A 57,355-nucleotide genomic window follows, 5' to 3' on the forward strand; every position below is an offset into this window, starting at 1 on the left:
ACGCCTGTTTCTCCTCTTCGGTCCACAGCGCGCCTTTGCGGCGTAGATTGTCCTCGCGCACCTGCGCCAGCACGCCCGCCGCCTGCTCGCCGCCCATTACTGCGATGCGCGCATTTGGCCACATCCACAGAAAGCGGGGGTTGTAGCCGCGGCCGCACATGCCGTAGTTGCCAGCGCCAAAGCTGCCGCCAATGATTATAGTGAACTTGGGCACTTCCGCGCAGGCGACAGCGGTGACCAGCTTGGCGCCGTTTTTGGCGATGCCGCCTTCCTCATACTGCTTGCCGACCATGAAACCGGTGATGTTCTGCAGGAACACCAGAGGAATTTTGCGTTGGCAGCACAGCTCGATAAAGTGCGCGCCTTTGACGGCGGACTCGCTGAACAAAATGCCATTGTTGGCGATGATGCCCACAGGGTAGCCGTTGATACGAGCGAAACCGCACACCAGCGTCGCGCCATAAAGCGCCTTGAACTCGTCGAATTCGGAGCCGTCCACCAGTCTGGCGATGACTTCGTGCACGTCATAAGGCGTACGCAGATCAGTGGGGACGACGCCGCGCAGCTGTTGAGCGGGGTAGAGCGGCTCTACCGGCGTCTGGATGTCCATGGAGACAGTTTTCTTGCGGTTGAGGCGTTTAACCGCCTGTCTGGCCAGCAAGAGGGCGTGAAACTCGTCTTGAGCGTAATGGTCTGCCACCCCGGAGATTCTGCAATGAACGTCTGCGCCGCCCAGCTCCTCGGCGCTGACTTCTTCGCCGGTCGCGGCTTTCACCAAAGGCGGTCCCGCCAGGAAAATAGAGCTCTGTCCTTTCACCATGATGGCTTCGTCCGCCATGGCGGGCACATAAGCGCCGCCAGCGGTGCAAAGACCCATTACCACGGCGATCTGAGGAATGCCCTGGGCGGACATGCGCGCCTGACGATAAAAAATGTGCCCGAAGTCTTCCTTGTCGGGGAAGACTTCATCCTGCTGCGGCAGGTTGGCGCCGCCGGAATCCACCAGATAGATGCAGGGCAGGTTGTTCTCTTCTGCGATCGTCTGAGCGCGAATGTGCTTCTTCACCGTCAGTGGGTAGTAGGTGCCGCCTTTGACCGTCGAATCGTTGGCGACGATCATGCATTCAATGCCCTCGACCCGTCCGATACCAGCGATGACGCCTGCGGCGGGCACGTTGTCTGCGTAGACGTTGTAGGCGGCGAATTGGCCGATTTCAAGAAACGGCGAACCGGGATCGAGCAACTTGGCGACGCGCTCACGGGGCAGCAACTTTCCTTTTGCGCGCTGCTTTTCCTGAGCGGCGTGACCGCCGCCTTGTTCGATAAAACTGATTTCAGTCTTGAGATCATCCACCAGTTTGCTCATCGCCGCATATTGGCTTTGATAGCTTTCGCTGTCGGTGGATGTTTGGGATTTCAGAACAGCCATAGCTTCGTCCTGTCTTGCTGGGTGGTTGTTTGGATTCCGTGTAGAGAACGGCAGCCGAAGGCTACCGAGACTCCTCGAACAGTTCGCGGCCGATCAGCATTCTGCGGATCTCAGAGGTGCCGGCGCCGATTTCATATAGCTTAGCGTCGCGCAGCAGTCTGCCAGCGGAGAATTCGTTGATGTAGCCGTTACCTCCCAGAATCTGAATGGCGTCGAGGGCCATCTGGGTGGCTTTTTCCGCGCAGTACAGAATCACGCCAGCGGCGTCCTTGCGTGTGGTTTCGCCACGATCACAGGCGGCGGCGACTGCATAAAGGTAGGCGCGGCAGGCATTCAGGGTGGTGTACATGTCCGCCACTTTGCCCTGAATGAGCTGGAACTGGCCTATAGCCTGGCCGAATTGCTCACGCTCATGGATATAGGGAACGACGACATCCATACAGGCCTGCATGATGCCAATAGGGCCGGCGGCCAGTACGACGCGCTCGTAGTCCAGGCCGCTCATCAGGACTTTCACGCCCTGGTTGAGGCCGCCGAGAATATTTTCTTCCGGAACTTCGCAGTTATCGAACACCAGCTCGCAGGTGTTGGAGCCGCGCATGCCCAGTTTGTCGAGTTTGGGTGAGCGGGAGAAGCCGGGATAATCGCGCTCCACGATGAATGCGGTGATGCCTCTGGGGCCTGCCTGAACGTCAGTCTTGGCGTAGATGACGTAAGTGTGCGCGTCAGGGCCGTTGGTGATCCACATTTTGGCGCCGTTAAGCACATATTTGTCGCCTTTTTTTACCGCCTGCAATTTCATGCTGACGACATCGCTGCCGGCGTTGGGCTCGCTCATGGCGAGAGCGCCGATATGTTCGCCGGAGATCAGTTTTGGTAGATATTTCTGTCTTTGCTCTGGCGTGCCGTTACGGTAAATCTGGTTAACGCACAGGTTAGAGTGGGCGCCGTAACTGAGCGCGACAGATGCGGATGCGCGGCTGATCTCTTCCATGACGAGGACATGAGCCAGATATCCCAGTTCAGCGCCGCCGAACTCTTCGCTGACGGTGACGCCCAACAGACCCATTTCTCCCAGGCGCGGCCACAATTGGTTGGGGAACGCGTTGTCTTTGTCCACCTGCGCGGCGATGGGCGCGATCTCTTTTTGCGCGAATCCCGCCACCTGTTCACGCAGCATATCCAGGGTTTCGCCCAGTCCGAAGTTCAGGGAGTGATAGTGATTGGCCATAATGGTTCCTTTGTTATTTTTAACGTTGAATCAATGTCATCAGAAGAAGGCCTGCTGCGATTTGTTGCGCACGCTCGCCGCGCACACGCTTAGTCAGCCTTTTTCAAAGTCCGCCAGCGCCTGTTGGCAGCGCTCTTCCGCTTCATCCAATTCCTCCTGCATGAGGCGGATATCAGAAAGCTGCTGCTTCAGGATGTCTCTTTTTTCCGCAATCTTGTTCAGCATCAGTTGGAGCTGCACCCGGTTGCCGCTGTCCGGGTCGTACATGCAGATAATTTGTTTGGATTCCGCCAGGGAGAAGCCGAGTCGTTTGCCTCGCAAAATAAGCTTGAGGTAGACGCGGTCTTTTTCGGAGTAGATGCGGGTCTGTCCCTGTCGTTCCGGGCTGAGCAGCCCTTCCGCTTCGTAAAACCTGATTGTCCTTGTGGTAACGTCGAACTCCTTCGCTAGGTCACTGATGCTGTAGTTTTTTGTCATGGGCGTTCTCTGTCTGAATTGAGCAAAATTATTGCAGCAAGTTTACGTTTACGTCAACGTTATAATGCGCCGCCATGAAGAGACGGGAAGTAGGTGATGCCTGAGTAAGTAGATAAAAAGAAAATAGGTCGGCGGCTAGAAGGTGCGCTGAAGCAAAATAATAAAGTGATAGCGGAAAAGTGCTTGATTGGAAAAGAAAAACACAAACAAGTCAGAAATCAGGCGCGGCTAATCGCGCCTGCTTGAATGAGGTATGAGATCAGAGGCGGGTCTGCAACTGTTGCAGCATGCGCGTGTTTAAATCGTTCCACTGATCCAGTCGGTTGGCTTGACCTACGCGTTTGCCCAAGCCGCGCTGTTTGGACAGCCATAGCCCGTCGCCATTGAAGCTGTAGATGGGATAGAGGTCATCGCGTTCGGAGCCTGAGCGGATTTCCTGAATCAGATTGTCCAGTATCAGCGGTTCTTTGTCCTGGTCTGGGTAGTACGCAAGCACCATATGCGCCTGATTGAGCTTTAGCGCCTTAACGTAGGTGATGCGTAATTTGTCGTCCGGCACGCCCATTTCGCGCAAGGCGAAATATTTGGCGATGGAGTAGTCTTCACAGTCGCCGCCATTGGTGACCAGCAGCTCAACGGGCGTCGCCCAGTAATCTTCCTGCCCCCAGTGTTTGATGTCCGGAACGAACTGAGTTTCGTTAAAGAAGGCGTTGACCATCATTAACTTACGTTCGTCAGGGATGTCTTTGGGGGTGTTGAGCAGTTTTTGCCAGCGCTCTAGGCGCTCGCGGGCGGAGCCGCCGTATTCGCGCTCCACATGAGTCAGAATTTGTTGACTGATTTCGAAGGCCGCAGACGCAACAAGAGCCCAGCATGAAAACAGGGTAATGGCTGTTTTGACACGCAATTTTCTTGTCCACTGCATAGGTGGGGCGTCCCGTCGTCGATGTCGTTGGTGTGGTTAATGCCGGCTGTTAGACCGGAGTCGTAGTTATGTTTATGAGTTTAAGTATAGGAATTAATCGGAAATATGACTGGATGAGTTTTGTAAAACTGTGTAAGGAAAGGTGAATCTTAAGACTAGCCCTAAGTGGCTTAAATACAAGGGAAATAAAGTTAATTGAGCTGGGATGGCCAGGGTTTGAAAAAGCAAGGATTAGAAATCGTTAATTTAGGGAGGGGAATTGGGCGCCGGAACGATATTGACGTTTCGGCGCTTAAAATCGGGCGCGACTAACCGTTGTTCTTTTGACGGATTTGTTCGCGCAATTTTTGCAGTCGATCACGAATTTCCTGACGACGTTGTTCGTCCATTTCGCTCAGCTCTGAACTGTTATCGTTGGAGGGCTCGGAAAGCTCTTCCGGCGGCTGATCGATAGCATAAGTCGGTTCTTCCTGATAGGCGGGTTCTGAAATCGCCTGCTGAGAGCCGTCGTCATGAGGCGCATCTACGACCGGAACCGGCTCGCCGCCGCTGTCAGGCTGCTCATACTTGGGTTCTTCGTACTGAGGCTCCGGGTATTCAGGCTCTTGATACTGAGGCTCTTCGTAGACGGGTTCCTCGTAGGCGGGCTCAGTATAGTCAGGGGCGTCGTCGCGGGAGACGCTGGCGTAGCTTTCTATACTGGCGCCGGAACTGGACTCTTCCGGGAAGAACAGGTTCTCTAGGCTGCCTCGGCGATCAATGACCACGCGGTTGGCGTAGACAGAGTGTAGCGTTGCGTTGCCGGGCATGTTTTCGCCCACGCGGAAGAAATCGGTATTGCGATCCGGACCCTCAATCAATGCGCCGCCGGACTCGCCTTTTTCAAGGTTGGTGGCGGCCACGCCGCGCAAAGTCAGGCGCAGATTGGTGGAGGGGAGATCTTCCGTTTCTTTCTTCTGGGCGATAGGTTCATTTTTGCCGAACAGATTGAGGGGCGCCAACTGTTGTACGGTGCGTTCCTGTTTGACCTGGGTTGCTGGCGCTGCCTTGACTACAATTTCCTTCTTGGTGTTGTAGTCGAGCCAGAACTGATAACCGCGCCAACCAACCGTTGCGGTAGCGGCGATCAACAGTAGCGACGCCGTAATGGAGGGGGCGGAATTGAGTAGTTTGTCTTTGTTCACGATGAATCTGTCTCGGTGTTCTAATGGCTCGCTTTTTATTATGTGCGACCATTGTCCCGGTTAAGTAATTCTGTGCCCGGTATTTTTGCTGTAGCAGCTCTAAAAGAAAAGTCCGGAATTCTCAAAAATATACTAAAAACGGGTATTTAATGGCCTTTATTACATATAATTAACTATAAATGAAATGAGACCAGGTAGTCTGGAATCTCTTGAAAAGATAAAGTAGATTCTCAAACCTTCCCGGCTTCCATGTATGGCCTGAGCGTAAGCCGGAATGACAATGTTTACAATAGACTAAAGGTTAGATATGGACGAGCGCCAACTCGAAGCAACTGAAGACGCGATTCCAGTATTGACGGACGATTCCGAAGATCAGGAGGATCAGCCGCGGTCCTATTACCGCCTGCCGTTTTCATTCGCCAAGCGTCATGGCGTGTTCGTCGGTCAGCCGGATGAGAATCATGGCCAAGTTGTTTATTTTAAAGAGTCGCTGAAGCCGCAAATATTTGCGGAAGTAAATCGATATGTCGAAGGTAAATGCCGCTTTGAAGTGATAGAAGACGGCGTCTTCGAGGATGGTCTGGCGAAGGCCTATCAGAATGACTCCACCGAAGCGATGCAAATGGTGGAGGGGCTGGGTGACGACATGGATCTGGCCAGTCTGGCGGATTCCGTTCCAGAAACGGAAGACCTGCTGGAGCAGGAGGACGACGCGCCTATCATTCGTCTGATCAACGCCATCCTGACGGAAGCGGTAAAAACCAACGCTTCAGATATTCACATAGAAACCTTTGAAAAAGACCTCGTCGTGCGCTTCCGCGTGGACGGCGTATTACGGGAAATGGTCAAACCGAAGCGGGCTTTGGCGCCGCTGTTGGTGTCTCGTATCAAGGTTATGTCCAGGTTGGACATCGCGGAAAAAAGAATTCCACAGGACGGCCGGATTTCCCTGCGCGTTGCAGGTAAAGAAGTAGATATCCGGGTGTCCACCATGCCTTCCGCCAACGGCGAACGTATCGTACTGCGTTTGTTGGATAAACAGGCGGGCAGGTTGAAGCTTGAAAAGCTTGGTATGGCCGATCGTGACTTCAATCTGATCAAGAAACTGATCCATCGTCCCCACGGCATTATTTTGGTGACGGGTCCTACGGGCTCCGGTAAAACCACCAGCTTGTACGCGGGACTGTCTGAAATCAATGACCGCAGCCGCAATATCCTGACGGTTGAAGACCCTATCGAATACAACCTGCCCGGCATCGGTCAGACTCAGGTCAACACCAAAGTCGATATGACCTTTGCACGAGGTCTGCGCGCCATTCTGCGTCAGGACCCGGACGTGGTGATGATTGGTGAGATCCGGGACTTGGAAACGGCCGAAATCGCAGTACAGGCGAGTTTGACTGGACACTTGGTATTGTCCACCCTTCACACCAATAGTGCGGTGGGGGCAGTAACCCGTTTGATGGATATGGGCGTGGAGCCATTTTTGATATCTTCCAGTTTGATCGGCGTAATAGCTCAGCGTCTGGTGCGCGTATTGTGCGAGCACTGCAAAGAGGCTTACACGCCGGACGACGAAGTTTGCGAGTTCCTCGGCATTGATCCGCAAAATCCTCAGCATATCTACCACGCGAAAGGCTGCGCTGAATGTAACCACCTCGGCTATCGCGGACGTTTGGGGATCTATGAGGTGATTGAGGTCGATGAGGAATTGCGTCACCTGGTGCATAAACAAGCCGGCGAAATGGAGCTGGAAGCCTGCGCGCGCAAGCGTGGCCCCAGCATTCATGCGGACGGCATCGCTAAGGTGTTGAAGGGCCTGACCTCTGTGGAAGAGGTGGTGCGGGTAACTCACCGGGAGTAAAGCGCAAAGGGCGATTATTGAAGAAGGTTCGACGGCGGGCGCTTACTTCAGAACGGCAGTCTAAATTTCATAGTATTACCGCATATGGCAGCATTTGATTTTAAAGCCCTGGACCAAAAGGGGCGTCCGCAAAAAGGCGTTCTTGAAGCGGATAGCGCCCGTCAGGTCAGGCAGCAGATTCGAGATAAAGGCTGGACGCCGCTGGAAGTCACCCAGGCGTCTGACAAGCAGAGCAACAAAAATGGCGGAGGCGCCTTTCGTCCTCGCGGCAGTCGGCTTAGCGCCTCTGATTTGGCGCTGTTGACCCGTCAGATCGCCACACTGATTCAGTCCGGCATTCCGGTAGAGGAAACGCTGAGCGCTGTGGCTTCGCAAAGCGAAAAAGCCAAAGTCAGAAGTATGATGCTGGCGGTGCGCGCGAAGGTGCTGGAGGGGTATTCGCTGGCGGACAGCCTTAGCGAATTCCCCAGCGCGTTTCCGGAGCTTTACCGTTCAACGGTAGCGGCGGGTGAGCATGCAGGTCATTTGGACTTGGTATTGAATCGTCTGGCTGACTACACCGAGCAACGGCAGATGAGTCGGCAAAAAATACAGCTGGCCGCCATCTACCCGGTGATTCTTACCTTCGTGGCGTTCGGCATCGTCGGCTTTTTGCTGGGTTACGTCGTACCTGACATCATCAAAGTGTTCGTCAGCAAAGGGCAGGAGCTGCCTGCGTTGACCCAGGTGATTCTGGCGTTGAGCGATTTCGTCGCCAGCTATGCGCTGTTTATTGTGGCCGCTCTGATCATCGCCTTCTTTTCCTTCACTTATGCAATGAAAAAAGAAGGCTTCCGACTTCAGGTGCATCGGCAATTGCTGCACCTTCCCTTCACCGCGAAGATGTCGCGGGGAGTTAATACCGCCCGTTTCGCCAGTACTCTCAGCATACTCAACAGCAGCGGCGTGCCGCTGGTGGACGCCATGCGCATCGCTGGCGAGGTGTTGAGTAATCAATGGCTGAAACTACGGGTCGCCGAAGCGGCGCAGAAAGTGCGGGAAGGCGGCAGTCTGTACAAGTGCCTGGAGCAGACCGGTTATTTTCCGCCGATGATGATTCATATGATCGCCAGCGGCGAGGCCAGCGGTGAGTTGGGGGAAATGCTGGAAAGGACCGCCAGCAGCCAGGAAAACGATCTGCAAAGCCGCATCGCAACGATGGTCGGACTGTTCGAGCCCTTGATGCTTTTGGTCATGGGTGGCGTCGTACTGATCATCGTTATGGCGATCATGTTGCCGATTTTGAGCATGAGCGATCTGGTTGGTTAAAATACACATCAATAAAAGAAGTAATGTTACAGAGGGAAAAAATGAAACCTAAAGCGTCATTCAAAACCAGGAAATCCGTACAGGGCTTCACCCTGATCGAAATCATGGTTGTATTGGTTATCCTTGGATTGCTGGTGGCTGCTGTAGCGCCCAAGATTTTGGGGCGCGCTGACCAGGCGAAAGTGACGACCACGCAAACCAACATCAAAACCATCAGCAATGCTCTGAATATGTACAAGCTGGATAACTACAATTATCCCAGCAGTGAGCAGGGCATCGAAGCGCTGGTGAATAAGCCGTCCGGTTTCCCAGAAGCGAAAAACTGGAACCCGGATGGTTATATCGACAAACTGCCTGTTGACGGCTGGCAGAGAGAATTCGTTTACATTGCTCCCGGCACTCATGGCGCTTTTGACCTGTATTCATTAGGCGCTGACGGTAAAGAAGGCGGCGAAGGTTACGACGCCGACATCACCAGCTGGGATAAATAACCGATGCGCCGTCTCTGTGTCAGGGGCGGCGATTGGATAGAGACATTATGAAGCGCGCTCACAAAGGTTTTACGCTGATTGAAATACTGGTCGTGCTGGTCATTATCTCGGTAATGGTCGGCATGGTCACGTTGGTGGTCAGTGGTAATCGTGAGCGCCGGGAGTTGGAAAATGAGGCCAGAAAACTTCTGGCCATCATGCAGATGACATCCGACGAAGCCATCTTTCAGAATGTGGACATTGGATTGCGCCTGGACGATCACGGCTATGCGTTCATGGGATTTGACGATACGGCGCTTGCCTGGATTGAATTGCCGCAGGAATTTCTGAAAGAAAGAGAACTGCCTGAATGGGTGGTTTTGGACTTTGACAAAAAGAACAAAGAAATTGAGCTGAAAAACAAGGACGAAGGCAAGAAAGACAAGAAGGACGACAAAGACAAGAAGTTCCTCCCTCAAATTCTGTTTTTGTCCAGCGGGGAAAATACCCCGGTCAACATCGAGCTGAAGCTGAAAAGTAATGAAGACATTAAGTTCATCATCAAGTCCGATGGGTTGAACGGATTTGAGTTGAAAGGGCTGGCGGATGATGAAGATGCTTAAACCGTTGCGGCGGTCGCCGCGAAGCCGAGCAGAAGGCTTTACGCTACTGGAAGTGCTGGTGGCGTTGCTCATTTTTTCCATCAGCGTCGCCGCTTTGGTGCGTGGTATGACGCAGATTGTGAAGCAGACGGAGCAGTTGGAGCTAAAAACTTTCGCCGCCTGGATTGCAGACAATGAATACACCGAGCTCGCCATCGCGGAAAACTTCCCCGCCGTTGGTGAGAAGAAGAAAACGATAGAGTACGCCAGCCGTACTTGGCGTGTTGTCGAAAAAGTCATCGCGACGCCGAACCCCCAGATGAGAAAAGTGGAAATTCAGGTCCTGATCGCCGATACGGCGAACTTGTCCGAAAGGCAGGTTATCTCGGTCACCTCGTTTATAGGTAATAACTCCTGATGTCTCCCGCAGTCATGTCGTCAAAACCCGCCGCCGTAACATCCCGCTCCCGGGAGCGAGGCTTTACTTTGCTGGAGGTGCTGATCGCCGTCACCATCACGGCGATTATCGGGACGGCCGCGTTTCAGTTTTTGGGGCAGGGGATACGCAACAAAAAAAATCTGGAAACCAAGAGCGAGTCTCTGGAAGAAATTCAAAAGGCGCAGCGCGTGCTGGAAGGCGATCTCGGTCAAATTGTCGCCCGTAGCGTACGCGGGGAATATGGCGATGAATTCTATTCCGTCACTAACCTTAATGCGCTGAAGCTGATCGAGTTTTCCCGCACGGGTTGGCGAGACACTAACGATCTGCTGGAGCTGATCGCGGATGATGAAGAGGAAATCAGTCGCCGCAGTAATCTGCAGCGGGTTTCTTATGAGCTGGAAGAGAATACGTTATATCGGGAGTACTGGGAGGTCATGGACCGGGCGCAGGACTCTCAGCCGCTGAAGCAGCGTCTGCTGACGCACGTCAAATCCGTGAAGTTCAGATTTATGGACAAAGACAACCAGTGGCATAACGAATGGCCAACGGAAGACATGTTGACCAATCAGAACGAGCCCGCCTATTTGAAAGTGCCTAAAGCGCTGGAAATTACCTTGGACCATGAGAAGTTCGGCAGCATCCGTCGCATATATCAAGTGGCGGGTTGGGCTGAGATTAAGGATTCCGCCAATGGCGGCGGTAATGGCGGTACTTCTGGAGGCGGTAGCGGCGGTAACAATTCCGGTGGCGATAAACCCGATCCCAATGGTGGCGGCGACTCAGGTAGCGGTCGTGGTTAGTGGCGGAAATCGCGGGCTGCGCAAGCAGTCCGGCATAGCGGCGCTTATCGTCATCTTCATCGTCGCGCTGGTGATGGTGCTGGTGGCCGGCCTCTTTAATATTCATTACCTGGATATTCGACGCACCTCTAATATTCTGGAGCAAGATCAGGCGAAGATGTACGCCCTGGCGGCGGAAACCTATGCCAGAACCATATTGCGTGAGGACTTCGCCCAGGATAAAAAAGCCAACAAAATGGTGGACCACGAGGTCGATAACACTGATGAGCCCTGGGGGCAGTACGCGATTCAGATTCCCATCGACACCAATGTCGGTATTCAGGGGCAAATCGACGATCTCATGGGGCGCTTCAATATTAACAGTCTGGTCACCAATAAAAACGGCGCCAGCGCAGTCAATAAAGAAGCGGTCCAGCAGTTTGAGCGTTTGTTGAGTTCACTAAAAGACATCAATCCGGATGTGACGGCGGAGAAGTTCGTAGACTGGATTGACGTGGACGATCAGATCTATCAGCTCAAAGGCGCGGAAGAAGAAACCTATCTGCTCAAAAAGCCGCCATATCGCGCCGCAAACTCGTATTTCAATGATATATCGGAATTTTGGCTGATCGACGGCATGGACGCGGCGACTTATAAAGAGCTTAAGAAGTTTGTGGCGATACTGCCCAACAGCTCCGGCATGCTCAATGTGAACACCGCGCCGGCGGAAGTGTTGATGGCGTATATTCCCGGGCTGGATAAACAGACTGCGGATAAGATTGTCGACATTCGCAAAGAGGAAGGGCATTTCGCTGACGTGAATCAGTTTCTTTCTCTGGCCGAGTTAGCGGGCAAGAAGGAAATACCCAAGAAATTGTTTAGAGTGAATAGCGAGTATTTTCAAGCGACGTTGCGCGCTATTTTTAATGAACGGACAACGCGGTTAATATCTATAATTCATCGTGACGCTGAAGAAGGTAACACCAGCGTTTTGCGACGGGATTTTGGTAAGAAAGAAGACATTACCAAGGAAGTGTATGTTCCCAAATAAGGACAGGATCAGTTTCTGGCTTTCCGTCGCGGGACTGTTCGGAAGAAAATAATTAAATGTGTGAATTATGACCATCAAGTTATTTGTTAGACCGATTCCGGTCACCCAAGCCGCCGCCACAGCGCTGGAATGGGCGTTGTATAGTTATACGGGCGAGCGGATTGGTTCCGGAAGGGCTGACGACGCCGAAGAGCTGATGCAGTTGGTGGCTCAGCACGATCTGCAGGATGTCTGGGTGCAGTATGTGCTGCCAGCCTCTCATTTTACCTTCACGGTCGCCCACGTGGCCGCCAAACAGGCGCGCTATGTGCAGCAGGCGTTGCCCTTCGCCATAGAAGAAGCCATCGCGGAAGACGTTGAATCCATGCACTTGGTGACCGGTGAACGTATCGGCAAAGAAGAGTATCCGGTGCTGGTCATTCGTCGCGAACGGATGGACCGCTGGTTTGAAGCCGCGAGCGCGCTGGAGTTTCCACTACATGGTATGTATGTGGACGCGCAAATGTGCCCGGGCGAAGAGGGCGCATTAACGGTGCTGTTTGACGGCGATGAAGTGTTGCTGTTTCAGCCTGGTCTGGTGTGTATGCGCACCCATCATGAAAACCTGTTGCCCTACCTGGAAATTTGCGCGCGCAGCCGTGCTTCTTCTGAGGACGACGAGGCGCCGGCGTGGAATATTCGCGTGCTGACGCCGGAAGATCAAAAAGAAAGTCTGGGCGTTCTGTTGGCGCAAATTGAGCACGTTGACGGCGCGATCGTACAGATGGAGACTTTTTCCGTACCGTCCTTCGACTTGCTGTGCGAATCTTTTTTCAACACCAGCCATGCCGCCAACCTATGTCAGGGCCCCTATGCGATTAAAGAAAGCAGCGGTTCATCCGGCATCGGCAAATGGTGGCCTGTTGCGGCGGTCGCGGCGGGATGGTTCGCCATTCAGGTCGGCCTGGACCTGACGCAAGGGTTCATGTACCAGAAGCAGGCGGATGAATACGATCAGCAAATGGTCAAGCTATACCGTTCGCTGTATCCCAATGAGAAAAACGTGAGCAGCCCCAAGCGACAAATGGAAGGCAAACTGCGTAACGCCAGCAACACGGGCGGCGGAGGCTTTTTGCTGCTATTGGGTGAGGCGGGTTATCAACTCTCCGTGCAGCCCGGCAAGCAGAATATGGGCTTCAACAACCTCCAGTTCAGCAACCAGCGCGGCGAGCTCGCGGTGGAAGTGAAAGCCCCTTCCTTGGACCAGCTGGATCGTTACAAGCAGGCGCTGGTGCAGTCGGGTTATCAGGTGGACATCGGCTCTGCAATCAAAGAGCCCAGTGGCGTCCGCGGCAAGATTACCATTAAGGGGAGCTAAGCAATGGGAAGCATGCAGCAACTTAAAAAGATCCCCGCCGTGGGCAAGGGCCTGAGCTGGTTTTACGGCCTGTCGCAGCGTGATCAGACCGCTCTGAAGTGGATGATTCTGGTCGTGGCGGCGTTCAGTGTTTACATGTTTGTATGGGCTCCGGTGCAGGACTTTGTCGAGAGTTCAAAGAACAGTGCGGAAGCATCGCACGAGTCTTTGACCTGGATGAAAGAAAATGAAGCCCGTGCACGCGCCTCTTCGCGTCAAAGCGGTGCTGGAAAAGGTTCGATCTCCGGCGGCCAGTCATTGTTGTCCACCGTGGGTAGCAGCGCTCGCAAGTTTGGGTTGGAGTTACAGCGCTTCGAGCCGCGTGGCGAAGACAAGGTCAATGTGTGGCTGGATAAAGTCTCGTTCAACCAACTGATGCTGTGGCTGGGCGAGCTTGAGAAGAACTATGGCGTCGCGGTTGAGCAGATCACCGTAGATAAAGCCGATGCGCCCGGAGTTGTCAGCTCCAGGCTTTCCTTAAGCATTTAATCCCTTTATTATCAGTGGATGCGGCTGTTTTCATCAGCCGCTGACGCTATCCGGAAAATTCGTCAGAATTCAGATAACGGACCCATTTTATTGACTGGCGCAAGGACGCGTCAGCGGGTTGTATAACCCGAGGCCCAGGGGCGGGAACTTTCCTCTTTGGGCATGCGTTAAAACGACTAGGGAAGCGGTTTTTAATGCTGAAGCAGTAAAAGGAACGACAGCAGTAATACAGTCGGCAAGCGCCTGGAGAGACCCCTGCGGGTAACGGTGCGTCTGGCCGGTATTAACCGGCTTGGGCCTGTAGAACGCCTGTTCAGCGCGCTTGGAAGTACAAATATAAAAATAATGATACTTTCTAGCTCTCAGGAGACCATAAAATGACTGGGGACCTCGTCGCTGACACTGCTTTAGTGCGCTTGGACAGAAGCGCGTTGTCTGAAGCAAAGTCCATTCTGTTTCATGCCTACCGCCATGAACCCACCTTTCAGTATTTATTTGATTCTTCCCGCCCCGGTTATGACCAAAGAGTTCGCGCCACCATCCGTGAAGGGTTGGAGCTGCACTTTGCGCACAATCAGGATGCGCTGGGGCTGGTGGATGAGGATACGCTGGTGGCGGTTGCATTTATTGGCAGCCCGGAAGCCAGGTTCAGTCTCGCCGATCAACTGAACTGGCGCATCAGAATGATGCTGACCGCGGGTTTGTCCTCCACCAAACGTTACATTGATTACCACGAGCAGGTGCACGCCTGTTTGCCGAAAGACACCCATCACCACTTGCCTTTTATCGGTGTGCACCCCAAATACCAGAGTAAGGGATACGGACGTATGCTGATGCAGGTGATTGAAGGCATCTGTCGTGAGAGTCCGCTGTCCTCCGGCATAGGGCTGGATACTGGCAATGCGCGTTATCTGCGCTTTTATCTCGGGCTGGGCTATGAAAAAGTAGGCGAGGTGCGTTTGGGCAACGTCACCGAAACGGTGTTGTTCAAACCTTGCCACTGAAGCGCTGTCCGCCGATTTATTAATTTACCTAACGTAAAAGCTTAATAAGGCGCTTTAAATGTATGATTTAGTTGTTATTGGGGCCGGTTCTGGAGGCGTGAGGGCGGCTCGCGTCGCGGCTCAGTCAGGGGCGAAAGTCGCCATTATCGAAGAGCGTTTCTACGGCGGCACCTGCGTTAACGTAGGTTGCGTGCCGAAAAAGCTGTTTGTCTACGCTTCCCACTACGGTGAAGACTTCCACGACGCCCAGGGCTTCGGTTGGGATACAGGATCGCCAACCTTCAACTGGCGTCGGCTGGTGGAAAACAAAGATAATGAAATCAAACGCTTGAACGGCATTTATGAGAATCTTCTCAAAAACGCCGGCGTGGAAATTATTGACGGGCGCGGGACGATTAAAGCCCCCGGCCAAGTTGAAGTAAACGGCGAGGTGCTGCAAACAAAACATATTCTGGTGGCTACCGGCAGCAAGTCGTTCATGCCGGAGTTCCCAGGTTGCGAACATAGTCTGGATTCCGACGCTATGTTCTACCTGGAGCGTCTGCCGAATAAGGCGATTGTGGTGGGCGGCGGTTATATCGCTGTGGAGTTCGCCGGCATACTTGCGGGCCTTGGCGTAGAGACTCACTTGGTTTATCGCGGTCCGCGCCTGTTGAAGAAGTTCGACGGCGATATTCGCGACTTCTTGCACGATGAGATCGTCAAGAAAGGCATTCATCTTCACTTGGAAGAGGACGTCGTCGCCATCGAAAAGACTAGCGACGACGTTGCGCCTTATTTGGTGAAGCTCAAATCCGGCGCCACGCTGCAGGTTGGACTAACGCTTCATGCGACGGGCAGGACGCCAAATACAGCCGGACTGGGATTGGAGGAAAGCGGCGTCAAGCTGGGCGCCAGAGGCGAGGTGCTGGTGGATGACGATTACCAGACCAATGTGCCTGGCATATTCGCCGTCGGTGATGTGATTGACCGTTATCAGCTCACCCCAGTGGCGCTGTCAGAAGGCATGTACGTCGCTAACTACCTGTTTGGCGAGAATCCGGTGTCGGTGGATTATGAACGCATCCCCACGGCGGTGTTCTCCCAGCCCAGCGTCGCTACGATAGGCCCAACTGAGGAAGAGGCGAGGGCGAAGCACAGTCATATCAAGGTCTTCCGCTCCAGCTTCCGCGCTTTGAAAAACACTCTCAGCGGCAATCAGGAACGCACCATGATGAAACTGATTGTGGACGGGGATACGGATGTGGTTCTTGGCGCACACATGGTCGGCTCGGAAGCGGCGGAGATTATTCAGGGATTGGCGGTGGCGATTCGAGCTGGCGCCACAAAGGCGATATTTGACACCACCATCGGCATCCATCCTTCCAGTGCGGAAGAGTTCGTCACTATGCGGCAGCCTGTTTAGGGGCCGCCTCGAGCGCTTCTTTTAGCGATCTTCATCGCCGTGAGCGGCGGCGTTTTCCGGCGTGGGGTTTTCCGCGTCGGATTCGCCCAGCCAAGTCTGCAGGCAATCCACTAGCTGTTGCTTCTTGATGGGTTTGCTCAGGTAATCATCCATACCAGCCTTACGACAGGCGTCGGCGGCGCCTTCCAGGGCGTTGGCCGTCAACGCGACAATGGGAGTAGGTTTGACGCCTGCGCGGGATTCCATTTGCCGGATCTTGGCGGTGGCCTGATACCCGTCCATGACTGGCATCTGACAGTCCATGAAGATCAGATCGTATTTGCTCCCGCGTACTTTTTGCAGGGCTTCTTCGCCGTTGTCGGCATTTTCAGTTTCGATGCCCAGCTTGTTGAGGATACCGCAGGTGACTTTCTGGTTGACCTGATTATCCTCCACAATCAAAACCCGGCCCTGGAACTGAGGAATCGGTCCGGCCGCCGGAGCGCTCCAACTGGCGCCGTCCGGTGAGCGCCGATAATGCAGCGTTAGCGCGAATTTGAAGCAGCTGCCTTTTCCGGATTCACTTTCAACGAAAATTTCCCCTTCCATCAATTCCAGCAGTCGCTTGGCGATCGCCAGACCCAGGCCGGTTCCTCCGTAGCGCCGCGAATTGGACTGATCCGCCTGTTGGAACGAGCTGAACATGCGGCGCTGCTGTTCGGGAGCGATGCCGATACCGCTGTCCTCCACTTCGCAGGTGAAGCAGACTTTGTCTGCGCCGATTTCTTCCCAATTGGCGTGCACGCGGATATAGCCCTCCGCGGTAAACTTGATGGCGTTGTTAATCAGGTTAGCGAGCACTTGGCGAATACGGGCGGGGTCGGCGGTGACCAGCGCGTCCTGCAGCTCGCCTTCGTACTCCTGATGCAATAACAGGCCTTTTTCTTCGACCTGAGGGCGGAAGGCATTGAGCGTTTCCTCCACCAGGGAGCGCAGGTTAAATTCAATGGGGTCGATGGAAAGACGTCCGCGCTCAATTTTGGAGAAATCCAGAATATCGTCGATGATAGCGATCAAGTGTTCCGTGGAGCGCATGGCGACATGGGTATATTCTTTCTGTTCCTCGTCCTGCTGGGTTTCCTGCAATAACTGCAACATGCCCAACACGCCGTTCATGGGGGTGCGCAACTCATGGCTCATAATGGCCAGAAACTCGCTCTTGGCCTTGCTGGCGCTCTCTGCCTCGTTGCGCGCGGTTTCGATCATTCCCAGGTGTTCCGTCTGCTCCAGGCTGGCTTTTTCCAGCGCCACAGCTAACTGATTGATGCTGTCCCGCAATCGGCTCAGCTCCAGCCCTCTGATGTCCGGCGCCCGGGTGCGGTAGTCGCCGTTTTTAATTAACTCCACACCGGCGGTGAGCTGCTCAATGGGATTGGCGATGGAGCGCGCCATATTCCGGATTAGCAGATAGGTGAGGAACATGAGTAGAGCGGCCACAGTGAAGGAACTGTAGATAATCCGGTGCTGGCCCTCAATGATGACGCTTTCAGTAATAGCGACTTCCACCTTGCCGATCCGTGAAGGACCGGTTGTGAACTGGAACTCGCTGGCGAAACTGGCGAAGGCGTCGTTCTCCAATTCGATCTGTGACTGCAGAATATCCGCAGACAGCAGGATGGGCGTTTCGTCGGCGTCGGCCAGCTTGCGTCCTGCGCCGTCGATCTCCGCCATCAAGTTGCCAAAGGAGTCGTGAATGGTGATGTGGTGCACCAGCGGTGACTGAGCGACTTTGCCAAGCAGCTTCTCCAGGGCGCCGGTGTTGCCGGAGATGACGTCATATTCCACCGCCGGAGCGAGCTGGTCGGCGATCAGTTGTCCCCGCGCGATCAGGTCAGTGCGGGCTTCGCTCAGCCGCACGGTGGTGAAGAAGAAAACCAGGCACGCAAACATCAAGCCGCTGGGCAACAGGCCGAGCAGTAACGACTTTTTGTAAACGCTCCAGTCTTGAAAACCGCGTTTCATTGTTCAGCCTCTGACATTTCCAGGCGATGCTGTAACTCGTAGGCATCGGGAATGATTAAATTCAGCGAGCGCGCCACCTGGATATTGACGGCGACGGAAAAGTAGCGGGAATGCTCCGATGGAGCTGGCTTTTTGTCAGTAAGATAGCGCTGGACTATTTCCGTCGTCTGACGGGCGAAGTCGGCGCTGGTTGAATAAGTAGTGGCGAGCGCCCCGGCTTTGACGAAAGCGAGAGAAGGGCCGATCAAAAAGCGATTGTGACGGTAGGCGGTGAGCAATATGTGTTTGATCTGCGAGCCGTTGAAAACATCAGTGTCCAGAATGCCCAACAGATAGTCGGTATTGTCGAGCGCGGCGCTGAGCATGCGTTGCGCGCTTTCATATTGGGATAATGGGTAGTTGCTGAGCAGTTGCCCGGCCACCGGCGTGGCGGGCAAGTCCGTCAATGGCTGGGCGCTGAGTACCCCCGCCGTCCGGGCGGTGGGCAGTATCAAGCCCGCCAGTCGCGCCTGTCGCTGCAACGGCGCATCCAAAAAGATAGCGGTGTGCGGCGTTGCGCCGGGATATTCCCGGGTTAATCTCAGATAGTCGCTGCGACTGACAAACAGACTGATCACCAGTTGTCCTTTAGCTCCTGCCAGACTTTGTTGCAATGCCCGTTCACCCAACGCCAGAATGACGGCGTCGTTCTCCAATGTGGAAAAGTGGATATTGGCGTCGCTGATGAACTCCGCGCGCCAGGGAGCGGGAGACAGCGCTTTGAATTCCTCCAGGAACTTGGCGGCGATTGGCGTTCTTTCCGGACCGGCCACATAGACTATCAGACTGAACTCCTGGGCGCCTGCGGCGGTGGCGAGAGACAGCGCCAGCATCAAGGCGGCCCAGCAGACCGCGTAACGCCGGGCGGCGGCGAGAGAGAGGACTAACGATGAAAAAATACCGGCCATCCCTGGTCCCCGCCTCAAAACTTCAGGTTCGCGGACAAGAACAGATGGGTGCGGTCGTCCAGGACGTTGTCGCGATACATGATCGGGTCATCGTTCAGGTAATGCTCCAGTTTTGCGGATAGTTCCATTTGGCCGCGACCCAGGCGGCGATGATAGCTGACGGTCAGGTCGGCGCGCTCGTAGACGTAGTCGCCAATGGCGTCGGCCAGATAGTAAGCCGCCGCGGCATCAAATCGGTCGCTGATCCGTCGCAGCCAGGTGAAACTGCCGCTATGGCGGGCGGACATGCGGGACTCGATCTGGAACAAACGACTGACGTCGAAACTGGTGTAGGCGGTGTAAAAGTCCGTCACAGAGCCGGTGTATTCCTCATCCTGATCCAGATAAGCGTAGGTTGCTCTGAGGGTGTCGCGCAAGGAAGGAGAGTAGGTGGTTTCGACCTCGAAGCCGGTTTGCTCGATTTTGAGGTTGTTTTCAGGTTCGAAAGAGAAGTACTGCAATGGCGCGCTGATAAGGTCCCACATGTTATCGCGAAACACCTTGATGTCCGCTTCCAGCCCCCATTCCGGATAGTTGAGATAGTAGCCGATTTCGCGGGAGACGATTTTTTCGTTATCCAGCCCTCCTGGCGACCGGATCAGAAAACTGCGGGCTTCGGTCTCGCCATCCAGCGGCGGGTCCAGATCCCTGGCGACAAAGCTCCAGGCGACGGACTGCTCATAGGTGTCAGGTGTGCGCACGGCATGGGACACCACCAGACGCAACGTCTGGTTAGGCGTCAGGTGGTAGAACATGGCGCCCCGGGGGGAGAAATAACCGCCGTTAGCCTGATCATGCTCCGCCATGCCGCCCAGGTTGAAGCCGAGGTCCGGCAGAGGGCGGTATTCCAGATTGAAAAACGCCCGTTGCAGATAGTTATCATCGCCGCCGTTGAAGTAAGTTTCTGAGTAAAAACTGTCTTTACGAAAGCTCAAACCGGACACCAGCCTGACTTCATCGGAAAAGGTGTAAGTATCCTGCAGCTCGATGTCCTGACGGGTTTCGGCGATGTCCAGGTTAATTCTGCCGCAGACGATGGCGTCGGGATCGCTGGCGGACATTTCTTCAATAAGCGTGCGGGCGATCGCGTCGTCTTCCGCAGAGCCAAGCCCCGAGCCCGGCCCGGAGACAATGTTGGCGTAGATCTCAGCCAGAGTTGCGCCGTTGGCGCCGATCAGGATGGAGCCGAAACGTTGATTGGCCGCGTACAGGGCGGACAGGTTGTCGCTGAATAGAATGGGGTGATTACAGTTGGTCCAGTCCTGCCGCCGGATGCGTCGATGCGCATAGGCTTGCACCTGGAAAAAGTGATTGGCGTTCACTTCCCGGCGCCAGTTCACCGAGGCGAAACGGTCCCGTTCGTCGGACTCAGGGACGCTGGTCTGGCCGTCGCCGGTATCAGGGTGATAGTCATGGTCGCCGTTCAACAGACCTGCTTGCACTTGCAGGTTATCTCTGGGTCCCAGTTGCACATTGGCGGAAAGGTTAAATCCGTCCAGATCGTAGCTGTCGATAAAGGGATCGCCATTGGCGCGACGATCAAAACCATCGTCCTGCTTGCCGTTCACGGAAATACGGTAGTTGAGGGTGTCGCCGCCTCCGCCATAGCTGGCGTGATAGCGGTTATAGCCATTGCTGCCGTCCCAGTAGCTAAGGGAGGTCCCGTGCGTGTCATAGGGATGTTTGGTGATGATATTGACGATAGCCAGGAACGAATTGGCGCCGTAAGCAGCGGCGTTAGGGCCGCGGGTAATTTCTATGCGTGCGATGTCTTCCAGGGCGACCGGAATATTGAGCCAGTCCACATCCGCCAGATTGGGGTTGTAGACGGATCGCCCATCCACCAGCACCTGCAGGCGGCGCTGCTCGTTGGCGTTAGTGCCATGGTAGCTGACGGAAGGAAGGTTGGAGGACACGGACCCGACAGTCATGCCGGGAACCAGACGAAAGGCGTCGTGCAGATTACGTACGCCAAGTCGATGCAGTAACTCTGCATCCAGAACTGTCACAGTTGCGGGAGTTTCCGAACGGGGCTGTTTGAGTCGGGCCGGGGTCAGCACCACCGGAATCTCGGCGGATTGCCAGTCCGTCATGGAGATGTCGGCCTCCGCCAGCATATCATTCGAAGAGCTTTCGACGGCATGGGCGAGAGAGCTGGCGCAAGCTAAAACAAGCGCAGACAGACCGCGTCGCTCTTTGGTCGCTCGGACAGTTATCAACCGCATATGATAGCGTCTAGTTGTGTGGTATGAGGTTTCCCGGTGTCTTGTTCTTATTCGTCCGCTCCCTGCAAGATCAGCCGGCGTCGCTTCCGGCTCTGCGTTTCCGTCGCCCCTCGGGTTGTCGGTGAGGAGGAATCGCTGCTGACAAAGCTGACTTTTACCTTAGAAAGTCATCCGGCGCAATATTTAAGGTTTTTTAGCGCCTTATGCGCACAAAGTTTGTCCGACGCGATGGCGACGTCCACCAGATAGAACAGGGACGCCAGCCCGAAATGATCCCTGCCCATGTTGTGATAGACCATGCCCAGCGCGATATCCTCTGCGCTATAGCTCTGGTGGTGGCTACTGAAATACAGGGCGCTCTGGTTCAGCTCCTCGTCATTCAGTAAGCGTGTAATACGGCCGACGCCGCCGTGGTAAGCCTGAATCAGTAACAGGCCGTACAAGGCGTTGCGTTTCTTCTCCGGCAGCTTGCCGAACAAGGCGTTAAAAGGCTCTTCCAGATTGCGATGATTCTGTTGATACAGCTTCAGCGCGCAGTCAATCTGCGCCATACGATGCAGGTAATACTGCTTGGGCACGCCGCAATCCTTCAGCACAGTGGTGCGCAACTGCATGATGCCATTGGCGTTGGCGACGGAGCGGCTGTTTTTCAATCCGCCGCTTTCAATCAAAACTTGGCCGAGGATTTCCCGCATGATGGAGTCCGGGAAACTATAGCGTCCCTGGGCTTTGCGTGTTTCGTAAATGTCGATGAAGGCTTTGTATAACGGTACTGGCTTATCCTTGTCGCCGACTTTTAAGCCGTCCCAGGAGCCCCAGATTAATACGTCTTTATCCGGCCCCAACATGCGCGTTGCGGACTCCTGTAGATCTACGTGGGGTTGATCGCAGGCGAGCGCGAAAGGATAACCGGCGTCGTTTAATGAACCTTCCGCCCAGAAAGGCTCCTTCTGTTTGGCCGCCAGCTTTTTACGCAGCTGGTTGATGGCCTGCTGGGTGTCGGCCTCATCATCCCGATTGTTGAGATAGCCTTTGAAGATGCCCTGGTTGTCGAACAGGATGTGCCGGTCAGGCTTTTCGCAAAATCCGGTGGATAACAAAACCCAGGTGCGAATGATGCTCAGATTGCGGTAAAAGTTGAGGCTGTATCGGTAAGGCGTCTGCCTGACGGCTTCCGTCCAACGCTCCAGTTGGGCGTCCGCGACGGCGCTTCTTACTGGTGAAAGAGACGTCAGCAGGACCAATGCAATAAAACGGATGACGAGTGTAATTCTAAAGCTACGCATATCCAAATAGTGTCAGCAGTGAAATTCATACGCAACCGGCGCGAAGCGTATTCTTGGTCTGTCTATAACGCGGAAACCACAACAGACCCTAGGCTAATGTATTGTTTTACGGTAACTTATGGAAGCGTTAGGGTTTGTGATCAAGTCTCCCTCGCCGTACAAAACGGCGCAAAAAGGCGTGTTTTCGCGAGAGCTTGCGCAGCCGCGTCCTGAACTTGGGCGAATAACGCGCGAGAACGGTCAGCGCGATAAAAATCAGCGGCAGGCCCAGAGGAATTGGCAACGGAAGAAGCACTGCGCCAACAATCAACAAGGCGGATGCGAGAATGATGTAAGTCCAATGTACCACTTTCATAGATGACGCACAGATAGGCGGAAATCGCGGCATCTTAATCCGCCGTTTATGACAGGATGATGAACAGTTTTATGAATGCGAAATTAGCGGTGAAAAGAGAGCAAATGTTGTCCGTGTTGAGGTTGATCGGCGGGCGTAGGTTCAACTGGCGGGTGATGGTTGTCATGGCGGCGCTGGCGCTTTCGCCAACCTCCGCCTGGGCGTGGGGCGAACTGGGACACCGTGTAGTGTGTGATGTCGCTTGGAAGGAATTGTCCCCGGCGGTGCGTGATCAGGTGCAGAAGCTGTTGCAGCAGGCGGGCAAGCGCACTTTCGCGGAGGCCTGCCTGTGGCCGGATCAAGTCAGGTCCGAGAAAGAGTTCAAGCACACAGGCTCCTATCACTATGTGAATGTCGAGCGCGCGGCCACTGAAGTATCCACCGCTAAGGATTGTCAAAGCAAAGGCTGCGTGCTGACGGCGCTCAACGCCTACGCGGACGCCCTGAGAGGCAAGCCGCACCCGGATTACCAGGCCACTCCTGCGCAGGCGTTGATGTTCATCGGGCATTTTATCGGCGATATTCATCAGCCCCTGCATGTGTCCTATGGCGATGACCGCGGCGGCAACAAGGTTGTCTATAACGTCGCCGGTGAAGAAACCAATTTACACCGCTTATGGGATGTGAATATCCCTGAGTCAGGCTTGCCCCGGGATTGGCGCAAGGCGGGCAAGAAAGTGCGCGGCAAGCATCGTGGCGAGGCGGTGACCGCGCTGACGCTGCAGGATGCGGAGAGTTGGGCGAATGAGTCGCTCGCCATTACCCGAAAAGTCTATGCATCGCTGCCAACGCAAGGCTCCGAATGGAGTAAAAAAGAGCTGGCGCGGGAATACCCTGTTGCTGAAATGCGTCTCTATCAGGCGGGCGTACGCTTAGGCGCGGTTCTGAACCAACTGTTGGCGCCCAATCAGGACCAGACTCTGGCGGATTAGACCAAAAGACGAGGGAGCAGCTAGTCAGCATGGTTCCCAGCCGCTTGCGAATCTGCATAGAATGGAAGTAAGCAACGGCGCAACCCGTAAGGAGATGTATCGATGGGGGTAGTAATCAGCTTTCGCAAGGACAACATTTCTCCGGAAAACGTCCTGCGCTATTTCTTCCATGAGATCAATGAGGCTCACGGCTTGGAATTGAGCCTGACCGATCCTCGTATCAAACCACATCTTGCCGCGTTGAAAAGTCTTGCGGAGGTTTACGTCAAAACCGCCGCGACGGAAGTGAAAGGAATCGACGAGGCGCTGCAGGAGCCGCTTCTGAAAGAAATCACCAAACTGAGGGCCCGTTTTTTAGCGGAAACCGTGTTGGGCGTCTTGCAGGAAGAGAGCATAGTGCATATTGTGCCCGACCACGAATGAAAGCCGTCCGTTTATCTCCGCTGCAATGCCGTTCTTCCGAGAATTGTTACGGAGATTTCCGGCGACGGACGCTTATCGTAGTTCAGGTTGTTTTTTGATTAGTACGACACCAGGATTTGTTTGATGAATATTGAAGAACAGGAAAAAATCATCGGTCTGTTAGGATCAATGGCGATGTATAACGATAAGGGAATACACTGGACGGACGCCTCGCCGGAAAAGGCGGCGCAAGTGCGCGACGGATTCAGAAAAGCAATCGATAATCTGATTGCGGAAATAGGGCAGGACAATATACCGGAGCAGGTTTTAACCTTACTGCGCTCGGACAAGGTGCTGGTGGACGGCCAGGGCTCCGCCTACACCGAGGCGCGTCGGCTGTTTAAAAGCCTCAACGCCTGATTTACCACTCTTTTCTCTCCCTCTCACGAACGCCCTGACGGCGGCGTTCGTTTTCAATCGTTCGTCTGGCGCAGATCTGAACCCGATGCCTCCAAGGAGTGAACCCTGATTTGAAAAACGGGGTCCACTCTTCGATTGTCTAATTAAGCTGTTTGACGAGTTCTGAGTCGCTTTTTGGAAAATAAGCCCAATAAGGCCATCCCAAATAACACAAACGCGCCAGGTTCAGAGACAGGAACGGGATCGGGACCATCAACAAAGCTGGTGACTTTGAGGTTATCCAGTGCGACATATACATCGTCGTTTCTTGGAGAATTGAACCCTTTCTTCCCAAGCGAAAACCGGAAGTTATCTATGTCTCCGCCTGAACTTTGGAAAGTAGAACTGGTTATGTGAGACCCGTTTACTGCAATGTTCCACCTGGATGCTGCCAGGTCTACGTCGATGACAAATTTAAGGATGCTATCTTCTTCAAAATAGGCGGCGGCCGGGGGAGGTGAGAGTATGCGCCCGGTCAGTCCAATTTGTCCATTTGGTCGCAAGTAAACATTTTGAACCGTCGGCGTATCCAACAATAACGTCATTTGATACTCGGAGCCGATAAGGTTGGACGCCAGGATATCGTATTCGAACCTGTAATTGTCATAGCCACGACCCAGCCGGAATCCAATTTGATCGTAAAGATATGGAGCCGTATTGCCGGTTGAATTAAACACCAGAGGTTGATCATCCAAAGCGCCGAATTGCTCTTTAACCGTTGGTGAACCGAACCCAATATTAGTTGGAGTGTCGGCGCCTGAGCCGGTGGTTGGCGTTGATCCCGGAGTATGGACGGGGGAGTTGAAGTCAACATCGTAGTGGGTGATCACGCCTGCCTGAGCGTTTACGGCGCAAGCAAAAAGAACGCTACCTGTAAGAAAAATATTCCTTTTCATTTAAAAAACTCTCAAATAATGACACAACAGCAGAGTAGAAATTGTGCATTTTGAAACGCATTAATGGGTCGTTTTGACGACCTTTCAGATAGATAAAACACCGAACATTTTCGTTATTTAAGCCAGGGCGCGGCTGGCTTCACGCTGCCTTTGGAGGCGCGTGGTGACTGATTAAAAATGATTTCTTCTAGTTTTTCTCTCAAATTCAGAAACATGGTGGACTTGCCATTCGGGTGAAAACGATAAGCAAATTGGGGGATTGACCCCGCTGTTGCATTCGCTTAAAAATTCTCCAACGTCTTCAGAAAAAGGATGTGTTTCGAGAAGGCGTCAGGGAGACCGGAGGCGGGTCCTGCATGCCGGCTCTGGCCCACAGCAACAAGAATCCAGGAAATCACTATGAGCAAGAGATCAGAAAAAAGGCTTTCCCGACTGTTGGAGGGCGCATTGAAAAAACGTCTTGGTAAAAAATGGCGTCGAAATGAAAACGTTTTCATGTTTGGTTTGTTGTTCGGCTGCGCGACGTTGGCTCATGCTGTGCCGCCGCTATCGGTGCAGGGCAATAAAGTGGTCAGTGGCGGTAATCAAGTCAGTCTGGGAGGCAACAGCCTGTTTTGGAGCAACAACGGCTGGGGAGGGGAGCGCTTTTATAACTCCGGCGCGGTAGGCGCTATCAAAAACGACTGGAAATCCAGCATCGTACGCGCCGCCATGGGCGTGGATGAAGGCGGCGGTTATATACAGGACCGCGAAGGCAATCGTAATAAAGTCATCTCCGTGGTGGACGCCGCCATCGCCAACGATATGTATGTCATCATCGACTGGCACTCACACCATGCTCATGAGCACAAGAGCGAAGCTATCGAGTTTTTCCAGGACATGGCGCGCCGTTACGGCGACAAAAGCAATGTTATTTACGAGGTCTATAACGAACCGCTGGACGTATCCTGGAGCGGCGTTATCAAGCCCTACGCCGAGTCGGTGATTGACGCCATCCGTCAAATTGACCCGGATAACCTGATTATCGTCGGCACGCGCCAGTGGTCTCAGGAAGTGGAGGAAGCCTCTTGGGACCCTATTAACAGGAACAATATCGCCTATACGCTGCACTTTTATGCAGGAACCCATAAACAATGGCTGCGGGATAAAGCGCAAAGCGCCATGAACAACGGCATTGCTCTGTTTGTGACGGAATGGGGAACCGTAGACGCCAGCGGCGATGGCGGCGTTAATGAGGGCGAAACCTGGGCCTGGGTCGACTTCATGCGCAATCACGGCATCAGCCACGCCAACTGGGCGCTGAATGACAAAGCTGAAGGCGCTTCAACCTTCTGGCCAGGGGCTAGTGGAACCGGCGGTTGGAATGATGGAAACCTGACGCCTTCCGGTAAGCTGGTGAAATCCATTATCCAAAGCTCTGATCCCATACCTGGCGGTGATGATCCAGGACCTGGTCCGGATTGCGGATCAGTCTCCGTGCCCGGCAAGGTGCAGGCGGAAAACTACTGTGAAATGGAAGGCGTCGAAAAGGAAAATACCTCTGATGCTGGCGGCGGTCAGAATCTTGGCTATATCGACTCCGGCGACTGGATGTCTTATAAGATTAATGTGCCCAGCGATGGGGTTTACACGCTTTCCTATCGGGTGGCGAGTCTGAACGGAGGCGGCATCTTACAAGCGGAGAAAGCCGGTGGTTCGCCAGTGTACGGCTCTATCGAAATTCCATCCACGGGCGGCTGGCAAAGCTGGAAAACGATTTCACACGACGTTCAGTTGAGTGCGGGCGAACAACGAATTGGACTGGCGGCGGTGTCCGGCGGGTTCAATATCAACTGGTTTGACGTCACCCAGAAAGGCGGTCCGGCGCCGAACGCCATTACCGTGCAGGCGGAAGATTATCTGGTGATGAGCGGTGTGGAGCTGGAAAACACCAGTGACACAGGCGGCGGCAAAAACGTGGGCTACATCGACGCCAATGACTGGATGTCCTACCCAGAGGTCGACATTCCGGAAAGTGGCGTGTATACCGTGGAATATCGTGTGGCGAGCCTGTATGGCGGCGGCGTGCTGCAGTTCGAGAAAGCCGGCGGCGATATCGTTTACGGCAGCGTGGATGTGCCGAATACTGGCGGCTGGCAGAACTGGAAAACCATCAAGCATCAAGTGACGCTTGAAGCAGGTAAGCAGCGTTTCGGCATCTACGCCCCTGCAGGCGGCTGGAACCTGAACTGGTTCAAGATCACCAAAGGACAAAAATAAGGGAAGGCCGCCTGATATGACGCCCCCGTTGTCGCATTGCATGGGGGCGTCTGGTCGCAGGTTTATTGCTGCAGACGAATCTGTTTGAGCGCTTGGAAGATCATGTCTTTGTCGCGTTGAGACAGGTTTTCGGTGGTCAGCGTGTCATTGAACAGGTCCCGTTCAGCGTCTGTGAAGGGACCTTCGTTTTTCAGTTTATCGGCGATAGCGATAATGATCGCGTCACCCAGCTTTAACAGCGCCGGGCGTACTTCGGCCTGCAAATCACGGGCGGGCTGCTTCAGGGCGTCAGCATCTGACAGCCAGTCGGCGCGATATCGGAACTGAATGGCTTTGGCGGCGGAGATCTGTGCGGTAAAGAAAGCGCTGACGGACTCTGGATCGACCCCATGTCCGGCGGCGCCGTCTTTGGCTTTATCCAACACTACGCGCTCCCGCTCAATGTCTTCAATAGGCGCGCCTTTCTGGGCTTTGAACAGCGCTACATCCTTCATGTAACTCAAACGCTCGTTGATGGTCTTGAACGTGGTCTCCGCATAGCCTGCGGCGAGGGTGGAATGAGAGAAGGCTAAGCAAACGAGCAGAAATAACAGGTTCCTCATAGGAGCTTCCTTAAACAAACAATCAAATAATATAGAGAAAAAAATAATGCGCTATTAAGCGCAAGCAGGCTCAGGGAAATGGAAAAGGGGAGAGCCTTGTCTCGATAATAGTGTGCTGATCATTTGCAACAATAAGTAATTGGCGGAAATAGACTTTTGTCTATTTAGCCGGTGTTCGCATCGGCTTGGCGGCGTTCCTGCAGAAACTGAATAAACCGATAGGTCAGGCTTTCTCTGGCGGCGTTGGGCGGCCAGAGCGCATAGACGCCCAAGGCGTCGACGTTCCAGCCTGGCAGGGGATCGCATAATCGCCCGACACGCAGATCTTCCTCCACCAGAAAAGCCGGCGGTGTGGCTAAGCCGAGTCCTGCTGCGGCCAACTGGCAAACCGCATCTATGCTGTCCACGGTAATGCGCGGTGAATAGTCAATGCGATGACATTCTCCTGCGGTGTTGTACAGCAACTTATAGTTCGGTCGCATCTGCAGTCCGATCCATTCCCAGTCCAGCAAGTCTTCCGGTTTGCTGGGCGTCGCTCTGGATTGAAGATAATGGGGCGAGGCCACCAGACGTCGAGTCAGGTCGAAAAGCTTTTTCGATTTCAGGGCGCTGTCGGGCATCGCGCCGATGCGTATCGCCAAGTCAATGCCGTCGCGAATCAGGTCCTGTCTTATATCGCTGTAGTTTATACACAGCGAAACCCTGGGATAAGCCAACGCAAAAGCGGCGACGTCTTCGGTAAAGGGGCCGCGCGCCAACACGGCGGGAGCGGTGATGCTCAACTTGCCGGTCGGCTCCGCCGCCTGTTCGGCGATGGCGTTCAAACCGGCCTCCGCTGCCGCCAGCATGGCCTTGGCGTGTTCGAACAGACGTTCGCCCTCGCTGGTGAGCGAGAGTCGTCGAGTAGAGCGGTAAAGCAGGGCGACGCCAAGCCGGGTCTCCAGCCCTGAAATATGGTGGCTGACCACGGAAGGCGACAATGACAGCGCACTCGCCGCGGCGCGAAAAGAGCCGGCTTCCACCGTTTTGGCGAAAACCGCCAGAGCGCGTAAATCGTCAATCATTATTCGATACTATCGATCAGTGAAAATGAATTGGCCCATATTATCATTGCTATTCCGTGCGCATATAGTTTTCTCGACTAATCATCACATCTTCTGAGGAAACAACGAATGACGGATACCGAAACCGCCGACCTGAAGTGCGCCATAGTCATCGACGCCAACCTGCCGATCGGCCCCATCGCCAATACAGCCGCCGTATTGGCGCTATCGCTGGGCAAAGCCTTTCCCGAATTAATTGGCGACGCGTTGCCGGACCATAACGGTCATCTTCGCGCGGGAATTACCACCACCGCCGTTCCAATACTGCGCGCCGAAGGCGTTCGCCTGCGCAGTCTGCGGGAGGAATTGAAGGAGCACGAGCCGCAACTGACCGTTATCGATCTCACCAGCGCCACCATGACGACCAAGAGCTATGAAGCCTACGCGGAAAAGTTGCTTTCCACTCCGATTGATGAACTTGAGTATCTGGGCGTCGCCCTTTGCGGACCCAAAAAGATCGTTAATAAATTCACCGGCAATCTGGGGCTGCTGCGCTGACGTCAGCAAATGCCATCCAAAGGCGGCGAATAACAAAGGAGAGACCAAATGTTATTGAGTTTTATTGTCGCAACAGTGCTGATCACACTGGCGCCAGGCCCTTCCATGCTATTGGTCATCGCCAATACGCTGCGCAGCGGTCTGGGGCAGGGGATATTCACCAGTCTGGGCGTGGTGGTCGCTGATACGATGCTGCTGTGCCTGACTGTCTCTGGTTTGGGGGCGTTGGTGCAGACTTCTGCACTGGCGTTCAATTTGCTGAAATGGTTTGGAGTAGCCTATCTCGCATATCTGGGAGTACGCCAGCTTTGCAGCCAGCCTTCAACGGAAGATCTGTCCGGCGCTGAAGTCGCCAAACAAAGTCCATTCAAACAAGGCTTGGGCGTCACCCTGCTTAACCCTAAAATCATCGGTTTTTTCATCGCGTTTTTCCCTCAATTCCTCGACGCCAACACGCCTGTCGGCCCGCAAGTCATGACGCTGGGGCCGCTGTTCCTTGTTATCGTCTTCCTCATCCTGGCGGGATACGCCATGGCGGCCAACCGTGTCCGGCGGTGGCTGGCCGGCGCACAGGCGCAATCCGTGTTAAATAAATCATCAGGATTCGCTTTACTCGTATGTGGAGCGGCGGCAGGGTTGACGACGCGCTGAAAAACGACATCATAGCCGCAAGTTTAAGAACGTCGTGCTCGAGTGAACTCTAATACGCAGGTTCAATATAAATAGGGGCTAACTTTCTATCTGAATTTATAACGCGACCAAGAGGTATGACGTGCGGAAATTTGCAGATAAAAACGGATTTGACGTTTCTCTATCTCAAATAGAGGGAACTGATGCTTTCATGTACATCCTTGAAGGCTCTCCATTTATGATCCTACCCACCAATGATAGACACCCTGTTGAGCGATTAGATCACTCAACAGAGGTGAGCTAGGACCAGTCAGAAAACTCTGAACCTTAAACTCCTCCAACAGAATATTCCAACAAGTACGAAGCGGAATCCCAGACATCAGCTCATCGACCTGGCGTGAGCCGTGTCCATCGTGACGGGCCTTAGGACCTGAAAAGATTCTCCATAAAAGCGGCTACCGGTTGCCTGGCCATAGGCAGGTTAAGCAGGGTGTGGGGCGCATCGGGTATTAATACGACGCTGGCGTTAGCGCGCCCTTTGAAAGCCTCTATACAACTTCCCTTGGCGGACGCATTTCCGAGCCATTCATTGGCGGAAGAGAAGTAAGGGTCGCTGGCGCTGATGACGTTCATGATGGGACGCCCGTCGAGCACAGCAGTATCGGGAGAAGCCACAAAGTAGTTATGCTCGCAACTCCACGAAAAGATAATTCGTCCCGCGAATGCCTCGCCGCTATAACGGGCTACTGCAACCGATCCTTCACTGGCGCCCGCCAGCGCCAGGCGTTGATTGTCAGCCCAGGGAATCGTCTTCAACGCCTGAATGGCCAGATTGATTTCAGAGCTGCGCAGGGCATGGATTTTCTCGTAGATATCCTTACTGACCGGCGACTTATAGGTCAGTCTATCTGGCAGGGCGTAAGAGTCGGGGGCGAGACTGGCGATTCCCAGGCCAGCCAGCCACTGTTGCCATTGACCAATAGCTTGCAAACCCAAACCTGAGGAACCATGCAGGAATACCACCACGGGAACCTTTTTCTCCAAAAGCTTTGGCGCATTTTTTAATAATCCCAGATAGATATCGCCGCCAGTGACGCTGCCAGGCAGCGCTATCTGAGCGTTGCTTATCGCCTTACGGGATGAAGCCGCGTTGTGAGCGCTTGCATGTCCCTTTACTTCTCCCTGTGGTGTTTTGGCCTCCGCCTGCAGGGAAAGGGCGGCGTAGGTATATAGCATGACAAAAAGAAAGCGGGATAGTTTCATGGTGCGGCTCCGATACAAGCTCCAATAGTGACGTCACCACTTTAAAAATCAGTTTGAGTGATGTCTAATGCATTAATTGAGCTGATTAATAATTAAGAGTTATGAATCTATCTCAGCGTCATCTCCAGATGTTCGTTACCACTGCCGCTTATTGTAATGTCTCTCGGGCAAGTGAAATCCTGCACATCAGTCAGCCAGCGTTGACTCGGGCTCTGAAAGAGCTTGAAAGCCAGCTCGGCGTCACCCTGTTTCAGCGCACAACCCGCAGAATTAATCTGACCATGGAAGGCGAAAGGTTTCTGCCGGTCGCCCAGCGGCTTCTCAACGATATGACTGTTGCGATAGATATGGTGCGAGGGGAAGCGACAGGGCAGCAGGGTTCGATTAGTCTGGCGGTGGGTGAGGCATTTGGCTGCACAGTGCTTCCAGCCGTGCTAAAGGTGTTCGCCCAAAGCTTTCCAAGGGTGCGTGTCAGGATCATCAATGACAACAGTCAGGGGATTACCCGACGGGTTGATAATAGTGAAGTGGACTTCGGTATTGGCTCCCCTGTCGGAAACACGGGAGCATTGTTGTGCACCCCGTTGTTAAGCGCTCCACTGGGGGTGCTTGCCGATCCCTCCGAGTACAAGCTTGGGACTGACGTGGATGTCTGTGACCTGGCGAGCCTGCCTTTGCTTAAAGAAAGTAACGATACCAGTATTCATCATTTGCTTAGCGTCAACGGCTCGGATGTGGTGGCATGGATGAGTATCGGAATTGAGGTTTCGAGCCTGGCGCAACAGCTGGCATTGGCCCGGTCTGGAGTCGGTGTTGCTGTACTGTCTGCTTTGGGGGCGTCGCACTATGACGCTGTATCCATGAAGTTCTCCCAACTTAAGCCAGAGATAAACAGGAAAGTTTTCCTTATGCAGCGCAGGGACAAAGTGTTATCACCTTCATCCCGAGCATTATTGGCGACGATCTTTGAGCATATGCATTCAGTACCCCTGCATTCCATGGTTCGGCTGGCCAAGGGCGAAACATTTTCTTCGTAGAGCAGGCCCAAATGGAGTTTTATAGGGTGGTATAAGCCCAGAAGTTTGGCTGCTGTTCATCCAATAGCTTTCAAAGAGGGCGCTTCTAAGCATGGCTCGCTAGTAGTGGCGCTCACATTGTAAAGTGTATCAGAACTCTGAAATAACAAGAGCAGTTTTGGTTTCTTTTTTGTAGAAAAAATGAAAGTTTGGCATGTATCTATGGGAGTAGTTTATGCCCTCTGAAAATCCTATGTATATGTATTCATTTCCGCTTTTGTCAAAAAACCGAACATATTTATTGAGGCTGTCTTCGTTGCCAGGAATGTCAAAAAGACTGTGAGAGAAACTGTCCTGTATTTCGCAGAAGCAGTTTGAAAAGCTGGTTATGTTACCTCCGGCATGGAAAAGTGGAAGCTTCGAGCTTATATCGCCTAAAGATGTTATGTATCCATCTCTTTTGAATGACTCTTTAGTTTCTTGGAACATCTCTCTCGCTACCTCCGAGAAATGCTCGAAGGAATGCAGGTCACTTTCAGTGCAATCTACAGACCACTTGCCATTTCTATTTGTGTATGTCAACCAAAGCTCCCCACAATTGCCGCCTATGTTGTTTATACCTAAAAGACCTTCTTCATTTCCTAGTGGAATCGCAAGCAACACATCGCTCTCTATATTTCCCCCAAGTTTATAAATGCCAAGAGGTAGGAGGAGACGCTTTTCTAGCTCGGAAGAAAATACTTTTTCAGGATCAGGGAAGGCGGTGAAAAACTCGCAGTCTGAATATATGGTTATCTCATTCATAACTATCATTTTTAATATAAAAAGGATTTGTGATTTTCTTTATATAAATTTATTGGCTCTAGTTTTGTATCTCAACAGTTGGTTCACTTTATTAGTTGGCGTGACTGTTTAGTTTCCTGATATTGGTTTTCGGACTACTTGCTTTATTTGAAATCACTTCCTGAGGTGTTGATGTCAGTAGTTACATATATTTTCATAAATTTGAAAATTGATTCTTCTACGTTGTTCCACTTTCTCAGCATGGACCTTCCGAACGAGAAACTAATGTTGAAGTTCTCATATGCTGAGTCTGCAGTACAAACTTTGTTACAGCTTATAATGCGTATCTTGGAGTTTTTTCCTTCGATTGGTATAAAGTAATCGGTGTCGTTGTATTCTGTGCAGCCGATTTGATCGAACAAATCTTTGGAGTATTTTTTCATGTCGCAGCCAAACCTCTTGTAATGACGAAGTCCATGATCTATGTTGCCGATTTCAGTTAATCCATTTAGGTTATACTCGTTCCTTTTTGAGTAATCATTCTTTAAAGTTAACGATATTATGTTGTTGCCTTCCTTGACATATTCGTGTTTTGCTGGCTGCATGTTAGATATTTTGAATTTTATGGTAACTATAGTGCTTTCATCTGGGAATTTTTTATAATCCGATATGTAGTTGTAAGGAATCTTTACTTGTAAGTAGTTTTCGTTTTTGCCATGGGGAAGTATTTTTTTTCAAATATATTGTCGTCGAATTCTTCTTTGCTACAGCCTGATAATAAAAATAATGAGACTGTTAATTTTAAGAATAGTATTTTTCTCATGATTAAATGATTTTTAAATTTTTGATTTGAAGTGTTTATTTTGGGAATTATGTACACTTTGACTCTTGAAGGAGATTGCACTGTTGTGCTAGAGTCAAGTAATCACGCCAGAGAGAAATATACATCGATAGGTATGGAGAATTTACATCTCTTGACCATTATTTATTATCCTTGAAATAATACTTCCCACGATTAAGCACACTTAAGGCTTTAATTACTTCAGACTTAACCCAATTCTTTTTTTCGTTGTCTTCGATTGCTAGCGGTTTAAGGGTGCGGGTCTGATATTCGGTTTCTAGAAGGTATTTTTCACCATCTAAATATAAGAGAACCCTGCCTACGCCGAGTACATAGGAAATCTCTGTTGCGTAATAATTTCTGTTTCGATCTATTACCCAGGGGTTTAAATGACATATATCGCCATAGGGCGTCGCGTACTCAAAACTAATTCCTGGTTTAGCTCCTCTTTTGTGAGCTGTCTCTAGTAAATGATCCGACCAATCACCGCGCAGGTCATCTTGAACTCTTATGCAGTCATCAGGGGTTAGGCGTTCTAAAATGTAGCTCATGTATTTTCCAAATTACGTTTTATGACTGCTTGTATAATATTCTTTGACTGTATACTTTTAAAATTGCTCTCTAGCCAAAAGGGCAGGCGGACTGGTGTGAGCCGAACATAGAAACCCAGGTAACTATGGGTTATGCAGAGGTTCTCTAGTGCTCTCCAGAAAATAGCTTGGCCAGACTGGTGTTGCGCATCTCTATGGCTGTGCTCAGATAAAGCTGTCTCTTTTTATCTGAAAACAAACCAAGTTCGATACTTTTCGAAAGTAAAATATTGACTATTTTGATGTCTGACTTGACTCTTATCGAATAATGTAAGTAGTCGTATTCGGTCATGTCTATATTGTGTGATAAAAGCAGGTCTACTACTTCGCTGTCATTGCTTAATATGGCATGAGATAATGTTCGGTTTATCTTGCCTTCAAAGCTCATTTTTGCCCCATTGGCTAGCGCTTCTTTTATTATTAAAAAGATGCCTCTATCTGCTTTAACTTTAACACTTGCAACACGGTTCATTATTCCATATTCAATAATTGACTTTTCAGCCTCGCCACTCTTCCAGGCAATGCTGTTAACGTCTAACCCTTTTTTTAGTAATGTCTTAAATATTTCGTACTCGCCATATCTTACAATTAATCCTAAGAGAGTTGAATTCCTGTATTGTTTTGAATGTATGTCAACGTCGCGATTCAGCATTTTTTTTGTTAAGTTTACAAGATGATCACTACTGACCATGGTAATGGCTAGTGGTGATATTTTATACTTATTTTTACTCAGCATGTTAGGATTAGCTCCTAATTCTAATAATTTATTTGTATTATCTTCGCACTCTTCTTTTTCATCTCTATTGATATGCACTAGATACTTGCATGAGTCCATCAACCTATGAAGTGGCGTCCATCCATCACTATCAAAGCTGTTTACATTGTCTCTGGTTATTTTTGACATGTTCACTTTTTCTATGTCTGCCAGACACGCGCTAATGCTGAGTGCTGAAATTACTGTTGCCGTGAATATTTTGACGACGGTATTTTTCACAATTTACTCTTTTGGCTATAAAGTTTCTTAAATGATACGAAACAATCGTATAGTAAAGCCGTGACCAAACCTATAACGCCTACACATACTCTTATCAAGTATGAAGCAAAGTAGACTTCATCTGAATCATCTCTTAGGTCCGTATAGAGTAGTGACATTTCAAGAACTGATGATGTCAGTATGCAAGCTGCTCCCACACCTATGATAGAAAACTTTGCAACTATATTTCTTCTAAGAAAGCCGCAGAGAAGAGCAGGGATGTAGGTCAGAACGTGAAACGCCAGATAACTGAAGGGTACGGCTCCTCTTTCTAGAATCCGCCCCCAATGAGGATCAATATAGCTATTAATTCTACTGTAAAATATTAACGTAGATAATATGGTTGTAGTTAAAGATATCGTGATCAAAATAAAGAAATATTTTCGATCTTTAAGGCACGATGAGATGTATGAGTGAAACACTTGGATTCTCTTTGCTTATCGCTAGGACGTTAGATGCAGCTAGTATATGGATGTAGGAGCAGGTTTTTTTGCCTGGGGCTAATGTGTTGAAAAAGGTCTCTAACTTCTGCATAGTTTTATATACCAATAGGGATCTTCTATTGGCTTTATCAGGCATGGCTCTTTATGGGTGTTATCAAAAGGCCAGTCTAATGTCCAGCCAAATGGATATATCCAGTACCAGTCTAGAGATGACACTACTTGGAATCTTTTACTATTTTCGCCTTTATGATCAGTAGTGGATAAAAGCCATCCGCTCTGAAACTTTTGAGATTGGGGAATGTAAAGGTATTCTTTTTTAAGTAAACCAAGTTTTGCGGAGTAAGCCTTTGAATCCTTTGTGTATATATCTAGTTCTCTAAACTTGGATCTCTCTGATAGCGTCGCTGCTGCGCTTCTTTGATTATAATCTTTTGAATATGGACTATTTAACCAACTGGCGCCACTATCAATTCCAACAACCCCTGTTCTGGCGATAATGTCTTTGCCCTCATCGGTGTTCTCCCAAGTGAACGACACCTGTGCTGCTGATTTTATTAGTTCTTTTTCTTCACTATTTAAATTTATCTTTCCCTGATTACCTTCTGCGACTAACGCAAGTATGTAACTATAATGGTACTGAAGTTCCACCAGTCTAAGGAAGTCATTCCTGTATTTATGGAAGTTATCAACCATCTCTTCGTCAGAAGGCAGAGAGTGAGTAAACTTTTCTATGGTAATTACCGTGTGGCCTACTTCGCGGATAAATCTTTCTTCATTCCCAGTACTCAAATACGCGCCAATATTCGTTAGAAACATGGTCGTTATATTTAAAAAATATGTATGTCTGAGAAGAAAGTAAAGCAGTAAAAGATAAGTGCACCATCGAAGCTTACGGCTCGATTTCCATATAGGGTTGACTCTCATTGGCGCCGATTTATGTGCTGGTTTAATTTTATCACTCATCGAAATAATACATCCCACGATTAAGCACATCCAAGGCTTCAACTGCTTCAGACTTGACCCAATTTTTCTTCTCGTTGTCTTCGATTGCCAGGGGTTTAAGGGTGCGGGTCTGATATTCGGTTTCTAGGAGGTGTTTTTCGCCATTCAGATATAAGAGAACTCTGTTTACACCAAACCCATAAATGATTTCTACAGCATAATGGTTTCTCGTTGTGTCTATTACCCAGGAGTTGATATGCCAGACGTCCCCATAGGGCGTTTCATATTCAGAGCTAATTCCAGGTTTTGGTCCTCTTACGCTGGCCAAATGAGAAAGGTGTTCTGGCAAATCTTCGTTGAGATCACGTTGAATTCTTATGCAGTCTTCAGGTGTGAGGCGATGGAGTATGTAATTCATAGTAAATGCCCAGTGGGTGCGTGATTAGCCATTCAGCTTCGCCCCACAGTTAAAACAACTTATCGCCCGGGCGCTGACTTTTCGTCCGCATTCGTCGCAAACCAGGGACGCTTTCCCGGCTGAGGTTTGGGATTTCTTTTCAACTTCCGCCAGTTTGGCTTTTAGTCTGGCGCTGGAGCAGCCGTCTTCTTCCATGATTTCCCACATGGCCTGACAAAGGTGGGATAGTTTTTCCACTTTTTTCTCTAACAGGCGCACGTCTACGGCGATGCCTTCCGCCCTGGTTTTGGCGTTGCGCGCTTCGCCATGGGCTCGGGAGATTTTGAAGTTTTGAAAAAGGTCATAGAGGTTCATGGGGAGTTCCAACTGCCTGTCACTACTGTTTTGCTAACGATTATTGGGTCGGGGAGGCGAACAGGTCCACGGCGTCAGGGAAGGTGTTGAATAAGGCGCCGTTTTTGTTGATGGGATGTTCGTCCATGGGGGTATCCGGATGGTCCTGTTGCTGGGCGATTGTGTTCCCGGCGAGGAGCCGGTTCGCTGATAGGGCGCTATCTTACTCATTTTGAGTCTCCAATCCCACTTTCTGTAGGCGTTCTTGTTCTCTAATCCTGCAAAGACTGGCGCAGTAGCGCCCCAGTCTGGGTGAAAAATCACCCAGTGCGGGTCAGCGTTACTCCAATGCTGATTCTGGCTTGGCGAATCTGTCGAAAGTTGGGGCTGGATACTGATAGCTGTCTGGTTTTTGCGGGTCGGAATAGACCCGCTTCTCGTCCCAAATCCTTGCTTGGATATAACGTGAAACACGTGTGTCGCCCGGCGCGTTCGAACGTTGCTGATTGTCTGGAAAAGTGGAATGAAGCTTGCTCACGCATAGCTCACCGAAATCAATGATCGTATGCGCAAGAATTCAGCGGATCGAATCTATAACAATGAAGAACCACGTGCGTATCAAATTGCGGCGGCCGGTGGCGGCGCTGGAGGATCTGCCTCATTGGCAGCAGTTGCTGGGCAATCGGCGGCTGGAGCATGAGCGTTTTCTGCCGGACGTTGATCGTATCTTTCATCGGCATCGACTGTCCTTTTTCGCCACACGGGAATATCAGCCCGCCGGGCCGAACTGGTCTGAAGACGAGGTCGCCAGCGGCTTGAACCGCGTCTATCGGTTGGTCCTGTCTCGCGACGGTGACATTCCTCCCGACATGATCGCGGAAATTCGTCTGCTGCCGGAGGTGGAGGAAGCCGCGCCCGGCGATATCGGGCAAATGGAGCTGAATCCACGCAGCGCAGCTATGAGCGCACGCACTGACCGCGCCTCGCGGGAGGCCATCTTTCTGGAAGAGGCGCAGGCGTTCAGCCAGGGCGACAGCGATATTGTGGTGGCGGTATTGGATACCGGCGTCGAGCTGGATCATCCCGAACTGCGCCATGCTATCCGCGGTGGTTATGACTTCGTCAACATACTCGACGGCGCCAGTGAATTTATCGGCGACTATATCGACGCGGACGCCATCGCCGATGACGAGGTCGGCCATGGCACCCATGTGGCCGGCATTATCGTGGGTAAAGGGCAGGGCATGCCGGGCGGTGTGGCGCCTCGTTGCAAACTGATCCCCGTGCGAGTGCTGGCCGCCATGGAAAAACAGGGACGTCGGGTCGGCGCCGGACTCATCGAAAATATTAACGCTGGCGTTAAATATGCGGTGGATCAAGGCGCGCATGTGATCAACATGTCATTAGGCGTAAGACATGAGGGCGGCGGCCTACCTCACCAGGAAGTTATCGACTACGCTTATCGGAAAGGAGTCACCATCGTGGCGGCGTCCGGCAACGACGGGTTACAGGAAATGTATTACCCCGGCGCGTTTGAAACAGTCATCGCTGTCGGCGCAATGGACGCGCAAGGGCAAGTTGCGGACTTTTCCACCTACGGAGACCAGGTCTCCTTTATCGCTCCCGGCGTTGACGTCTACAGCGCCTACCTGGACAACGAATACGCGTTTTCAACCGGCACCTCCCACGCCGCGCCCTTCGTAACCGGCGCTGTGGCGTTGCTGAAATCCTATGCCCGCAAAGCCGGACGTACGCTGTCCGACGGGCAGATCAAACATATCCTCAAGCACACCAGCGACAAAATCGACAATCGCTTCAAACACCGCAAAGCCGGATACGGGAGACTGAATCTGGCGGATGCGATGCGTTATCTCGAGTTCAAGCTTGGCCAAAGGAGAGAACGATATGGCTACCACTGAAGAGAAAAAAGAGTCCTCCGCCCGCACTGCGGCGGGAACCACCGTCACGGCGTCGTCCGCTCTCGACTTCGGCGACTTGAAGAACGAGTGGAGCAAATTGCTGGAGAAGCAGCGGCCGGACGCGGAGAGCAATCTGCTCAAGGTAAACGTCCGCGCCGGCAAGATCGACCCGCTGGCGGAAGCGGCGCTCAGCAAGGTGAAAGAAGTCTATTCCACCAATGAGAACACGCTGCGCAAGCTCATCACCCGCAAGGGCTGGGCGACGGAGCTGGACCGGGTGATCAAACGCATCAACAGCCTGCGCATCAGCGAAAGCAAACGCGTGGTGTTGGCGGCGGTGTATCCGGCGCTGTTGAACAAGTTGCTGAGTTGCAACGGCGCGGATGAGGAAGTGAAGGACGAAATGGGATTCACCGATTCGGTGTTATTCGAGCTGGAGCGCGAAGACGGCCCCCTCGACCGATTCGCCCAGGAGGTGGTGAAACTGGTGGGGGCCAAGCACCGCATCAATTTTGCCGAAGACAATGTATTGTGCGACCTGATTGCGCATCAGGTTCGCGCCGGCCTGTAATCAGCGAACGGGACGTCAACCATGCCTAGCAACACAAAAATCTCGCTTAACCCCGGCGCCTTGGAGGCCGCGGTATTAAAACTGATTAATTCGGTGAACGAGCAGGGGCAGTTGCCGGCGTTGCTCGAAATCTACATCGAGAGCAACGAGATCGAGAAGTCCCGGTTCACGCCGGAAGTCAAAGCGGCGATGATCGACTATCTGCTGGATCGCGGCGTACAGATCGACGACATCGACAAGCTCAAAAAGGGCGGCTACGACGAACATTTCGCGCTCGCCTATGATTACGCGCTGAGCACCGCCGGCGGCGAGGAAGATCCTCTGGACGCGGCGCGGCGTAAAGGCGGCGGACGTGGCTTCGGACAATGGGACTTCAGCGTCGATCACTTCGAGGACGTCGAAGAGCAGGGCGTCGTCAAAGAGAACATTCTCGCGGCGGGCGCGCTGGATTACATCTTCGAATTCGGCGAGCGCCTCGGCGTGTTCCGTCTGGTGGATGCGCTGGTGCTGAATTGGGCCGCAGGCTCCATCGATGTGGTGGAGGGTCCGGCGGCCGCCCGTCTATACCGTTACTGGAAGCTGCGGGAAGAGCGCGCCTCGCTCGACGAACGCGGCATGGTGTATCGCCGGGTGTTGAGCAAGGGCTCCACCGAAGTGCTGTCGCGCATGGTGGTCAACGAGCCTTTCCCCTTGCTGTGGCGCAACCTGATGGCGGAAGTGGCGGAATACATCGACAAGACCGAAAAAGTCGATGACGGCGCCGGGGAGTTTTCTCCTGTGTCCCGCTCCCGCATCTACCAGGCCACCCGCGAGCTGCAATACAACCTGACCGAATACTGTACCGGCATGGCTCACGTGCAGGCGCGGGAATTCTACGCGCAACTGCAGGAGTGCTTCGAAATCCTGAAGGATGACGAAATCATGTCCTACTTCGGCGGCAATCGCCGTAAGAGCCTGTGGACGGTGATCGAACGGCTGTCCAAGGAAGAATTCGGCGCTTCCCCCAATATCGCCGCGCATCGCTCTTTGGCGGTGGACGGCAACCGCATCTTCCAGTGGATCGCCAACTTCAATGAAGCGGCGGTGCGGCAGGAGGATTTCATCGCCTTCCTGCAGGCGGCTGAGTCCTACATCCTCAACTTCACCTCCGCGTCGGATCAGGAAATTGACGAGTTTGCGGAAGAGGATGACTTCGAGTTCGCCGACGAGGACGACGATTTCTAACCCAGGCCAACAGGGAGCCCAGTCGCATGAGTGAACAGGCTATCAAAGACATTGCAAGAGAATATACGCGCAGGACTTTGGCCCAGTCGGCCACATTTCACCAGTTGGGGATTGAAGACCAAAAGGCCTTGTATCTGGACGTTTACCGGCAGAACTATCAGCAGCTGGCGCTGAACGCCAATGGCGGCGCGCATCATCCTGCGCCCTATGGCCGTCAGCAGAGTCTGCCAAGTCAGGCCATGGCGGGGCCGAAAAAAGCCAGTGACATGATCGACGACGATCGCCATAAAAACGAGCGCATCGATCAGGCTGGCGAACTGGCGGGCGGCTTTATTGACGAGGTGGATTTTCCCGGTTTTGTCAAAGATCTGCTGAAAGGCGTGTTCGACGCCAATCTGGAAGTCACCCTGGCGCAGATGGAGTCCTATCAGAAGCTGTTGAAGGCGGCGACCCAGTCGGTATCCAAATTCATCAACGCCATCGACGACACCGCTTCGTTTGGTTATCTGGCGGAGAACAATGGCGATGAATTCGGCCTGGACTTCAGCGATGAGGAAAACGCCGACGGCTCGCGCAAAGTGGTGTTGACCGACAGAAACGGCGATCCGGTGGACCTGGGAGATAATCAGGTCAAAGCCCGCATCATGGACGCCAAGATTCAAATGGCGAAAGAACAGCGCGCCATGCTGCGCGAGACCATTCTGATGGGCATCACCCGTCTGGTAGTAGAGCGCGGCAACGTGAAGGCCTCCGTGCTGTTCGACATCAAGGCCACCGAACAGGTGCAAAAGGCGGACAAGGCGGCGTTGCAGGAACTGAAGTCCTCCAGCAACAGCGTCAGCGCCAGCGGCGGCCTGATCGGCGCCATCTTCGGAGGACCCAAAGGCGGTCATACCTCCAGCACGCGCAAAACCAAAATCTCCGTGGCCAGCGCCAAGAGCGTGGCGAATACGGAGCTGGCGGCGAAAGTGGCGGGCTCGGTGGATATCACCTTCAAATCCGACTACTTCAAGCTGGATAACTTCGCCGCGCTGTATCAGGGCGGCAATGACGGCGGCGCGCGCCTTGGTCCCTCGCAGCAGGTGGCTGCGCAACCGGGTGCGCAACCGGGTGCAGCGCCGGCAGCCGCTCCGCCAGCGCCGGTAGCGGGAAGATAAACCGTGGCGCTGGCGCTGATCCTGGCGATACAGCCCGGACCCGAAGGCGTCGCAGTGCGGTTCGACATTGGTCATAACCGTTATCTGCGTTGGAGCCTGGGGGAGGGCGAGAGCGAGACCGCCAACGGACTGCAGCGTCTGACCGGCGCGGCCGGGCGCTCCAGCCTGATCGGTCCGCTACGGCCGGAGGCGAGGGGGCGCGGCGAGTTCGTCATCCCTCGCGCCATGCTGTCGCGGGAGAAGCGCGCGCTGCAAATCACCAGCTACCGGGATGACAACGGCGCCGGTCCCGCTATCTCTGCGGTGGAGACCTTGCCGGTCTCCCTGCTCAGCGATCTGGGCGGCGAGCCGCCGCCACCGGCGGGACTAGCGTTAGGGGCGACACAGGCAAGTAAAAAGGACAGCATCATGACAGCCGTATCCCCTGCATATCAAAGACAGACAGCCATGGCGCGGCAAGTGGATAACGCGCCTTTTCATCTACGGGAAAGGCGCTTGAGCCGACCAATGTTCATCGATGCGATTGTGGGCGCGTTGCCCAGCCTGTTGCCTATGTTGGCGCCGGCGATCGGCTCTTTACTGGCCGGCGTGGCGCCGGCAGTGGGGCAAGTGGCGGGACAGGTCGTGCGCAGCGTATCCGGCGGCGGCGCGCCGCGTGCGGACGCTGGAACCCAGACCGCCGTGGCGCAAATCGCCAATCTGGCGGAACAGGCTCTGCGTGCGGCGGGTCCAGCCTCGCAACAAATACTCACTCCCGAAAACATGCGCCAGATCATGCAGTTGATTCAGGCCGGCGTCGCAGCGCAAAGCGGGGCGACCGCCAGAGCCAGTGGGCTATCGCTGCGTGGGCCCAGACGTCGTCATCTGAGTCTGGCGCGCTCTCAGTACAGTCAGGCTCAAGTCGCCCCGGCGTTACTGGCGGCGCTGCCTGCATTGATGCCTTTACTGCAACAGGTGCTGAGCCCGCAGACGGTGCAGAGCATCATTGACGCGCCGCAGCGCATGACCGGCCAGATTATCAACGGCATCACCGACTTCGCCCGCCTGGGGTTACAGGCCGACCAGCAACTACAGGAACATCTGCGCGCTCTCAATCCGGGAGTGGACGATCCTGCGCTGCATCAATTGCTGGCGGGTTTGAGTCTGGGCATGACCGCCCGACGCGGGCGCGCCTATAAACGTGTCAGCAGCGTGCGTCTGATGTTGGATCATACGCCAACGCAAGTGGTGTTCGGGCGGGAAGTGTCCCTGTATCAGCAAGGCGCGCAGCTGCAGTTTCCTCTGTCCGTGGAGACGCCTCAGGCTATTCGCGACGCTGAGCTGATGTTGCAGATCAAACAGGCGGACGACCTGCGCATTGTGCATGAGGACGCCGAGCCCATTGGCGACGTCAGTTCCGGCCCGCTGGAGATCATTCCTCGCGTGGAGGCGGATGTCTCCGCGCGATTGTCGCCGCAGAAAGACTATATCGTCGTACTCTCCCTGATCTGGCGCAACAGCAAGGGGCAGAGCCGGGGAACCTCCGTGCAGCACAGCATCAGTCTGATGGGGGATTATCGTTTTGACAGGGTCGAGGAAACCGGCGAACTCATCCCCCTGAGCGACCGGGAAACTTATCGGGATTACTGGCATCGTCTGTGGGAGGCGCCGTTTGACAGCGATACGCGGCGAGTGGATATCCAAAGCAGATACTTCCTGACCCTCAACCCGGAACGCAATCGCAACGCTCGACTGGATTCCGACGTGCGCACGGAACAGGAAGGACCGCGGGCCACTATCCGTTTGCGTAGCGGTTATGAATATAGCCTGTATGCGCTGAATCATTTGATGACGCGCCTGGCGCCGGATCAGGAAGCGCTGAGCGACGCGGCGCTGGAGGCGCTCAACGGCGCGGATTTTGTCGAGCGCTTCAATCAGGCGGCGCAGCATCAAGGTCAAATCCGCGGACGTCCCGGCGAGTCCGCCGCATTGTGGGCGTTTCCCGTCTTCAAGATGCAGACCCTGGTGATGGTGAGGGCGGAAAATGTGGACGAAAACGGCGTGATCGGCGGCCTGTCGGAAGAGCGTATACGCTTTCCCATGCCCGCCATGGTGCATTTTGTGGGAGTGAAACAAGCATGAAAAACAACAATTCCCGGCCACGCCCCCGGCTTCGCGCCAAGTCGCTCTCCGAGCGGGACATCGCGGATCAGTTCCAGGGACTGGAAGTGGAGTTCAACGACAAAGTGACGCTGTTTCCCGTGCAGGTGGAGCGCAATACGCCGCCGCAGCGCAGACGCTCACTAAGAAGCAGTCTGCACTAAGGCTGGAGCTTAATGGCGATGAATGACGCAATGACCCCGGACCCGAATGCGGCGACAAATGCTCCAGAGGAGACGCGGGAGTCCTGGCTGGCCCCTGACCAGCAGGGGCTGGTCGAGGAAGATCGGTTTCCTGGTCTGGCGGATATGCTGGAGGATTTTCTGACGCCGCAACTGGCGCTGGATGTCGACCCGGCCCAGCCGGATCAGTTGCTGGGGTTGTATGTCGAACGCCTGGCGCTGGATCTGCCCATTGAGCTGCAGCCGCGACGGGATGAGCATGGCGTTCTCACTGTGGGCGTAGCGCCGCCGACCCAATGGATCGAGACCAGCGTGCAGCCCGTGTTGCACAGACTTCGCGTCACTCTGGAGTTAAACGACGATGACGACGCGTGAAACCAAACCCTGGAATCTGGAGCAGTTTCTGGACTCCCTGATTCTGGAGCTGGACAAGGCGCAAGACACCCTGTCCCTGAAAGGGTTGACGCGCAAACTGACCTACACCGTCAAAGACGTGGCGCTGGACTTGAATATTTTCCCGGTGTTGGAGGACGGCAAGGTGAAATTCCAGATGGCGAAGCCCGGGGAAACCGGCGGCTCGCGCATCTCATTTCAACTTGGCTCCATCACCGATCGACAGATCCGTGAAAACGCCAACGAGCCGCCAAGCAAGGACGACGTGCAGCTGGATACACTGGAAGATGTGGATGACGAGGTGAAGGAAAGTCTGCGCAAGGTGGGCGTCACCTCGACGCGGGATCTGGAGAAGTTGAATCAGCGCAATGTGAATATTGAGAACGTGGTGAAGGAAAAGACCGGCGGCGAAAAAAGCCTCGACTATTCCGACCTCGCCAATCTGATCAACAAGGCGCGTCGGCGCAAACTGTCGCCGCAACTGTCGACGTTGAGCGCGAAAGAACAGGAAGAAGCGGTGGAGCTGACCCTGCGCGGCAGCAACTTTGTTTTGCAGCAAAGCGCCAGTTATCCGGCCGCCATGGTGAACAACCAGAAAGCCGAAGTGCTGCATGCGGACGCCGGCGAGTTGAGACTGAAGGTGCCGCGACAGGCGCTTAAAAACGGCGACAACGCCCTGGCCATCGCCCTGGACCCCTATGCGGTGATGCAACTGAATCTGCAGTCCTGAGGATAACGTTGCGTTCAGAGGAAAAAGACCAACGGAGGCGCGGTAGCGATACCCGCCAGACAATTATTGACTGGATACGAACCATCGGAGAGGACGCCTCTATGGGACGAAGTCTGCGATCACTGGAGCAATCGCTGGCGCGGGACGCCCATCCCGAACGCAGCGACGCCAGACGACTCAAACGTGAAGACGTACGACGGGGAGCGGGCATGTCAGCGCCACCCTCTGGGTATCGTGAGCAAATCGAGGTCGTGCGCGGTCAACGCGTCGCGCAGCCGACCCGTAGCCTCAGAGCGCTGGAGGATCGCGTGCTGGGACGCCGACCCGCTGCGCCGGCGATGGTGGATAAACCGCCGCAACGCACTATGCTGCGGATGGATCAGGAGCAGGCGCCATCGCTTCCGCTTCCTGTGAATACGCCAGCGGCGCAGTCCTGGAGCGCTTCGCAAAGTTATCAGCCCGATTACCAGACAAGCTATCAAACAAGCTATCAGGCAGGCCATCCGCAGAGCTATCCGCAACCGGCGGCGGACTCTCTGGCTTACGCTCCCGAATTCTCCGCTCCGGATACCGGACGTTTTCGGGTTGAGCCTTTTGAAGAGCCGCGGGCGCTGTCTCAAAGTCGGGCATTGAGCGGACCCACTTCACCAGATGACTTATTCCGGCCTGATCCCGCTGTGGCCTCGCCAGCGCCTTCCACCTCTACGCCTACCTTTGCGCCGTCGTCTCAGCCGAGTTTAAGGGCAGAGTCGCCCAATGGCGGTCAAGCAGCGCCTCCCGCTGTCGTCAGCCGACAGGAGGAAGAGGATGACCTTAACTGGCTGGCGGAGTCGCAACCGCAGCGGGTGACGGCGGCGAGCAAACAGGCGCTGGATGCGGGGCTGGCGTTGGCGAAAGACGATTTTGAACGGGATCTGGCCGCCATCCTCGGGCAACCGGCGCCAGCCGCTTCCGCGCCTGCTGAGCCGCCGCTGACGTCGCAGGCGCAACCCCCATCGTCTCCGACGCCAAACGCTCCGGGGACGCCGCTAAACGAGGAGCCCGCGCCCGCCCATCCCACTCATGACGTTTTTGATCAGATGGGGCTGGCCATGCGTTACGCGAACAGCTTCGACCTGGGAGCGGTGCCCCTGAAGGAGCGTTTTGATCATTTTGAGAGAGAGCTGCAGGGAGCGCCTCCGCAGCCATCGCAACTGTCGGCGCCGCCGACTGCGCAAAGTCCTTTTGTGGACCCCATGAATCTGGATGAGTTTGATCTGGTGGCGGAACTGGCGGAGATCGGCGCTGAGCGCCCACCGCAGCCCCCCATCACGGAAACCGAAACAGACAACAAGGCAAACCGCACTGAAGAAACAGCAGGTGACGACAATGAGCAACCGACTGGCTGATCTGGAACAAACACTGGCGCCGCGCGCGCCCGCTCGCTCCAAACCCAACAAGCAACAGAAAATGCGTAGCGCGCTGGATCGTATGCAGCAGCCACAACCCACTCCGCAGGCGCCCAGTACCCCGCCTGTGGGGCAGGGGCTCAGCGCCCGGGTATCCCGTTGGCCGGGGCGGGGACGTCACGCCGCGCGCAGCTTTTCCGCCATCAGCTATGACGTGCCCGGAAATTTCTGGGTCATGGCGCAGCCTTCCGGGATGACCTGTTGGGCGACGGTCTTCACCATGCTGAAAAGCTGGCGTTCGCAACGACAGTTGACCATTGAGCAGGCGCTGGCGACGGTGGGCGAGCGCTGGGTGAATATATTCCGCGCCAATGGCGGTCTGGCTGGCGACGATAAACCCACTTTTATCTCCACCTCCGGTCTGGTGGCGGAGCCGCCGCAAAGCTATAGCCTGGAGGGCTGGGAAGGTCTGTTGCGCAACTATGGACCGGTGTGGGTGACTACCGACGAAGCCCCGGGAGAGCCCTGGGCGATACACGCCCGCATCATTACCGGTATTCACGGCGACGGCACGCCGGAGAACACCAAGTTCAAGATTGTCGATCCGGCGGGCGGCAGACGCTATGAAGAATCGATCGCCGTGTTCATTCCCAAGTACGAAGAGGAAGTGCGCCGCACAGGTTATATGCGCATTCAGGTCGTACACTGGCAGGCTGACGCGGTGAGCGAGCAGCGGGCGATGTCCTACGGTCGCAGTCTTCCAGCTCCGTCCCGCAGCTTCAGTGCGCCGGCGGCTTTTGGACACAGCCGCGCCTTTGACTATACCGACGCGCTGGCTGCGCACCGGCAGGCGATGGCGATGAACCAGTCTTTCGATGTGCGCTACAACGTGCAGCTGGTGCCGCAACAAACCGGTTTCTCATGCTGGGCGGCGGGTTTCGCTATGATCGTCGGCTGGCGCGAGCAAATGAGCATCGATCCTTCTGAAATCGCCAGAGCGGTAGGCTATTGGTCGCAGTATCAGAACGGCCTGCATCCCGAAGATCTGCGGGTGATGAACGTGTGGGGCTTCACCCCGGAAGCGCCGCAGTCCTATATGATCGAAGCCTTCGTCGACTTGCTGCGCAACTACGGACCGCTATGGATCGCCACAGCGGAGCCCGGCCCACATATTCGGGTGGTCACCGGCATCCATGGCGACGGTACGCCGGATGGCACCATTCTGCATATCAACGATCCCTGGGAGCAGGGCATGAGCAGCTTCCGTCCGTCCAATCGCGGTTCTCAATACACGGAAACCTATCGCCAGTTTGAGCAGAAACAGGCGACCCTGGCGGGCCAGGAGATGAGCTACAAAGCGCCCATCTACATCGCCCACTTGCCCAGTTTGCCAGACTGGATGCGCAACCCGGCGGCGCAGAGTTTCTCCGCCTATGTGGGCCACTCCATCGCCATGGAAGCGCCCAGCAATCCCGCCAATTATCGGCTGCTCACCTCTGGGACCTGGAACAGCAATACCTCGCTGCGCGTGCAGGGCGGGCAGGGCATGTGGTTCAAAATCCGCAACGCCAACGTATTGGGAACCACCATCACCATCACGGATCAGGCGGGGCAGACCAAACAATCCATCATCCTGCCAGCCTCCAGCGTCGAATTCGTCTTCGCCATCTTCGGCTCAGAACCCATGGGCTGGCGCTTCGACATCTCCACCAACAGCGACGCCTTCATCGTCACCTGGGAACTCTGGAGCACCTGGGTTCCAGGCATGCCGCCGAATGGGTGACTGTGTTCTATGCGCATAGCCTTTAGTGCGTGATTTTTAAGGCGGCGAATGCGCATAGATTTCTTATCTATTTTTTTGTCTCTTTGCAAGACTAAAGTGAAGCTTTCTATCGTCAAGAAATAAAGGCTTCAAAGATGATAAAGCATCATCTGCTTGCTTTTTAGTTGAGAATTCGACAAAGCAATATCCTTTGGTTTTACCATTGTGCTGGGGTACCACCAGCTCATTAATCTCACCTAAAGTAATTAGCTTATCCATTATTTCTTTATATGTGGATGAATAGGGAATATTAGATACGTGAAGAGTGCAGGACTCATTTCTTACATCCTCCATTTCCACATTTGTTATAGGCCTTGTATTTACTATATTGTCTGGTATTGATATTGAATATCTTGGATATTGTCTGAACGGTATTTTTTTCTTTCTGGATTTGTATTTTGCTGTGCTTCTCTCAACCTTGTTTTTAAGTATTCCCAATCTAAATAGACCATCAACAAGTGATCTATAATGTTCCGTGTCAACTATTCCAACTGCATCCCAAATGTCTTGGGCAGAAAATATTTTTTCGTCTTTTCCAAGTAGAATAATAGATTTTTGCTCTCTGTCTAAACTATGGTCGCTGAATTGGTCTAACCATAATAGATCTCTATCTGTATAAATGGGCTTGTGCGTTAATGTTATAGAGAAACCATCTGATGAGCTTTTTAGTTCGGGGGGAGCTAGCTCGTTTTTATTCATTAAGTCATATATTCTTCTCATGCCCTCGCCAAGCTCTCTCATATACCCTAGCTCACGCAATACGCGAGAAACGTATGTGTTCCTTGACTGGTGGGCTCCAGTTTGGTTTACGATATCCTCAATTTTAATGGAGGATAGTAATGCTCCGGGGTTCTTTATTTCCAAATGATCCCTGAATATATAAACTTCAGTCCCTCTTCCTTCATCAGAATAATCTCGATGTGCTATAGAGTTTAGGAGGGCTTCTTTACATGCAAGCTCTGGATATATTGATTTTTGTGTAAACTTGGCTGTAACATCAAAAGTTGTGTGAGTTAAATGCGGCCTTAGCTTCTCCCATGCTTGGTCAACTAACGTAAGAATATTTCCTGTTATGAGCTCGTCATATACAACATTATAGTCTTCCCCAGTCTTCATGCTGCTTCCGTCAACTTTTAGAATTCTTACTTGAAGCCGAGGATGCCATTTAGTAGGGTCTTTCGCAAAAAGAAGTAATGATGCTTTTCGTAGGCGTAGTTGCGATAGACCGTATTCTGCAAGCTCCAGGTATAGTAGGCACTTTTCAGCAGACATGCCTTTGATAATTTGATCGGATACTATTTTTACCAGATCTAAATCAAGATCGTCAGCTGAGACACCGTCAACAAACTGCCTGTCATACTCTCTGGAAGTTTCCTCACTTCTATTAAATTGAATTGACTCTGCGGATACTGGAACAGATTCTAAGTCACTTCTTTGTAAGCATTTTCCATCTGATGTTAAGTGAACGTATCTTGTACTCTTGGGCACAGAGAAATAAAGTAAAACTTTTTCGTCAATATTTAGCCTATATTTCTTTACTCCCAACAAAGGAGTGCTTCGATGAACTTTTTCTACAGTTGAATTTTCTAATAAGTACAGCTCATTATCTGAAAAGTCATTAAGTCCTGTGATTTCTCCATTATCCTCAACGCCAACAAGAAGTTCTCCTCCATCTGCATTGGCAAAGGCTACTAAAGTCTCTGAAATGTTGGCAGAGATTTCCTTTGGTTTTCTTTTTGATTTTTCTCCTGGTCTTCCTTCTACTCCACTTTTAAATTCTCTGAAATGACTTTCACCTAGCTCAATTGCGGTTTTTACTCTATCCCTTATTGCTATTCCACTCATATAAATCCCCTCCTGGAACTTATGCTGATTAGGTATATTAAGTTAATGGCATATAATGACCTTGTACATGTATAAATGCTCTATGTGTTATTTTAGCAGTGCCGCAGATTTGTGCAAAAATAAAGCCGGATGTGCCGTCTCATAGCTTAACGTATAACTTGGAAATATATGGGTAATGTTGAGGCGTAACTAATATATCTCTAAGACTGTACTTTGTTGATGGATCTCTTTCCACGTATTGCGTTCGACGCCGGAAAAAATCTATCGCGCTTTTCTTGATCCGGATGCGATGGCCAGGTGGCTGCCGCCGAATGGATTTGTGGGTAAGGTGCACGCTATGGACGCCAAGGTAGGCGGTGGCTACAGGATGTCCTTCACCAATTTTTCCACTGGGCATAGCCACTCTTTTGGCGGCGTTTACCATGAGTTGGTTCCTGGGGAGCGTATTCGCTACACCGCGTCTTTTGATGACGCTAATTTGCCAGGCGAGATGCAGACTACGGTTACTTTGAGACAGGTCGCCTGCGGTTGCGAGTTGCACATTGTTCAGGAAGGCATTCCTGACATGATTCCGGTAGACGCCTGTTACCTGGGCTGGCAAGAGTCTCTGGAGCATCTGGCGAGGCTGGTGGAGCCCGAGATACCGGACTGATCCTGATTCCCGTCGCCGGGGGCTCCTTTCCAACGAAATTGTCCGATATAGTGATTTCCAATTCGCGCGGGCTAGGTCGCGTCCGCAAAACTCTTTCAAGGAAACGCTATGTCGGAAAAGATGAAAATGCTGGCGGGTCAGCTCTATGACCCGACCGATCCTGAACTGGTGGAAATGCGCCTGAGCGCGCGCTTGTTGACGGAACAGTTGAATGCCGCCAGTGCGGTAGAGCCGGATGCGCGCAGGCGTCTGGTCAAAGAGCTGTTTGGGAGCACTGGGCAGAACATTTTCATCGAATCTTCTTTCAACTGTGACTATGGCCGTCATATCCATGTGGGCGAAAACTTTTACGCCAACTTCGGTTGCGTGATTCTGGATGTGGCGGAGGTGCGCATCGGCGATAACTGCCTGATTGCGCCACAGGTCGGCATCTACACCGCCACCCATCCTATTGATCCCGTAGAGCGCAACAGCGGCAAGGAATACGCCTTGCCCGTCACCATCGGCCACAACTGCTGGATTGGCGGACACGCTACGATTAACCCGGGCGTCACTTTGGGGGATAACGTGGTCATCGCCTCCGGCGCGGTGGTGACCAAAAGCTTCGGGAATAATGTGGTGATCGCGGGAAATCCGGCTAGAGTGATAAGAGAAATACCGTAGGTTCGAGGCGCTACCTCGTCCCAATACAGTAAGAACAACATGCGCGCACAGGCGCTGGCGCCGGAGGGGGAATATTATGCTGGAATTGAATCGGGAACGATGGGCGCAGTTATCGCATGCATTCGGTGAAGCGGGGGATATCCCGGACATGCTGCGGGAGCTGGCGAAAATGCCGCCGTCGGATACCTTTGAATCGGAACCCTATTTCTCGCTTTGGAATGCGCTGTGTCACCAGGGGGACGTTTATACTGCATCCTATGCGGCGGTTCCTCATATCGTGGATATCCTGAGCCGGAATCCCCAGGAGGCGCCGATAGACTTCTTTCTGTTGCCCGTATCAATAGAAATCACCCGGCTTCATGGCCATGGACCTGATTTGTCGGCGGAACTGGAGGAGGGCTATCACAAAGCCATCGCCATGTTGCCGGGTCTCGCCGCCAAGGCGAAACCGAAAGATGAAGTCGGCGTGAGAGTATTGGCCGCTGTCATGGCTGTGGTACATGGTGAGGCGGCTATGGCGGAAGCGATTATGGAATTAAGTCCGGAAGTGATTGAAGACTTTATGGAAGAGATATAACGGACTCTTATTGATGGCGAGTTTTTTAAATATATATTTCTACTTGCCAAAATTAAGACATTGTTGAGATAAATCGGCGCTTAGGCTTGAATACCGAAAAAGCAGAGACGAATATTATCGACTCTGCTTTTTTTATTTTATAGATCCAGTCTGGATCTAATCATTAATCCAACCAGTAAACGTCTTGTACTGTGATTAAAGTGCCTGCTTGAGAGTTCATGGAGCCTTCGCGCAGATACACTTTCTCACCCACGATTTCCACCCACAAACCGTCCAGCTTCATCGCGTCCTGTTGGTTGATGCTGAAGTTCAGCAGGTAGTTGCCGCCCTCTGGCGTACGCAGGCTGATATCAGCGAAACGAATGTCTTTAGCAGGCTTGGTGACCACCAGCTTGCCGCTCAACGTAACGATGTTTGGCGTTACGTCAGTTACGCAAGCGCCGCTTTCTTCAGAGTAAACGCTGCCTTCCTCGCAAGAACAGTGGCTGGGAGCGCCCCAGGCGCCCAGGTCACGGGTGCAGACCTGAGGATAACGGCCTTGTCTGCCAAGGTCGTTGTAAGCCGTTTGAGTCAGACAGGTGCCGGTGACTTCGCTGTACACTTCGTCTTCAGGGCACTGGCAGATACTGGCGTTGCCCCAGACGTTGATATCCATGGTGCAGATCAACGCATCGGTTTTACCTTCCGCAAAAGCGGGCAGAGTGAAAATACAAAGACATGAAAGCAGAGCCAGTTTAATTAATCTCATTGTTACCTCTAACCTGTAATTTTAATTTCCATATATTGAAATAATTTGGCAATAAATGAGCAGAATATAGTCTGATCAGAACAGGACTTAGAATATATAAAACCCATTGACTGCAACGGCGCGCATTGTAGGAAGGGAAAGTAACTCCGCCTATCGTATTTTCTACGAGTCGCCGAAAATAAATGACGAAAAACTAAAAATATGGGGCTATATAAAAGGTGAATTGATGTGAATCAATTATGAAAAATGATATGTGGTAATTATGTAAATATATCGGTTTTAACGTATTGTATATGGATTTTTGAATATTGATTGGCGTAAGTGCGACAAAGAAGACGCGGCGCTCTGTGCGAGCGCCGAAAAGGAGTCGTTATTGTCCTGCTACGCCAATAACGGATTTGCCATTGCACCGGGCGCCGTCGGCGCCGCAGATCAAGTTCGTGTTGCCCTGTTCATAAACCATTCCGAACAGAATCTGATTATTACCAATGGGAGAAGCCGCGGGGATATGGGCGGACTGGTCGGTGCGGAATTCGGTGAATCTCAGCTTTTTCGCCTCATTTGTAACCTGCAGCAACAGGCCGGCGGTAACGCCGTCAGCGGCGCCTGTCGCGCCTGCAAACAGGAACTTACCGATGTCCAGCGCCTGGAAGTCGATAGCTACCTCGTTCTGCTTATGGTCGATCAAGTTGTAATTACGCAGACTTCCATCTGGTGAAAACTCCGCCAAAAAGAAGTCTCTCTCAACGCCGCCGCCCGGTTTTTGCACGGCGGCGTCGCCGCCAACCCAAATTTCGCCATTTTGCACGACAACTCCGCCCAGTGATTCGTCAAACTGTTTATCCAGTAGCAGTGTGTCCAGATATTGGCCTTGAGTGGTCAATAAGGTGACGGCGATGTCTTCATCATTATCGCCTTCATTGTGGTTGCTTTGTTGCAGCATACGGCCAAAGTGCTGGTCATAGACGGGTATGAAGGCGTCTTTGGTCTCAAAGGCGACGGCGATGCGATCATCTCCTTCCGAGACCGCTATTCTGGCGTGCAGCGGTCTGACTCTTCTCCACATCGCGAAATGGGTGGGCATAACCTGATGATCCCAGGATTGGGATAAGTTCAGGTTCATGGCGTAAACCTTGATCCCGTATGTATAGGCCAGAAGATAAACGGAGTTAGCCTCCACGTTGAGGGAAAGTAATGCGTTATTGGGAAGTGTGGGGTTGTTTGCGTAGTACAAATCCGTGATGGGAAACGAGGTGATCGTACCGTCATCATTAACGTCGTACTCAATCAGATCCGCTGCATCCGGCGCGTCGACCAGTCGGGTCTGCGCCAAGATGTCGCCCTGCATGGAGAACTTGCTGAGCACTACATAGTTGCGTTCGGGATTGGCCGGCAGCTCGGGACCGACAGGTTGCAGTCCCACCGTTATCAAGTTCCCAAGAGGGGTAAAAGCGATGTCTTTGAAGGCGGTCAGCCCATCTTGCTCTTTGCTGAACAGTAAGTCTCCTTGCGGGGCCAGGCATTCCAGCTTACTTTTCCATGTGTTGTCAGCGGCGCTTTGGGCATAGGTGTAGCAGACGGAACCGTCAGGTCCGTGCGCGACCTTCGTAATCTGATTTTTGAAGTCAGAAGAAATAGTGCGGTAGTTCGCACGGCCGGACCACATGGCGCTGTCAGGAAACTGACCTGTCGCCGGACCGGGGTCGACCACTTCAGCGGGATCTGGTGTATTTGTCTGACCCGAAGCTCCGCCTGAGCTTCCAGAGCCTCCGCCGCACGCGGTGAGCGAAAGCAGAGAGAGTAGGGAGGCGAAAGTAACGATGCCTTTTGTCACAGAAGTACTCCTTGTATTAAGCGGCGGCGATACAGGAAGTGAATGGTTCTGTAGGCGCCAACCGCGATGGGAAGGCGCATCAATCTACCGTCTAGTAGATTGAATAACAAGAAGAATGTTAAATAAATGACCTGTGGTCACTATGTGCGCAAGAGCTGTCGTTTCAGGCAAATAGAAGGAAGCTGTTTGTCTGTCAGGTTAATAAGTCAAGCGCCGGCCGCTGACACAATCAGTGTAAGTAGTAACGGAACGCCAACCAGCAGGGCCGGTAAAGTCAGCGCGTAAAAAACAGGTTTTGCTACGACTGATCTGGCGTTGGAGGCGAATAAAGCGGACAGGATCAGCAACCCTTCTGTCAGCAGTAAATTGCTCCCTATGCTTTTGGCGGCGCCGACGCTCTCGTCAAACAATAACGCGTTTATGCTGTGGGCGGCGGTGACCAACGCGAGGCAGGTGAACCCAACCGCGATGACTACTCGTAACCTGGACAGGATGGATAGGTAAACGCTTGCTTTGGTCATGGACAGAAGGAACTCCAATTTGCACGAGAGTGACTGCATGCAATGCACGCCAGGGATGGGTTGCATTCTATCGCGTAAGGTCGCGATCATTGAAAAAGAGATTATAATCGCTTCGCTTTTTCACTCATAAAGGAATGCCATGATGACCAAGGAAAAATTCGATGGTCTTGCAGAAGACTATGATCTGTATCGTCCCCGTTATCCTCAGGCGTTAATGGCGATTATCAAGGACGCCTTGCCTGAGCGTGACTCCTTGAACATCGCTGATGTCGGGGCGGGAACGGGCATCGCACTGGAAGGGCTGATGCCGATACTGGGTAATCAGCATCGTTATTATGCGGTGGATATCTCCGTTGACATGATCGCGCAAGGGCGGCGTAAGTTTCCTAATGTCGATTGGCGCTTAGGAAAGGCGGAGGAGATCATCCCGACGCTACCAGAGCTTGATCTGATTCTGGCGGCGCAATCCTTTCAGTGGATGGACCGTCCCCAAATGCTGGCGGCGACCCGACAGGCGCTGTCTTCCGGTGGCGTATTCGCCGTCATTCAAAACAATCGCCTCTATCAAAACAGCCCATTCCTGGAAGGCTACGAAAGTC

General features: G+C 52.9%; 55 protein-coding genes (2 of these 55 only partly in view). 32 read left to right on the forward strand and 23 right to left on the reverse strand.

All coding sequences use genetic code 11. From position 1 onward, the window contains the following. The 5 genes from ACQYWX_RS13105 to ACQYWX_RS13125 form a co-directional block, all read right to left on the reverse strand. A protein-coding gene (locus ACQYWX_RS13105) for a carboxyl transferase domain-containing protein (protein ID WP_431689080.1) crosses the window boundary here: on the reverse strand, positions 1-1,429 show its 5' portion. The gene continues 179 nt to the left of window position 1, outside the view; only the first 1,429 of its 1,608 coding nucleotides appear in the window; its start codon is at positions 1,427-1,429; the stop codon falls past the left edge of the window. A 61-nt stretch (positions 1,430-1,490) separates the two neighbouring features. Then, positions 1,491-2,660 carry an isovaleryl-CoA dehydrogenase gene (locus tag ACQYWX_RS13110; RefSeq protein ID WP_431689081.1) on the reverse strand — a complete coding sequence of 390 codons (1,170 nt, stop codon included), beginning with the start codon at positions 2,658-2,660 and terminating at the stop codon, positions 1,491-1,493. Between the two features lie 93 nt (positions 2,661-2,753). Then, entirely contained in the window at positions 2,754-3,137 is a 384-nt protein-coding gene (locus ACQYWX_RS13115; RefSeq protein WP_216737996.1) for a MerR family transcriptional regulator, read from the reverse strand. Between the two features lie 259 nt (positions 3,138-3,396). Then, on the reverse strand, positions 3,397-4,062 hold the full coding sequence (locus ACQYWX_RS13120) for a transglutaminase-like cysteine peptidase (protein ID WP_127970108.1): 666 nt from the start codon (positions 4,060-4,062) through the stop codon (positions 3,397-3,399). A 308-nt stretch (positions 4,063-4,370) separates the two neighbouring features. Beyond that, entirely contained in the window at positions 4,371-5,246 is an 876-nt protein-coding gene (locus tag ACQYWX_RS13125) for a type II secretion system protein N (RefSeq protein ID WP_431689082.1), read from the reverse strand. 307 nt (positions 5,247-5,553) lie between these two features. Between ACQYWX_RS13125 and gspE the strand changes: the two genes are divergently transcribed. From gspE to gorA, 11 genes are all read left to right on the forward strand, one after another. After that, the gene (gene gspE, locus ACQYWX_RS13130; protein WP_279507140.1) at positions 5,554-7,110 is read left to right on the forward strand and encodes a type II secretion system ATPase GspE; all 1,557 of its coding nucleotides are present in this window, start codon (positions 5,554-5,556) and stop codon (positions 7,108-7,110) included. An 84-nt stretch (positions 7,111-7,194) separates the two neighbouring features. Continuing rightward, positions 7,195-8,418, forward strand: coding sequence for a type II secretion system inner membrane protein GspF (gspF, locus tag ACQYWX_RS13135; protein ID WP_216737994.1), 1,224 nt, complete (start codon positions 7,195-7,197; stop codon positions 8,416-8,418). 41 nt (positions 8,419-8,459) lie between these two features. After that, positions 8,460-8,909, forward strand: a complete 450-nt coding sequence (gene gspG / locus ACQYWX_RS13140; protein WP_431689083.1) for a type II secretion system major pseudopilin GspG — start codon at positions 8,460-8,462, stop codon at positions 8,907-8,909. A gap of 47 nt (positions 8,910-8,956) precedes the next feature. After that, positions 8,957-9,511, forward strand: a complete 555-nt coding sequence (gene gspH / locus ACQYWX_RS13145) for a type II secretion system minor pseudopilin GspH (RefSeq protein WP_216737992.1) — start codon at positions 8,957-8,959, stop codon at positions 9,509-9,511. Further along, entirely contained in the window at positions 9,495-9,908 is a 414-nt protein-coding gene (gene gspI, locus ACQYWX_RS13150; RefSeq protein ID WP_216737991.1) for a type II secretion system minor pseudopilin GspI, read from the forward strand. Before gspH ends, gspI begins: the two co-directional genes overlap by 17 nt. Continuing rightward, a complete protein-coding gene (gspJ, locus tag ACQYWX_RS13155) occupies positions 9,908-10,732 on the forward strand; it encodes a type II secretion system minor pseudopilin GspJ (RefSeq protein ID WP_216737990.1) in 825 nt (274 codons plus the stop codon). Before gspI ends, gspJ begins: the two co-directional genes overlap by 1 nt. Beyond that, positions 10,635-11,762 (forward strand): type II secretion system minor pseudopilin GspK, encoded by a 1,128-nt coding sequence (gene gspK, locus ACQYWX_RS13160; RefSeq protein WP_431689084.1) that lies wholly within the window; start codon positions 10,635-10,637, stop codon positions 11,760-11,762. The genes gspJ and gspK overlap by 98 nt, the downstream gene beginning before the upstream one ends. A 67-nt stretch (positions 11,763-11,829) precedes the next feature. Further along, positions 11,830-13,119 carry a type II secretion system protein GspL gene (gene gspL / locus ACQYWX_RS13165; RefSeq protein WP_431689085.1) on the forward strand — a complete coding sequence of 430 codons (1,290 nt, stop codon included), beginning with the start codon at positions 11,830-11,832 and terminating at the stop codon, positions 13,117-13,119. Between the two features lie 12 nt (positions 13,120-13,131). Beyond that, positions 13,132-13,647: a type II secretion system protein GspM gene (gene gspM, locus ACQYWX_RS13170; RefSeq protein ID WP_431689086.1), complete on the forward strand. Its 516-nt coding sequence runs from the start codon at positions 13,132-13,134 to the stop codon at positions 13,645-13,647. 377 nt (positions 13,648-14,024) lie between these two features. Next, positions 14,025-14,651 (forward strand): GNAT family N-acetyltransferase, encoded by a 627-nt coding sequence (locus tag ACQYWX_RS13175; protein WP_127970117.1) that lies wholly within the window; start codon positions 14,025-14,027, stop codon positions 14,649-14,651. Positions 14,652-14,709: 58 nt separating this feature from the next. Continuing rightward, positions 14,710-16,056, forward strand: coding sequence for a glutathione-disulfide reductase (gene gorA, locus ACQYWX_RS13180; protein ID WP_431689087.1), 1,347 nt, complete (start codon positions 14,710-14,712; stop codon positions 16,054-16,056). A 21-nt stretch (positions 16,057-16,077) separates the two neighbouring features. Here the strand turns inward: gorA and ACQYWX_RS13185 are convergent, their stop codons facing one another. The 4 genes from ACQYWX_RS13185 to ACQYWX_RS13200 all read right to left on the reverse strand — a co-directional run bounded on the left by ACQYWX_RS13185 (position 16,078) and on the right by ACQYWX_RS13200 (position 22,554). Then, positions 16,078-18,057, reverse strand: coding sequence for an ATP-binding protein (locus tag ACQYWX_RS13185; RefSeq protein WP_431689088.1), 1,980 nt, complete (start codon positions 18,055-18,057; stop codon positions 16,078-16,080). Next, positions 18,054-19,004 (reverse strand): hypothetical protein, encoded by a 951-nt coding sequence (locus tag ACQYWX_RS13190; RefSeq protein WP_431689089.1) that lies wholly within the window; start codon positions 19,002-19,004, stop codon positions 18,054-18,056. Before ACQYWX_RS13190 ends, ACQYWX_RS13185 begins: the two co-directional genes overlap by 4 nt. 14 nt (positions 19,005-19,018) lie before the next feature. After that, positions 19,019-21,268 carry a TonB-dependent receptor plug domain-containing protein gene (locus tag ACQYWX_RS13195; RefSeq protein ID WP_431689091.1) on the reverse strand — a complete coding sequence of 750 codons (2,250 nt, stop codon included), beginning with the start codon at positions 21,266-21,268 and terminating at the stop codon, positions 19,019-19,021. A gap of 167 nt (positions 21,269-21,435) precedes the next feature. Beyond that, the gene (locus ACQYWX_RS13200) at positions 21,436-22,554 is read right to left on the reverse strand and encodes a hypothetical protein (protein WP_279507150.1); all 1,119 of its coding nucleotides are present in this window, start codon (positions 22,552-22,554) and stop codon (positions 21,436-21,438) included. Positions 22,555-22,980: 426 nt separating this feature from the next. Here ACQYWX_RS13200 and ACQYWX_RS13205 point away from each other — a divergent pair, with 426 nt between their 5' ends. The 3 genes from ACQYWX_RS13205 to ACQYWX_RS13215 all read left to right on the forward strand — a co-directional run bounded on the left by ACQYWX_RS13205 (position 22,981) and on the right by ACQYWX_RS13215 (position 24,702). Further along, complete coding sequence (locus ACQYWX_RS13205) at positions 22,981-23,880, forward strand: S1/P1 nuclease (RefSeq protein ID WP_431689092.1); 900 nt, start codon at positions 22,981-22,983, stop codon at positions 23,878-23,880. A gap of 102 nt (positions 23,881-23,982) precedes the next feature. Further along, on the forward strand, positions 23,983-24,303 hold the full coding sequence (locus ACQYWX_RS13210) for a hypothetical protein (RefSeq protein WP_431689093.1): 321 nt from the start codon (positions 23,983-23,985) through the stop codon (positions 24,301-24,303). A 123-nt stretch (positions 24,304-24,426) separates the two neighbouring features. After that, positions 24,427-24,702 (forward strand): hypothetical protein, encoded by a 276-nt coding sequence (locus tag ACQYWX_RS13215; protein ID WP_011397705.1) that lies wholly within the window; start codon positions 24,427-24,429, stop codon positions 24,700-24,702. Positions 24,703-24,845: 143 nt separating this feature from the next. Here the strand turns inward: ACQYWX_RS13215 and ACQYWX_RS13220 are convergent, their stop codons facing one another. After that, positions 24,846-25,637 carry a PEP-CTERM sorting domain-containing protein gene (locus tag ACQYWX_RS13220; protein ID WP_431689094.1) on the reverse strand — a complete coding sequence of 264 codons (792 nt, stop codon included), beginning with the start codon at positions 25,635-25,637 and terminating at the stop codon, positions 24,846-24,848. 399 nt (positions 25,638-26,036) lie between these two features. Here ACQYWX_RS13220 and ACQYWX_RS13225 point away from each other — a divergent pair, with 399 nt between their 5' ends. After that, positions 26,037-27,896, forward strand: coding sequence for a carbohydrate-binding protein (locus tag ACQYWX_RS13225; RefSeq protein ID WP_431689095.1), 1,860 nt, complete (start codon positions 26,037-26,039; stop codon positions 27,894-27,896). Between the two features lie 62 nt (positions 27,897-27,958). Here the strand turns inward: ACQYWX_RS13225 and ACQYWX_RS13230 are convergent, their stop codons facing one another. Together ACQYWX_RS13230 and ACQYWX_RS13235 are read right to left on the reverse strand one after the other, a co-directional pair. Then, complete coding sequence (locus ACQYWX_RS13230) at positions 27,959-28,498, reverse strand: chorismate mutase (RefSeq protein ID WP_431689096.1); 540 nt, start codon at positions 28,496-28,498, stop codon at positions 27,959-27,961. A gap of 164 nt (positions 28,499-28,662) precedes the next feature. After that, complete coding sequence (locus ACQYWX_RS13235; protein ID WP_431689097.1) at positions 28,663-29,562, reverse strand: LysR family transcriptional regulator; 900 nt, start codon at positions 29,560-29,562, stop codon at positions 28,663-28,665. A gap of 108 nt (positions 29,563-29,670) precedes the next feature. On the opposite strand from ACQYWX_RS13235, the gene ACQYWX_RS13240 reads away from it, so the two are divergent. Continuing rightward, positions 29,671-30,099 (forward strand): DUF2000 domain-containing protein, encoded by a 429-nt coding sequence (locus tag ACQYWX_RS13240; protein WP_431689098.1) that lies wholly within the window; start codon positions 29,671-29,673, stop codon positions 30,097-30,099. 48 nt (positions 30,100-30,147) lie between these two features. Next, positions 30,148-30,750: a LysE family translocator gene (locus ACQYWX_RS13245; RefSeq protein WP_431689099.1), complete on the forward strand. Its 603-nt coding sequence runs from the start codon at positions 30,148-30,150 to the stop codon at positions 30,748-30,750. Between the two features lie 402 nt (positions 30,751-31,152). Here the strand turns inward: ACQYWX_RS13245 and ACQYWX_RS13250 are convergent, their stop codons facing one another. Continuing rightward, complete coding sequence (locus ACQYWX_RS13250) at positions 31,153-31,992, reverse strand: dienelactone hydrolase family protein (protein WP_431689100.1); 840 nt, start codon at positions 31,990-31,992, stop codon at positions 31,153-31,155. 101 nt (positions 31,993-32,093) lie between these two features. Between ACQYWX_RS13250 and ACQYWX_RS13255 the strand changes: the two genes are divergently transcribed. Beyond that, positions 32,094-33,029 (forward strand): LysR family transcriptional regulator, encoded by a 936-nt coding sequence (locus ACQYWX_RS13255; RefSeq protein WP_431689101.1) that lies wholly within the window; start codon positions 32,094-32,096, stop codon positions 33,027-33,029. A gap of 129 nt (positions 33,030-33,158) precedes the next feature. Here ACQYWX_RS13255 and ACQYWX_RS13260 read toward each other — a convergent pair whose 3' ends face one another. From ACQYWX_RS13260 to ACQYWX_RS13285, 6 genes are all read right to left on the reverse strand, one after another. Then, entirely contained in the window at positions 33,159-33,812 is a 654-nt protein-coding gene (locus ACQYWX_RS13260) for a hypothetical protein (RefSeq protein WP_431689102.1), read from the reverse strand. 960 nt (positions 33,813-34,772) lie between these two features. Next, positions 34,773-35,183, reverse strand: a complete 411-nt coding sequence (locus ACQYWX_RS13265; protein WP_431689103.1) for a hypothetical protein — start codon at positions 35,181-35,183, stop codon at positions 34,773-34,775. A gap of 145 nt (positions 35,184-35,328) precedes the next feature. Beyond that, a complete protein-coding gene (locus ACQYWX_RS13270; protein ID WP_431689104.1) occupies positions 35,329-36,216 on the reverse strand; it encodes a hypothetical protein in 888 nt (295 codons plus the stop codon). Positions 36,217-36,776: 560 nt separating this feature from the next. Further along, positions 36,777-37,487 (reverse strand): hypothetical protein, encoded by a 711-nt coding sequence (locus ACQYWX_RS13275; protein ID WP_431689105.1) that lies wholly within the window; start codon positions 37,485-37,487, stop codon positions 36,777-36,779. 166 nt (positions 37,488-37,653) lie between these two features. Then, positions 37,654-38,058, reverse strand: coding sequence for a hypothetical protein (locus ACQYWX_RS13280; protein ID WP_431689106.1), 405 nt, complete (start codon positions 38,056-38,058; stop codon positions 37,654-37,656). A gap of 24 nt (positions 38,059-38,082) precedes the next feature. After that, positions 38,083-38,412, reverse strand: coding sequence for a zinc ribbon domain-containing protein (locus ACQYWX_RS13285; protein WP_431689107.1), 330 nt, complete (start codon positions 38,410-38,412; stop codon positions 38,083-38,085). A gap of 590 nt (positions 38,413-39,002) precedes the next feature. Between ACQYWX_RS13285 and ACQYWX_RS13290 the strand changes: the two genes are divergently transcribed. From ACQYWX_RS13290 to ACQYWX_RS13335, 10 genes are all read left to right on the forward strand, one after another. After that, positions 39,003-40,310, forward strand: coding sequence for a S8 family peptidase (locus ACQYWX_RS13290; protein ID WP_431689108.1), 1,308 nt, complete (start codon positions 39,003-39,005; stop codon positions 40,308-40,310). After that, complete coding sequence (locus tag ACQYWX_RS13295; protein ID WP_216738352.1) at positions 40,297-40,881, forward strand: hypothetical protein; 585 nt, start codon at positions 40,297-40,299, stop codon at positions 40,879-40,881. The genes ACQYWX_RS13290 and ACQYWX_RS13295 overlap by 14 nt, the downstream gene beginning before the upstream one ends. A 21-nt stretch (positions 40,882-40,902) precedes the next feature. Further along, positions 40,903-42,105 carry a hypothetical protein gene (locus tag ACQYWX_RS13300; protein ID WP_279507171.1) on the forward strand — a complete coding sequence of 401 codons (1,203 nt, stop codon included), beginning with the start codon at positions 40,903-40,905 and terminating at the stop codon, positions 42,103-42,105. Positions 42,106-42,131: 26 nt separating this feature from the next. Beyond that, positions 42,132-43,262 (forward strand): hypothetical protein, encoded by a 1,131-nt coding sequence (locus tag ACQYWX_RS13305; protein ID WP_431689109.1) that lies wholly within the window; start codon positions 42,132-42,134, stop codon positions 43,260-43,262. 3 nt (positions 43,263-43,265) lie between these two features. After that, positions 43,266-45,383: a hypothetical protein gene (locus ACQYWX_RS13310; RefSeq protein WP_431689110.1), complete on the forward strand. Its 2,118-nt coding sequence runs from the start codon at positions 43,266-43,268 to the stop codon at positions 45,381-45,383. Next, positions 45,380-45,565: a hypothetical protein gene (locus tag ACQYWX_RS13315; RefSeq protein ID WP_279507174.1), complete on the forward strand. Its 186-nt coding sequence runs from the start codon at positions 45,380-45,382 to the stop codon at positions 45,563-45,565. The genes ACQYWX_RS13310 and ACQYWX_RS13315 overlap by 4 nt, the downstream gene beginning before the upstream one ends. A gap of 12 nt (positions 45,566-45,577) precedes the next feature. Beyond that, positions 45,578-45,958 carry a hypothetical protein gene (locus ACQYWX_RS13320; RefSeq protein WP_431689111.1) on the forward strand — a complete coding sequence of 127 codons (381 nt, stop codon included), beginning with the start codon at positions 45,578-45,580 and terminating at the stop codon, positions 45,956-45,958. Next, positions 45,945-46,706 carry a hypothetical protein gene (locus ACQYWX_RS13325; RefSeq protein ID WP_431689112.1) on the forward strand — a complete coding sequence of 254 codons (762 nt, stop codon included), beginning with the start codon at positions 45,945-45,947 and terminating at the stop codon, positions 46,704-46,706. The genes ACQYWX_RS13320 and ACQYWX_RS13325 overlap by 14 nt, the downstream gene beginning before the upstream one ends. A gap of 101 nt (positions 46,707-46,807) precedes the next feature. After that, positions 46,808-48,094: a hypothetical protein gene (locus tag ACQYWX_RS13330; protein ID WP_431689113.1), complete on the forward strand. Its 1,287-nt coding sequence runs from the start codon at positions 46,808-46,810 to the stop codon at positions 48,092-48,094. Next, complete coding sequence (locus ACQYWX_RS13335) at positions 48,075-49,877, forward strand: papain-like cysteine protease family protein (RefSeq protein ID WP_431689114.1); 1,803 nt, start codon at positions 48,075-48,077, stop codon at positions 49,875-49,877. Before ACQYWX_RS13330 ends, ACQYWX_RS13335 begins: the two co-directional genes overlap by 20 nt. Positions 49,878-49,940: 63 nt before the next feature. Here the strand turns inward: ACQYWX_RS13335 and ACQYWX_RS13340 are convergent, their stop codons facing one another. Beyond that, on the reverse strand, positions 49,941-51,761 hold the full coding sequence (locus tag ACQYWX_RS13340; RefSeq protein ID WP_431689115.1) for an ATP-binding protein: 1,821 nt from the start codon (positions 51,759-51,761) through the stop codon (positions 49,941-49,943). A 289-nt stretch (positions 51,762-52,050) separates the two neighbouring features. On the opposite strand from ACQYWX_RS13340, the gene ACQYWX_RS13345 reads away from it, so the two are divergent. The 3 genes from ACQYWX_RS13345 (at position 52,051) to ACQYWX_RS13355 (ending at position 53,653) form a co-directional block, all read left to right on the forward strand. After that, entirely contained in the window at positions 52,051-52,413 is a 363-nt protein-coding gene (locus ACQYWX_RS13345) for an SRPBCC family protein (protein WP_431689513.1), read from the forward strand. A 108-nt stretch (positions 52,414-52,521) separates the two neighbouring features. Next, positions 52,522-53,076: a sugar O-acetyltransferase gene (locus ACQYWX_RS13350; protein WP_431689116.1), complete on the forward strand. Its 555-nt coding sequence runs from the start codon at positions 52,522-52,524 to the stop codon at positions 53,074-53,076. A 76-nt stretch (positions 53,077-53,152) separates the two neighbouring features. Continuing rightward, complete coding sequence (locus tag ACQYWX_RS13355; RefSeq protein WP_431689117.1) at positions 53,153-53,653, forward strand: hypothetical protein; 501 nt, start codon at positions 53,153-53,155, stop codon at positions 53,651-53,653. A 163-nt stretch (positions 53,654-53,816) separates the two neighbouring features. Here the strand turns inward: ACQYWX_RS13355 and ACQYWX_RS13360 are convergent, their stop codons facing one another. From ACQYWX_RS13360 to ACQYWX_RS13370, 3 genes are all read right to left on the reverse strand, one after another. Then, positions 53,817-54,401: a hypothetical protein gene (locus ACQYWX_RS13360; protein ID WP_216738364.1), complete on the reverse strand. Its 585-nt coding sequence runs from the start codon at positions 54,399-54,401 to the stop codon at positions 53,817-53,819. Positions 54,402-54,771: 370 nt separating this feature from the next. Beyond that, positions 54,772-56,235, reverse strand: a complete 1,464-nt coding sequence (locus tag ACQYWX_RS13365) for a hypothetical protein (RefSeq protein WP_431689118.1) — start codon at positions 56,233-56,235, stop codon at positions 54,772-54,774. Positions 56,236-56,441: 206 nt separating this feature from the next. Continuing rightward, a complete protein-coding gene (locus tag ACQYWX_RS13370; protein ID WP_431689119.1) occupies positions 56,442-56,756 on the reverse strand; it encodes a hypothetical protein in 315 nt (104 codons plus the stop codon). A gap of 139 nt (positions 56,757-56,895) precedes the next feature. Between ACQYWX_RS13370 and ACQYWX_RS13375 the strand changes: the two genes are divergently transcribed. Next, a protein-coding gene (locus tag ACQYWX_RS13375) for a class I SAM-dependent methyltransferase (protein WP_431689120.1) crosses the window boundary here: on the forward strand, positions 56,896-57,355 show its 5' portion. Its footprint extends 320 nt past the window's final position; 460 of the gene's 780 nt are visible here — the first part of the coding sequence; it begins with the start codon at positions 56,896-56,898; its stop codon lies beyond the right edge, outside the window.

Origin of the sequence: Hahella sp. NBU794, from assembly GCF_050749805.1 — a bacterium.
Classification (GTDB): domain Bacteria; phylum Pseudomonadota; class Gammaproteobacteria; order Pseudomonadales; family Oleiphilaceae; genus Hahella.

Coding starts and splice junctions, on each gene's coding strand:
- ACQYWX_RS13110 (WP_431689081.1), bottom strand. CDS start 2,660: ATGGCCAATCACTATCACTCCCTGAACTTCGGACTGGGCGAAACCCTG.
- ACQYWX_RS13115 (WP_216737996.1), bottom strand. CDS start 3,137: ATGACAAAAAACTACAGCATCAGTGACCTAGCGAAGGAGTTCGACGTT.
- ACQYWX_RS13120 (WP_127970108.1), bottom strand. CDS start 4,062: ATGCAGTGGACAAGAAAATTGCGTGTCAAAACAGCCATTACCCTGTTT.
- gspE (WP_279507140.1), top strand. CDS start 5,554: ATGGACGAGCGCCAACTCGAAGCAACTGAAGACGCGATTCCAGTATTG.
- gspF (WP_216737994.1), top strand. CDS start 7,195: ATGGCAGCATTTGATTTTAAAGCCCTGGACCAAAAGGGGCGTCCGCAA.
- gspG (WP_431689083.1), top strand. CDS start 8,460: ATGAAACCTAAAGCGTCATTCAAAACCAGGAAATCCGTACAGGGCTTC.
- gspH (WP_216737992.1), top strand. CDS start 8,957: ATGAAGCGCGCTCACAAAGGTTTTACGCTGATTGAAATACTGGTCGTG.
- gspI (WP_216737991.1), top strand. CDS start 9,495: ATGATGAAGATGCTTAAACCGTTGCGGCGGTCGCCGCGAAGCCGAGCA.
- gspJ (WP_216737990.1), top strand. CDS start 9,908: ATGTCTCCCGCAGTCATGTCGTCAAAACCCGCCGCCGTAACATCCCGC.
- gspK (WP_431689084.1), top strand. CDS start 10,635: ATGGCGGTACTTCTGGAGGCGGTAGCGGCGGTAACAATTCCGGTGGCG.
- gspL (WP_431689085.1), top strand. CDS start 11,830: ATGACCATCAAGTTATTTGTTAGACCGATTCCGGTCACCCAAGCCGCC.
- gspM (WP_431689086.1), top strand. CDS start 13,132: ATGCAGCAACTTAAAAAGATCCCCGCCGTGGGCAAGGGCCTGAGCTGG.
- ACQYWX_RS13175 (WP_127970117.1), top strand. CDS start 14,025: ATGACTGGGGACCTCGTCGCTGACACTGCTTTAGTGCGCTTGGACAGA.
- gorA (WP_431689087.1), top strand. CDS start 14,710: ATGTATGATTTAGTTGTTATTGGGGCCGGTTCTGGAGGCGTGAGGGCG.
- ACQYWX_RS13185 (WP_431689088.1), bottom strand. CDS start 18,057: ATGAAACGCGGTTTTCAAGACTGGAGCGTTTACAAAAAGTCGTTACTG.
- ACQYWX_RS13190 (WP_431689089.1), bottom strand. CDS start 19,004: ATGGCCGGTATTTTTTCATCGTTAGTCCTCTCTCTCGCCGCCGCCCGG.
- ACQYWX_RS13195 (WP_431689091.1), bottom strand. CDS start 21,268: ATGCGGTTGATAACTGTCCGAGCGACCAAAGAGCGACGCGGTCTGTCT.
- ACQYWX_RS13200 (WP_279507150.1), bottom strand. CDS start 22,554: ATGCGTAGCTTTAGAATTACACTCGTCATCCGTTTTATTGCATTGGTC.
- ACQYWX_RS13205 (WP_431689092.1), top strand. CDS start 22,981: ATGAATGCGAAATTAGCGGTGAAAAGAGAGCAAATGTTGTCCGTGTTG.
- ACQYWX_RS13210 (WP_431689093.1), top strand. CDS start 23,983: ATGGGGGTAGTAATCAGCTTTCGCAAGGACAACATTTCTCCGGAAAAC.
- ACQYWX_RS13215 (WP_011397705.1), top strand. CDS start 24,427: ATGAATATTGAAGAACAGGAAAAAATCATCGGTCTGTTAGGATCAATG.
- ACQYWX_RS13220 (WP_431689094.1), bottom strand. CDS start 25,637: ATGAAAAGGAATATTTTTCTTACAGGTAGCGTTCTTTTTGCTTGCGCC.
- ACQYWX_RS13225 (WP_431689095.1), top strand. CDS start 26,037: ATGAGCAAGAGATCAGAAAAAAGGCTTTCCCGACTGTTGGAGGGCGCA.
- ACQYWX_RS13230 (WP_431689096.1), bottom strand. CDS start 28,498: ATGAGGAACCTGTTATTTCTGCTCGTTTGCTTAGCCTTCTCTCATTCC.
- ACQYWX_RS13235 (WP_431689097.1), bottom strand. CDS start 29,562: ATGATTGACGATTTACGCGCTCTGGCGGTTTTCGCCAAAACGGTGGAA.
- ACQYWX_RS13240 (WP_431689098.1), top strand. CDS start 29,671: ATGACGGATACCGAAACCGCCGACCTGAAGTGCGCCATAGTCATCGAC.
- ACQYWX_RS13245 (WP_431689099.1), top strand. CDS start 30,148: ATGTTATTGAGTTTTATTGTCGCAACAGTGCTGATCACACTGGCGCCA.
- ACQYWX_RS13250 (WP_431689100.1), bottom strand. CDS start 31,992: ATGAAACTATCCCGCTTTCTTTTTGTCATGCTATATACCTACGCCGCC.
- ACQYWX_RS13255 (WP_431689101.1), top strand. CDS start 32,094: ATGAATCTATCTCAGCGTCATCTCCAGATGTTCGTTACCACTGCCGCT.
- ACQYWX_RS13260 (WP_431689102.1), bottom strand. CDS start 33,812: ATGAATGAGATAACCATATATTCAGACTGCGAGTTTTTCACCGCCTTC.
- ACQYWX_RS13265 (WP_431689103.1), bottom strand. CDS start 35,183: ATGAGCTACATTTTAGAACGCCTAACCCCTGATGACTGCATAAGAGTT.
- ACQYWX_RS13280 (WP_431689106.1), bottom strand. CDS start 38,058: ATGAATTACATACTCCATCGCCTCACACCTGAAGACTGCATAAGAATT.
- ACQYWX_RS13285 (WP_431689107.1), bottom strand. CDS start 38,412: ATGAACCTCTATGACCTTTTTCAAAACTTCAAAATCTCCCGAGCCCAT.
- ACQYWX_RS13295 (WP_216738352.1), top strand. CDS start 40,297: ATGGCTACCACTGAAGAGAAAAAAGAGTCCTCCGCCCGCACTGCGGCG.
- ACQYWX_RS13300 (WP_279507171.1), top strand. CDS start 40,903: ATGCCTAGCAACACAAAAATCTCGCTTAACCCCGGCGCCTTGGAGGCC.
- ACQYWX_RS13305 (WP_431689109.1), top strand. CDS start 42,132: ATGAGTGAACAGGCTATCAAAGACATTGCAAGAGAATATACGCGCAGG.
- ACQYWX_RS13315 (WP_279507174.1), top strand. CDS start 45,380: ATGAAAAACAACAATTCCCGGCCACGCCCCCGGCTTCGCGCCAAGTCG.
- ACQYWX_RS13320 (WP_431689111.1), top strand. CDS start 45,578: ATGGCGATGAATGACGCAATGACCCCGGACCCGAATGCGGCGACAAAT.
- ACQYWX_RS13325 (WP_431689112.1), top strand. CDS start 45,945: ATGACGACGCGTGAAACCAAACCCTGGAATCTGGAGCAGTTTCTGGAC.
- ACQYWX_RS13330 (WP_431689113.1), top strand. CDS start 46,808: ATGGGACGAAGTCTGCGATCACTGGAGCAATCGCTGGCGCGGGACGCC.
- ACQYWX_RS13335 (WP_431689114.1), top strand. CDS start 48,075: ATGAGCAACCGACTGGCTGATCTGGAACAAACACTGGCGCCGCGCGCG.
- ACQYWX_RS13340 (WP_431689115.1), bottom strand. CDS start 51,761: ATGAGTGGAATAGCAATAAGGGATAGAGTAAAAACCGCAATTGAGCTA.
- ACQYWX_RS13345 (WP_431689513.1), top strand. CDS start 52,051: ATGGCCAGGTGGCTGCCGCCGAATGGATTTGTGGGTAAGGTGCACGCT.
- ACQYWX_RS13350 (WP_431689116.1), top strand. CDS start 52,522: ATGTCGGAAAAGATGAAAATGCTGGCGGGTCAGCTCTATGACCCGACC.
- ACQYWX_RS13355 (WP_431689117.1), top strand. CDS start 53,153: ATGCTGGAATTGAATCGGGAACGATGGGCGCAGTTATCGCATGCATTC.
- ACQYWX_RS13360 (WP_216738364.1), bottom strand. CDS start 54,401: ATGAGATTAATTAAACTGGCTCTGCTTTCATGTCTTTGTATTTTCACT.
- ACQYWX_RS13370 (WP_431689119.1), bottom strand. CDS start 56,756: ATGACCAAAGCAAGCGTTTACCTATCCATCCTGTCCAGGTTACGAGTA.